The sequence below is a fragment of the Microlunatus sagamiharensis genome (assembly GCF_900105785.1).
GTDB classification, from domain to species: Bacteria; Actinomycetota; Actinomycetes; order Propionibacteriales; family Propionibacteriaceae; genus Microlunatus; species Microlunatus sagamiharensis.
Window position 1 is genome coordinate 342,540 of sequence record NZ_LT629799.1, and the last position, 57,671, is coordinate 400,210.

The window sequence follows — 57,671 nt, forward strand, 5'->3', positions numbered from 1 at the left end:
GGCCGAGCTCCACGAGGCCCTGCTCAACCTCGTCGTCGACCCCGACCTGCCCTTCTGGCTGGTCTGCCCCTACGACGCGGACCAGCTGCCGGGCTCCGTCCTCGACGCGGCCGGCAGCAGCCACCCGGTGATCGCCACGCCCACCTCGTACGCGGGCAGCGCCACCTACCGCGGCCACGACCAGGCGCACGCGCTCTTCGGCACCGACCTGCCCGAGCTCGACGTGCCCGAGACCGACGTCTGGGTCGCGGGCACGACGCTCGACCTCGCCGCCGAGCAGGTCACGCTGCGCGCCGCGGCGGGCGACCTGACGTCGGACCGGGTCGTCGCGCTGAGCGGCGTCGTGCGCGAGCTCGTCGTCGACAGCGTGCGCCGCGGCGCCGACCACGCCCGCGTGCGAGTGTGGGACGAGCCGGGCCGCCTGGTCGCCGAGGTCTTCGACCGCACGCTCGTCAAGGACCTGCTGGTGGGCCGCCGCCCGCCGTCGCACGGCTGGACCGACCCGGTCTGGACGGCCAACCAGGTCTGCGACCTGGTGCAGGTCCGCTCGAACCCGCGCGGGACCAGCGTCCGGCTGCACCTCGACAAGTAGGGCGTCCCCGGCCGGGGTCGCTCCTCAGGGGCGAGCGGTCTGCAGGTCCGCGAGGTGGCCCATGATCGTCGCCGTGAGGTTGTAGACGACGAGCTGTGCTCCGTCGGCGAACGACGCCTCCGCGGCCGCGCGGCCGTTGACGATGTCCATCCGCAGCCGCCCCTGGGCAGCCAGCTCGTCGTGCACGCGGCTGACCTGCGCGGCGTGCGGCGGGTCCTCCGGCGTGCTCGAGGCGGCGAGGTCGGCGACCCCGACCATGATCCCGTCGAGCCGCTCGGTCCCGACCACCTCGGTCACGGCGCGCACGCCCTCGGGCGACTCGATCATCCCGAAGACGAGCGTCTCGGCCAGCGCCCGCTGCTTGTGCTCGTCGGGACTGACCAGGCCGAAGCGGCCCGAGCGCCCGTACGTCGCGAACCCCCGGTGCCCGTACGGCGGGTAGTAGGCCGAGTCGACCAGCGCGGCCGCCTGGTCGGGGGTGTCGACGTGCGGGGCGACGACGCCCTGGGCGCCCGCGTCGAGCGCGCGGAGCACGAGGGCGGGTTCGTCGGAACCCACCCGCACCAGCACCGGCACCCCGTGCACGGCGGCGAAGGCGATGTGGCGTCGCAGCTCGACCACGTCGGCCGGTCCGTGCTCGCCGTCGAGGAGCAGGAAGTCGAAGCCGGCCACCGCGGCCATCTCGACGAGCTCCTCGCCGGGCGCGCGGAGCAGGGCACCGAGCACGCGCTCGCCGGCGTCGAGCCGGGCCTTGAGGCTGGGCACGCCGGTCACGCGACCATCCCGCCGGACAGGTCGACGTCGGCCCCGGTCATGCCCGGCATGGCCAGCATCGCCACGACCGCGGCGCCGACCTCGTCCTCGGTGATCATGCGCTGCAGCGCCGCGCGCGAGACGTACGCGGTCTCGGCCTCGGCGTACGAGGTACCCGTGCGCTCGGCCTCGAGGCGGAAGTTCCGGTCCATGCGCTCGCCCTGCACCGGGCCGGGGGAGAGGCTGTTGACGTTCACGCCCGAGGGTCCCACCTCGAAGGCGAGCGTCGAGGTGAGCCCGATGACGGCCAGCTTGGACGCCGTGTACGGCGTGCGGCGCGCGAGCGGGCGCTTGCCCGAGACCGACGCGAGGTTGATCACGTCGCCCGAGCCCCGCGCGGTCATGGCCGGCAGGAACGCGCGGCACATGAGGAAGACGCCGCGCACGTTGACGTCGAAGACCTCGTCCCACTCCTCGACGCCGATCTCGACCAGCGGCGCGACCGGCCCGGCGATCCCGGCGTTGTTCACCAGGACCGACACCTCGGTGCCCTCGAGCGCCTCCGCGAGCTGGTCGACCGACACCGGGTCGGCGACGTCGCAGACCCGCCACGACACCCGCTCGCCGAGCTCGTCGGACAGCTGCGCGAGCGGTTCGGGCCGCCGTCCGACGACGACGACCGACGCCCCGGCCCCGTGCAGCGCCCGCGCGATCGCGGCCCCGAGCCCGGTCCCGCCCCCGGTGACGAGCGCAGTGCGCCCCTCGAGCGCGCTCACGAGGAGGCTCCCCGTCGAAGGCCCAGAAACGCTCCCTGAGCTTGTCGAAGGGCCTCGAAGAGGTCGGCGTCCTCCGACCTCGGAACAGAGCGCCTCACGCCTGCCCAGCACCCGCCAGCGGGCTCACGAACCGTGCCTTCGCCTCGTCGATCCACGGGTACGAGTCTCCGAGGTGCTGGGCCGCACGGACGTCACCGGAGCGGGCATGCCCCTCGAACAGCTCGACCCGGGCCGCGCGGCCGCAGACCCGGCCGAGCTCGCCGCTCGTCTCGGGGTTGCGCACCTCCTGGTAGGTGACGGTGCGCAGGTACTTCCCGACCCAGAGCCCGCCGGTGTAGCGCGCGGCGCCGAGCGTGGGCAGCACGTGGTTGGTGCCGATGACCTTGTCGCCGTAGGAGACGCAGGTGTTCTCGCCGAGGAAGAGCGCGCCGTAGTGGTGCATCTTCTCCAGCGCGAGGCGCGGCTCGGCGGTGAGGACCTGGACGTGCTCGGAGGCGAACTCGTCAGCCACCACGTACGCCTCGTCGAGGTCGTCGACCACGATCACCTGGCCGTAGTCGCGCCACGCCGGACCGGCGTAGTCGGCGGTCGGCATGCCGGGCAGGATCGCGTCGACGTGGGCGATCGCCTCGCGAGCGACGCGCTCGCTCGGCGTGATGAGGATCGCGGGGGACTCCGGGCCGTGCTCGGCCTGCGACAGCAGGTCGACCGCGACGGTGAAGGGGTCGGCCTCGTCGTCGGCCACGATGAGGATCTCGGTCGGCCCGGCGAACAGGTCGATGCCCACCTCGCCGAACAGCTGCCGCTTGGCCTCGGCGACGTACGCGTTGCCCGGGCCGGCGATCAGGTCGACGCGGCCCATCGTCTCGGTGCCGATGGCCATCGCGGCCACGGCCTGGACGCCGCCGAGGATCCAGATCTCGTCCGCGCCGGCCAGGTGCATCGCGGCCACGGTTGCCGCGAGGATCTCGCCGCGGATCGGCGGGGTGCAGGCGACGACGCGCGGCACGCCCGCGACCTTGGCGGTCACGATCGTCATGTGCGCCGAGGCGGTCAGCGGGTACTTGCCGCCGGGCACGTACGCGCCCACGGCCTGGATCGGCAGGTGCTTCTGGCCGAGGAAGACGCCCGGGAGCGTCTCGACCTCGACGTCGGCCATCGACGCGAGCTGCACCTTGGCGAAGCCGCGGACCTGCTCCTGGACGAAGACGATGTCGGCGATGACCTGCTCGTCGAGGGTGCCGATGATCTCCTGCACCCGCTCAGGGCTCAGCCGGAACGACTCGGGCGTCCAGCGGTCGAACTGCTCGGAGTACGTCCGGACGGCCTCGTCCCCACGGGTGCGGATGTCGGCGACGATCTGCTCGACGCGGACCCGCACGTCGTCCTGGGCGGTGTCGGCGAAGGACTTCGACCGACCGGACTTCAGCGTCGTACGCACACTTCTCCTCGGGGATTTCCGGCGGTGCCGCCGAGCTCGGCGACATACGTATGCGAAGAGTTAACCCGGATCTCCCGGCCCGGTCAAGGCGTGCCCGTTAGGCTCACCTCCTAACGCTCCCCGAGCTCGTCGAAGGGCGCGTCTGCCGAGAGGAACCAGGGTTGGTCACCAGCCACGACGTCGCCCGGCTGGCCGGGGTCAGCCAGCCGACGGTGTCGCGCGCGCTCAGGGACAGCCCCAAAGTCTCGGTGCTCACCCGCCAGCGGGTCCGCGAGGCGGCGACCGCCCTCGGCTACGTCCCCAGCGACACCGGCCGCGCGCTCTCGGTCGGGCGCACGCACCGTGTCGGGCTGCTCGTCACCGACCTGGCCAACCAGTTCTACACGCACACGATCGCGCCGATGCACCACGCGCTGGAGTCGCTCGGCTACCAGCTCGTGCTCCTCACCGAGGAGGGCGACTCCGACCGCGTCGCCGACCGGCTGCTCTCCACCTCGCTCGACGGCGCCCTGCTCGCCACCACCGCGACCGACTCGCTGCTGCCCGTGCGCCTGCGCGACCGCGGCCTGCCCTTCGTCTACTTCAACCGCCGCGCCACGACGATCGAGGCCGACTCGGTCGAGGTCGAGGCGCGCAGCGGCATGCGCGAGCTGACCGAGCGCATCCTCGACCTCGGTCACACGCGCGTCGGCGCCGTGCTCGGTCCGGTGAACGCCAGCACCGCGTCCAACCGCGAGCTCGTGCTCCGCGAGCGGCTCGCGCTGCGCGGGCTGGAGCTCCCCGACGAGCTCGCCCACCGCGGCGACTTCGACTTCGAGACCGGCTTCAGCGGCGCCCGTCGGCTCCTGGAGCTCGACGAACCGCCTACGGTCATCGTCTGCGCCAACGACGTCGTCGCGTACGGCGCCTTCAACGCCGCCCGCTCGCTCGGGCGCGACGTGCCCGGGGAGGTGTCGATCGTGGGTTTCGACGACCTGCCCGAGACGCGCTGGCCCCTGCTGCAGATCACCACCGTCGCCTTCGACCTCGAGGCGATGGCCCGCCGCGGCGCCCAGCTCCTCGTCGACCGCATGCGCGCCGGCGCCGACGAGCCCTACCGCCACGAGTGGTTCCCCAGCCACCTCGTCGAGCGCGCGACCCTGGGTCCGGTCCCCGTCCGCTGAGACGGACCACGATCCCTGAGCCTGTCGAAGGGCCGAGAACGCTCCCCGGGCCTGTCGAAGGGCCTCGAAGAGATCGGCGTCCTCTTCCTCCACGCCGCAGACGAACCATCATTTCGCCAACCCCACGCATGCCGGATGCGTCACATTCCTGAACACCGGCCCAACATCGCTCGACGCATCCTGATGCATACGCATACACTCCTGCGAAGACAACCGCACCAGGAGGCGATCTTCATGCCGCTCGACCCGATCGCGTACAAGCCGTACGCAGATCCGGACGACTTCATCCGCGAGGTGACCGACCTGATCTGGGTCGACCGCGCGATCGGCCACATCTACGAGAACTACGAGCCGGACGCGATCGTCCACGGCTCGTACGGCACCTCGGTCGGGGTCGAGGAGGTGGTGCAGGGCAGCCTCATGCGGATCTCGGCGACGCCCGACCGCGTCGGGCAGGCCGAGGACGTGGTGTGGGAGGCGCGCGGCGAGGACGCGTTCCTCAGCTCCCACCTGGTGCTCTCCGTCGACCAGAGCACCGACTTCATCAGCCGAACCATCGCCAACTGCCTCTACCGCCGCGGCCGCATGGTCGAGGAGTGGGTGGTGCGCGACTCGCTGGCCATCTGCCAGCAGCTCGGGCAGGACCCCGACGAGGTGGCCCGCGTGAAGCCGTTCATCGGCTACTCCGGCAGCATGACCGAGCCGGCGCCGCAGAACGTCCTGGCCGTCGGGGACTCCGGCGAGCGTCCGGACGAGTACCGCGCCGAGGCCCAGATGGTCCTGGAGTTCATCGACCGGGTCTGGAACCGCCGCGACCTCAACGCCGTCGAGCACTACTGGATCCGCGACCTCGTGCTCCACACGATCGGCTACCGCACGTTCACGCGTCCCGAGGGCTACCGCCGGGCGCTGCTGAAGATGCTCCAGCCGTTCCCGGGCGGGCGCTTCGAGGTGCGGGACGTCCAGACGCACTACGCCGTCCGCTACGCCGGCCTCCGCGTCGCCGTCACCTGGGTCTACAAGGGCGACTACAACGGTGCCGACGACTTCGGCCCGCTCACCGGCACGCCGGTCGAGATCCTCGGTGTCTCGCAGTTCCTCGTGCAGGACGGCCGGCTTGTCCGCGAGGTGCGCGTCTACGACGAGATCGCCGTGCGAAGCCAGATCCACAACCGGCGGGGTGACAGCACCTACGCCAGCACGAACATCTACTGACCCACGCCCAGCACCGCGCGAAAGGAACCACCCATGACCGACGTGGTCGTCCCCTCCACCGAGGTGGCCCGACGGACCATCCGGCGCACCGACTGGGTCGCCGAGAACGCCGCCTTCATCGACTGCCGCACCCCGGGCTCGGACCGCAAGTCCAACTACGCCTTCATCGGCCCGGGCGTCTCGCAGAACAGCAAGCAGTTCATCAACCTCTCCGAGCCGCACGGCTACAACGTCGGCGCCGCCGGCATGCCCAACGGCGTCAACAACAACCTGCACCTGCACTTCACCGCCGAGGTCTTCATCAACTTCAGCGGTGAGTTCCGGATCCGGTGGGGCGTCGACGGCAAGGCGGGGGAGTACGTCTCCGGCGACGGCGACATCATCTCGGTGCCTTCGTGGATCTTCCGCGGATTCACGAACGAGGGGCCGGACGAGGGCCTCCTGCTCACCGTGCTCGGCCAGGACGTCACCGGCGGCATCATCTGGGGTCCGTCCGTGCTCAAGGAGGCCGAGTCGTACGGCCTGCACCTCACCGCCGACAACCGCCTGATCGACACCGTCGCCGGCGACGAGCTGCCGCCGGACGTCCCGCTGATCAAGCCGATGAAGCAGGAGTACATCGACGAGCTGACGCCGTACTCCGTCGAGGAGATGCGCGGCCGCGTCACCGCGCCGTCCGACCGGAAGTACTCCTCCCGCGGGCTCCTGTGCCAGTCGCTGCCGGGTGGCAACGGGTCCCTCGCGTTGGTGATCGGCTACGGCATGAGCGAGGACCGCCGCCAGGTCCCGCGCCTGCACGAGCCGCACTCCTTCAACATGGCATGGCTCAAGGCCACCCCGGGCGAAGGCATGCTGCGCCACCGCCACAACGCGTCGTCGACGCTGCTCGTGAAGTCGGGCACCTGGCGCGTGACGCTCAACGAGGGGGAGGCCGAGGAGTCGGTGGATCTGGGTCCGCAGGACATGCTGTCCGTCCTGCCCGGCTCGTGGCGCCGCATCGAGCTCCTCGAGGCCGGCGACGACGCCGCGGAGGACGGGACCGGCGAGCTGCTGGTTGTCAACGCCGGCGACGGCCGCGTCCGCCTCGAGTGGGCACCCGAAGTCGTCGAGGCCGCCTTCGACGCCGGCTGGATGCTCGACCCGAACGGCTACCTCGCCCCCGTCGCCGTCCTCGTTACCGCCACCGAGGACGACTGAAGGTTCGTCGCGCCTGAGCCCGCCCGGACGCGGGCTCGGGCGCGACGCTCGCTGTTGATCGAGGACTGAGAGGCTGGCCCCGTGCCCACCACCCGCGTCGCCGTCTGCCAGTACGCAATCGACATCGACGACCCTGCCGGCACGCTCGAGCGGCTCCGCGCCTCGGTCGCGGAAGCGGCTGACTCGCAGCCCCAGGTGATCGTGTTCCCAGAGCTCTGCACGAGCGGCTACGTCTTCCACGACATCGCGGAGGCACAGTCGCGGTCGGAGCCCGTCGACGGCCCGACCGTTCAGCTCTTCCGCGAGCTCTCGCTCAAGCACCACGCGATCGTCGTCGGCGGCTTCTGCGAACGCTCCGACGGCGAGCGCCCCTTCAACTCCGCCGCCGTCGTCGAGGACGGCGAGGTCCTCGTCGTCTACCGCAAGACCCACCTCTGGGACACCGAGAAGCTGATCTTCGCCGCCGGCGACGAGCCTGCGCCTGTGGTCGACACCAGCGTCGGCAAGATCGCCGTGATGATCTGCTACGACGCCGAGTTTCCCGAGATGGTCGGTAGCGTCGCCCGTCGCGGCGCCCAGCTCGTGATCGCCCCCTCCAACTGGCCGGCGAAGCACATCCCGCCGGGGGAGCGCTCCTCCGAGGTGATCAAGGCCCAGGCCTTCGCCGCGGTCAACCACGTCTTCACCCTCGTCTGCGACCGCGTCGGCCCCGAGCGCGGCGTCGACTGGATCGGCGCCAGTGTCGTCTGCGATGTGGAGGGCTACCCGGTCGCGGGTCCCGCGGAGGGCAAGGCGGTCGTCCTGGTCGCCAACCTCGACCTTGACGGTGCACTGGTCAAGAACGTTAGCGCCAACAACGACGCCTTCAGCGATCGCCGCCCCAATCTGTACTGACGTCTCCGGCTTGGGGAGCCAGTACTCGAATTGCAAGGATGCAGTACGAACTTCTTGAGATAACGGCTGCCACGAGCAGGACTAATCGTATGAGAGCGGTCCGTGAGGGACGCCGGGCCGTAAATTCACTCGAGAAGGCTTTCGGCACGCGATACTTGGTGCCCTGGGGACCCCGGGAGTCAGGCGACCTCGAGGTCTTCATCCTCCTTCGCATCGGGGACGTCATCGTCCGGAATCTCTTCCTCGTACTCGGCGGCAATCAGTGTCACGTCTACAGCGCTTTGCTCACGCACAACGGGCTTACCCATTGCTGTCTCGATCAGACCAATTAAGAACTCCTTGCGATGCGCGAGGTGTGCCTCGAAGTCGTCGTTCCGCAGCGCATGGGTGTCAATTCCGTGCGTAGAGATGACGGCGTCCACCTCATCGGCGTTCAACTGGGCTCGGGACTCGACGCGTGGCAAGTAATCGGACGGGGCCACGCCGCCGATGGCCCGGTTGGTTGCCGCAGCAAGTGGAGTCTTGTTGATGATGTTGTCCCACTGCGTGCGGTCAAGGCCCCGGTCCTTACTCCGTTTCTCGGGAAAGATGTGGTGAATATCGGTCTGCAGGGCCTTGTACTGAACGCGACTAAAGGTGACGTCCTTGATCCAGTCCTTCGCGCTGGTCCCGATGATGAGCGCGTAAATCCCCTTGTAAGCGGCGGACTGGCGCGTCTTCAGCGTATATAGGCGCCGCTCCTGAAAGAGCGCCTCGCTGACTGTGCCCGGTGCTCCTTCGGCAACGCCGCTAACCCAGGAGGGCAGCCGCTCAACATCGCGGGCAAAGCGTGTCTCCGTGGTGCTTCCATATAGCTCTCCGAGAATGCCGCACCAGTACCACTGCTTCAAGCGCTCCTTCACGCCATGGCTGTCGGCGACATCGCCAAGCACAACCTTTGTAACGGCGAGCGGAACAAGCTGAGTTGAATACGGCATGAATCGCGGCTCGAAAATGTGAACGTCGGCGACAAATATCGCGGTCCACTCGAACGCCTTCACGAGCAGGTCACGCCACTCCAGGTAGTCGTGTAGCTGCAACTTCAAGATGTCGTCGCGTTTCGCCGAGATTGCTGGCTTGCGTTCCGCCGTGCTGTCCCGGTTCCGCTTCCACGTCATCAAAAGGGTGGCTGCCTGGAGGAAGTCAGTGCTCCGCAGACTCGTGAGCACCGGTTCAGCCTTGAACTCCTCCTGAATCGCTTTCCAATCGTCATTGAGCCGGAAGTCGTCCCCGTGCTGCTCGAAGTAAACCTTGTCTCCCGCGAAGGTCGCCGTAAGCAGCTCAAAGACATCGAGCGGAACGCCTCCTGTATTAACCTTCTCGAACACTGTGGCTACTGCCGACTTGCTGGTGTCACTTCCAAGCTGAATTGCTGGAATCTGGTAAGTGGCGGTGGGTTTGAGAATCATCTCCATGAATCGCTTGGCCAAGTCTTGGTTGCCGATTCCGTAGAGCCATCCATTCTGGTCATAACCAGCAAAGAGCAGGCGCAGGGGAAACCACATTTGCTGCTGCTCGAGCGTAGGAGTACTCAGATCGCGGACGATCTCGCGGTCGAAGTTTGTCTTGATCCTTCCGTCGCCGGGCACCGACTTGACTGCCTCGTCGACGAACTCTTCGCCTTGAATCGCCAGTGCCATGTCGATGTAGTAGCGACGGTCTAAAAGACGCTTCTTGTCATCCTTGGTGTTGAACGACTCCGTCTCCAGTAAGGGCCTGAGTCAGCGACGTCAACCGCTGCTGGCCGTCCAGCAGCAGGAGTTTAGGCTCCGTGCTCGAGGCTACGCTCGTGCCACTCACAGGCTTCGGCTTGAAGCGCACTTGATCGCTACCGGTCTCCAACAGCATAAGGGCTCCCATGGGGTGGCCACGGAGAACGGTCACAAGCAGTGACCGGATGCGCTCGTCCTCCCACTTATACTCGCGCTGAAAGTCGGGGAGTTGTAGCCGCCCGCTGGTCGTCCAGCTCAGGTAGTCCGAGAGCGGTGACTTCGGCGTCTCAAAGCTCATTAGGAATCCTTCAATCAGGTGAAGTTGATGAGGCGAACGGCGACCGGCCTGCCTTGGCAGGCAGGTCGAGTTCGGAAAGCCTTGGTTAAGAGTCAGCGGGGTCCGAGGCGTCGCCTTCCGACTTCGCCACCACCGTCGCGGCACCTCGCTTACGCTGAAACAGAGTGCCGAAGGCCCCGGCGACTCCGGTGGCTGCGCCCTTAATCGCCGCTCCGGCCTGTTCAGCTGCTGCCGCCGCGCGAGGCTGGTCGGGGATGCCGTCACCGTCGAGGTCCACGGCCCTGAAGACTTCGGTGGCCTGATCGACGGTCTGATCCCCGAAGCGCTTTACTGCAACAGCGCCTTCGCTCGTGCCCACGCGAACCTTCTCCAGCGCTTCGCCGGCGGCCTGACCCCAGTGCTTGGCGTCCGCAGCCTCTAGGCCTTCCTCAAGCCCGAGCCGACCGCGGAGGCTGTGCACTTCGGCTGCGACTCGGTGGCTCGACCGGACGGCCGCAGGGGAATCGAACGGGTTGAGGAGTACCTTCGCATTCGCCTTGCGCACAGTCTCGTCCATCTGGCTGAGCAGGGCGGCCGTACTGCGGCCGATGCGGTCGAGACGATTTGCGCGGGCCTTCAGCAGACCTGCGTGGTGGCTTTCGAGTTCCTCCGGAGCAGCGTCCAGAACCCGGTCGATTTCCAACACCGAGATGCCGTCGTGAAGCTGGAAAGTTCGGGCTAGCACGGCCAACCATTCGCGCACCTTGGGCTCAGCATCACGGGTGGCCTTGGCGATCTCGCCGACATCGGCCTTCTTCTGGAGCCTCTCGGCAATCGCGTCGAGCTCCCGCAGCGCGTACGCCTGCGTTCGCGCGAGGGTTTGCGATGTGGCTTGAACCTTGGACCACGTGATGTCGGAAACGCGACCGACTTCGTCGCGTACAATCAACGCGTCCTCAATGATGAGGTCGACGCCAATCATGTCCGCTAGCACGGCATCCTTCTGGCCGCGGAGGATGTCATCGACCTTCTTGTTGATGAGCTCCAGGTACTCGACGATCTCGTCCATCTGCTGCTGCATGGCGTACTGGGACATAATCGCTCCGACGCCAGCGATGTTCGCGGGGTTCATGAGCGCTGTGCCGGGCTTCGTGACGATCTGCAATATGTGCTTCGTGCCCTTGTTGCCCATGGCAATCGCGCGCGAGGTTCCTTCGGCAGGCCCCTTCATCATCCTGGCATGCCTGAAGACTTTCGCGGACTCTTCAGTCAGTTTGACCCAGCGCCCCGCGTTCTCGGCCGCGACCGATGCGGCCTCGGCGATGCCTCCAGTAACTTTGGCCGCGGATCGGACGCGATGCAGGTCGAAAGACTTCGAGGGGACGTTGGCGAGGCCGGAGGAGAGGAAAAATCGCTCGACATCGGCCGCGTTGCCGATGACGGCGAGACCCTTGCCGTCGCTGATCAGCTCGATCTCAGTGCTCATGATTGCTCCTACCCCCCGCTGGACTGTCGTTCACCCTGAGGGCGCCTCAAAGAACGGTACTTGCTGGCTCGGACATACGTGGGGCAACGACCTCGTGGCCGGGGAAGCGACGGCGACGCTGGTCCGACCGCACGGTTGTCGAGCCGCGCCGGGGGCAAGCTCGGTCGTCCGGCGACGGAATCAGGGCGGTGCGCGGTTCTTCCCAGTTGCGGGTGTACTGCAGGCCGGAGGTTCCGCTCACGAGGAGTGCTCGCGTGACGTGGTTGGTGAGGTTGCGGTAGCCGATGACGGTGACACAACGGTGTTTCTTGGGCGGCTGTTGATCGCCTTAGTGGGCCCGTGCGAGGTGCCGGGCCGGTCGAAGTTGGCCAGGGTTCGGCCCGGCGTGACGACGCCGCACAGCGCGGCCGGGACGGCCTGGCCAAGGTTGCTAACGACGGCCTGCAGCTCGGCGGGTCCGACGACTCGGTCCGGGGTGGGGCGGCAGGCGCCGATGACGCGGGCGGCAGATCGCGCAGGTCGCCTCGACCTCGATTTGGGCGTTCGAGGTGAACGGACTGTCGAAATGTGCGCCGCTGCTTCACGCTGGTGCAGGCCGGTTCCGGTGGGCAGGACCCGGCGGGCCTGGTAAGGCGGATCATGGGCCGCGGCCCGCGGCCCGCGGCCGCGGTGCAGTGCAGCCGTTGTTGGACCCGGCGCCGGCGCTGGTCGACGGCGCCACCGGCTAGGCGAACTACGTGACGAGGACCATCACCGCGATCGAGTCGGGGTAGCCGTTCGCTGGTGGCCGTCTAGAAGCTGGTGAACCCGTGCATAACGATGACCTCCACTCGGTCGCGACAGGCTTAGCTTGGCACGGCGAGCCAAGCGGCGAGGGCCCGCTCGAGCGGCCCTCGACCATTCGAGCAGCCGGGACAGTGCCGGCACGGACGGCGTTCGAATGGACGATCAAAGCGACGTACGAGTCGCGGCAGTGGGTGGGGCGCCACAAGTGCTCGTCGACGCCGCGGGTGGTGACGGCGTCGAACCGGGGCGGTCGGCGATCAGTACCTGCCGGCCCTCATCAAGGACGGCCCGGTTCGAGCTCGCCCACGACGTGCCCAGCGCCTGGCCGGCGCACCTCTCGTTGAGGTGGAAGCAGGTGCCCGCCTGCAGCGCCCGACCTGACAGCTTCGCCTTTCGACTCCGCCGCCGCAGTCTTGTATTGGCGCCACACGTGCCCGCAGCCGGTACAGGTATCGGGGCGGACCGTGATTAGCCGCATGGTCGGGCGCAGCCCAGCCGCTCGTGTGCACTGCCAAGGCACCGAGTCAGGCGGCACCCGCCCTCGCAACTGCATGAGCGACACCGCGGGTCGCTCCCGGTCAGCCGACAGGCCCGCACCGCCCGCTCCGGCTGCTGCCCGGCCACCTCCAAGCCAGCTCGTCTGGCCGACAGAACCTGACCAGATCAGGGCAGACGAAGGTCACGTCGAGCACGTCGAGCACGTCGAGCACGTCGAGCACGTCGAGCACGTCGAGGTCACCCAGATGGCAAATGTGCGAGTTTTCAGGCTTGCGCAACCTCGACGCCTACCTGCGACGACGCGTTGCGCCGCAGCGCCGCTGGCGCTGCACCTCAGCTGCGGAGATCACGTAGGTAATCTTCGGCAGCATGCCACTAGGATCCCGACCCTGAACCTGGCGGCATGCACTTCGAATCGGTGGCCTGCTTTTCCCACCTCAAGTACGAGAAGCTGACTTCGCGTTGTGCGAGCTGCCGCCTATCCCATGACGAGCTGCATCAGCTCGGTGTAGTCGGTGACGACGTCGTACTGGACGTCCGTGTCGAGCTTCCCATTGAGGGACGCGAAGAATTTGCGGGCGCATTCGATCTTGGCGTTTTCGACGCCCTTGATTTGAAGGCTTGACATCGAACCCTTGGTTTCGGCGACGAAGTAGACGTGCTTGATCTTCGTCGTGTCGTCGCGGAAGGCGATCGCCCAGTCGGGGTTGTAATTACCTACTGGGGTGGGGATGAAGAACCCGCGTGGCAGCTTCGAGTAGACGACGACCTCGTCGCTGACGTCGAGCTTCTCGACGAACGATCGCTCTACCTTTGAGTCGGTGACGACGTACTCGTAGACGCTCTTCTTGAGCTTGTCGCCTGCCTTCGACAGGTCCTGCGCGGTTTGGTTCTCGGTGAAGATCGAGGAGTCGTACCGGTTGTCGAGCGAGTCATAGGTGAGGTGCTCGACGATGACCGTCGCCTTCTGCTCCTTGATGAGGCGGGCGGCTTCGGTGATGAACTGCTCGGGGTTCTGCTTGAACTTCGCGAACGTGCTCGGGTTGATGCTCGTGAGGATCGTGGCGCAGGTTCGGCGAGTGAGCTGTGCCTTCTCGGCGATCTCACCGAGCAGGTCGTACTTGACGGTGGAAGCCGCCGATACCGCCGAGTGCTCGACCTTGGTCTCCGAGACCTTGAACCCCGTGCCAGCTTCAAGCTGCTCGACTTCGAGGCCGACGACCTGCTTTCCTGTCTCAACAAGGTACTGCATAACGGTGACAGTGAGGGCCTTGTCGAGCGCGCGGACGCAGTTCGCGATCAGCTCGGCTGAATCGAACTCGACTCGGTAGATGGCCTTATGGTTGATGCGGCCCCACAGCTCCTGGAACTCACGCTTCTTGAAGTTGGCCTCGTTGAACGGGATCTTCTTCGGCTTGCGGCCGTCGGCCGGCCTGGGGACGTCAAGGTAGAGCGCGTCCACGAGCGGCCAAGCGAAGTCGATGATCGGCTTGAGTGCCTCCGACGTCGGCGCGGCGAGGGTGCCGTCGGCGCGGGCGTCCTTGTACACCTGGGTGACGAAGCCGTCGTCGTCTACGTAGTTGTGGCGGATGAGGTGGTTGTACAGCGCCTGCGCGAGCGCCGTCTCCACCATGCTCGTCGAGCCGTCGGCAAGTTTGATCTGCTTGCCGGTGAAGTAGTCCGGGCTCGCCTTGCGCGGGCGGGCCGACAGCGATTCGATTACCTCCTTCTGGAGCGCGGTGACGAAGTCGGTGTAGGACTCGTCGGTGACGACGGTCAGTTCGTTGATGTCGTGCACGGTGACGGGGTTGTCCATCCGCTCCCCGTGCTGGTCGACCGACAAGCGAAGGCCGCGGCCGATCTCCTGCCGCCTCGTGGTGGTGTTGTCGCTCTTCTTGAGCATGCCCATCACGAACACGTTCGGATTGTCCCAGCCCTCGCGTAGCGCCGAGTGCGACCAAATAAATCTCACGGGCTCCTCGAAGGAGAGGAGCCGCTCCTTGTCCCTGAGGATCAGGTCGTAGGCGTCCACGTCGTCCGACTGGCCTGCGAAGTCACCCCGAGCGGCGATCTTGCCGTCGATCGCTCGCCCGGTCTTCTTGTCGATCGAGAAGTAGCCCTCGTGCGTCGACCGCACCAGGATCGCTTGGACGTGCTCGCGGTAGCGTTCTGTGGCCTCGTCGAGGTCGAGCTGGCTGAGGTAGTCGGTGAGCACCGCCTCGTACTCCTCCTCGAACACGCGGGCATACTCGCCGAGGGTGTCGTCTCGGTCGAAGTCGCGGTACTTGGCGACCTCGTCGATGAAGAACAGCGACAGCGTCTTGATGTCCTGCGCAAACAGCTCGCGTTCCTTGTCGAGGTGGGCGCGGATGACCTCGCGGATCTGCATGCGACGCTTCTGGTCCTCGGCCACGTCTTGAGTGACCTCGCCGGCTCCAATGATGTCGCCGTTGCTCAGTTCGACGACGTCGCGGTTCGCGTCGACGTCACGGATGAACAGGCCCTTGTACGCCTCGATGCCGCCGGAGACGGTGTGCAGGTTCATGCCCTGGCTCAGCCGCTTGACCTGCCGCCTGATGCCCTGCGCGGTCTGTACCTCCAGCTCGACGCGCGCCTTCGGGAAGTTCGCGCCCTTGCCGACCTCCAGCCCGTCCACGTACAGGTAGGCGGTGCTGCCAGCCAGGTGCTTCACGGTGATGCCACGCACCGCGATCTTCTTGACGAGCTTCTGGTTGTACGCGTCGACCGCGTCGAGGCGGTGCACCTTGGTGCGCTCGATCTTGTGGGTGGCCGAGTACCGCAGCGCGTACAGAGCGTTGAACAGTCCGAGCGCCTCGAGCGACTTCGACGGCTTCTTCGCGTCACCCTCGATCTTCTGTGGCTCGTCGATGATCAAGATCGGGCGGTTTGCGGCGATCACGTCGATAGGCTTGCGAGACTGGAAGTCGTCGAGCACCTCGTAGATGCGGCGGGCGTCCTTGCCGGTGGCGTTGAAGGCCTGGATATTGATGATCATCACCTGCACGCCCGCATCGGATGAGAACCGCTCCAACTCGTGTAAGCGCGCAGAGTTGTAGACGAAGGTACGTGGCTTGGTGCCGTACATCTGCTGGAAGTGCTCGGAGGTGATGTCGAACGACTTCTTCACGCCCTCGCGAATAGCGATCGATGGCACGACCACGATGTACTTCGACCACCCGTAGCGCTTGTGTAACTCCATGATGGTCTTGATGTAGACGTAGGTCTTACCCGTGCCGGTCTCCATCTCGATGTCGAGATTGATTGGGGCGACAGACTTCTTGACAGGGTCCTTGAGACTCTTCGACAACTCCAGACCTCGCGCCCGCTGCACCTGGTGCACGTTCGTCGTGAGCTGCGGCGGCGTCAGCGCGATCTCCGCGTTACGCAGGCCCGCGTCCTCCATCATGGTCTGCGCCGCCTCCTTGCCGGGGTCGATGCGGTACTTCACCCCGTCGGCGAACGGCTGCCCGATGAACACGTCGACGACGGCATCGACGGCCTCGGTCTGGTACTGCTGGACCTTGAACTGAAGCTTCATCGGCTCAGATAGCCTTTACGTCGGTCTCGGGCGACACCTCGCGGAAGATCTGCTCGGCATTGATGCGCGCCGCATCGGTGGCGAAGCCCGCGTCGAGGAACACAGCGCGCAGCGGGTGGCGGGTAGCGATCTCCCTCACCACGGCGTCCGTCACCTTCTCGGCAAAGCACGCAATCAAAGCGCCATCGGCGACCGAAAGCACCCGTCGGGCAGCAACGTCCTCAACCGCGATCGGCTCGCCGAGGTCGAGCCCCCAGTCGAGCAGCACTTGGAAGAGCAGGTCCTCGTCGGTGCGGTCGGGCTTTACGCTGCCGACAGCCTCGGATAGTGCAGCCTGCACTAGGTCGTCCGCGGTCGTGAGCGTGTCAGCCATGTTGGTCGTCGCCACGCGTAGCGATCGGAAGCCGACGTCAAGATCAGCACCCTCCAGGCCCGTCTCCCGCTGCACCTGTGCACCGGCGCGGCGCAGGCGCTCACGAGCGACGTCGGCGATCGTGTCGTAGTCCGGGTGTCTGACCGCCTCATCAAGCTGGACGAGGATGTATCGGCGATGTCCGCCATCTGCCGCATTGAGACTCATAACGGCGTGGCCAGTCGAACCAGAGCCCGCGAAGAAGTCGAGGACAACGGCGTCCTTCTCCGCACCGGTGACGAGACGGAGCCAACGCGCAAGTACACGCCGATCCTTGGGATTCTCGAAGGCGATCTCGCCCATGAGATTGCGCATGTCGGTGCTCGCGGCCTTGCGGTCCTGCTCGAATACCGAGATCGCGACCTGCTCGCTCGTCTCGTCAAGGAAGGAGATTCCACGAGGTATCGCCGTTTCGTCCGAGCCGAACCAGATTTGGCCAGCCGCCATCCTGCGATCCATCTCGTCCTTTTGAAAGCGCCAGCCAGTCTTAGGCAGCGATACCGGTTCTCGCGTCGTCGGATGCAGAACCTCGTACGTGGGTCCGCCTCGGCCAGGCCACGTGATGTTGCCGTAGGTGTTCATCGGTCGTCCGGTTTCGGACTGGAGCTGGTCGTACCGCGCCACCGAGTCGGTGATCTCGCCGGCGGTCTTCTTGCTCTTAAGCCAGGCCTTCCACTGGAGCGAAGCCTCCGCTTCGCTCTGACGGGTCGACCATATGGAGGCGGCTTTCGTCAACGCCGCATCGAGCCCAACCTTGGGCTCGCGCCACCGCACACCGAGTTCGCTGAGGTGCATCTCGTTCCTCGCGTAGATCAGCATGTAATCGGCCCCGTTGGAAACGTAGCGGGAATCGTTCTTACGGCCGCCCTGCCAGACGACATCTGAGATGAAGTTCTCGGGGCCGAAGACCTGATCGAGGAGTAGGCGGAGGTTAGCGTGCTCGTCGTCTCCGATCGAAGCTACGATGATGCCGTCGTCGGTCAGCAGGCCACGCGCCAGCTTCAGCCGTGGGTACATCATGCTGAGCCAGTCGGAGTGGAAGCGCCCGTTCGCCTCGGTATTCGCGACGAGGCGGTCCCCAGTCTCCGACTTCTGGCCCGAGCGAGTGAGGTAGTCGGCGCTCGATTCAGCGAAGTCATCCTCGTAGACGAAGTCGTTGCCAGTGTTGTATGGCGGGTCGATGTAGATGACCTTGATCTTGCCGAGGAAGGACTCCTGAAGAAGTTTTAGTGCGTCGAGGTTGTCGCCCTCGATGAAGAGGTTCTTGGTGGTATCGAAGTCGACGGACTCCTCGCGCATCGGGCGCAGCGTCTTGGCGATTGGCGCATTGGCGGCGAAGGCCGCGGCGCGCTTTCCGGGCCAGTCAAGTTGGTAGCGCTCCTGGGGGCCCTCGACGACGTGATCAGAGAGCTCCTGGCGGAGGGCATCGAAGTCGACCGCCCGGGCCGGGTTCCCGTCGGCGTCGAGGGTCTCAGTAACGACAGTGGGGAACAGTTCGGCGATCTGCTCGATGTTGCGCTGAGTCAGGTCCGGTGAGTGCATCTTGAGCTTGTCCACGGTCATTCCTTGTTGTTCGGTACGGGGTCGGTCAGCTCGGTGAGCACGGCGGCGCGTTCCTTGATCTGCCTGCGGATCTCGATCTTGCGATTCAGCTGGGGTTCGGCGCGCAGCTTCTTTTCCAGCGCGGCGACCTCGCGAATGAGCTTGCGAGCACGTCCCATCCTGTCGAGGGCGTCCGACAGTTCCTCGGCCGGCCTGATGGGGTGCGGGAGCAGGCGTCCCAGAAGTTGGCTGTACAGGCCGTCCATGTTGAGGGCGGCGGGCAGCGGGTCACGCGATTGGTCAGAGTCGATCCAGCCAGTGCGGAAGTAGTCAGTGCCCTTGGCCTTGCCGTCGGCACGCTTGTAGGCCGCAGCCATCACCTGCTCCATCCACAGACCGTCCTCGCGCCGCAGCTCGAAGATGATCTGGCTCGGGATCGCCTTGTCGATGGATGCGAGCACGGAGTTGTCGAGGCTCGAGCCCTTCAAGTCGAGGACGAAGACTTGGATCTCGGTGACGGTCTCGCTGGGCGCCAGACGTAACGACTCCTCGCCGAGCTTGTAGGCCCAGCGAACACGCTGGACCTCGTCGACGAACCGTTGCCTGAGAGCCGTGCCGGCGCTGGCCTCGGTGTACAGGCGCTCCTTCGGAATGACCCGGTCCACCTTCGCCGCCTCGGGCCACTGAATCAGGTTGGTTCCGACATGCTCAACCACCGAGGTCACCGCCCTCGGGCTCGACAATGACGAGGAAGGCGATCAGCTCGAAGTCGTCCAGTCCTTCGAAGCTCTGCTGTAGCGCGGTGGTCTTTGGTCCTGAGAAGAGGCTGTCGATGTCGCGCTGCTGGGTGACGTCGATGAGGGAGTTGATGGCCCCGCTGAGCAGGTTGGAGTAGACGCCCATCTCGGCGCCTTCGCTCGTCAGCTGGTTGAAGACGCGATACGCGGCAGGGATCGGTTCATGCGCACCTTGGCAGCTCGCCCGGATCAGATCGAGGAGCTGCTTGACCTCGGTGTGGTCGGTGACCACATTACCGTCGTTGTCGAGATAGATCAGATAGTGCGGGTGCAGGCGATTGTGGCGGTTGATCTTCGTCTGCTCGTCGACACTGCGCAGCGCGAAGATCACACCGGGACGAAGGCCGAGTTCGGCATCGGCGGCAACGGCCGCGTGGAGGCCCTTGGGCGAGGAGGCGAGATCGCCGTACTGCTCCATGTACTTGAGCAGGTCCATGCGGAAGTCGTTGAGCCCGAGATCGGTGATCGAGACGCCCGTGCGGACGTCCTCAAGCTCGACGACCTCGTCCTGAAGGCGGCGGAGTTGCTCCTTGCGGAACTTGGTGTCGTTGGATTCTTGAGTGAGGAGGTTGTCGTCGGCGGTGGCTGCGAGGTCGGCGATCACCATACGGTTCTCGACCCGCTCCTTGAGGTGGATGTACTCGTCGAGGCTGATATCAGGCCAGAAGTTGACCATCTGGATCACGGAGTTCTTCGACCCGATGCGGTCGACGCGCCCGAAGCGCTGGATGATCCGCACCGGGTTCCAATGGATGTCGTAGTTGACGACGTAGTCGCAGTCCTGGAGGTTCTGACCTTCTGAGATGCAGTCCGTGCCGATCAACAGGTCGATCTCGCCGCGCTCGTCCGGGAAGACGACCGCCTTGTCCTTCGAGCCGGGAGAGAAGAACGTCAAGAGCTTTTGGAAGTCAAAGCCGTCGCCCAGGGTCGTCTTCGGGTGAGTCGCGCCGGTGACCAGACCGAGTTCGAGTGATCTTTCGGCGTGGACGGTCTGCTCCAGGTTGGCGTACAGGTAGCGGGCGGTGTCGGCGAACGCCGAGAAGAGCAGCACCTTCTTGTTGCCGCCGTTGAGTGGGTGCTCGATCTTGTCACTGATGATGCGTCGGACTCGCTGGAGCTTGCGGTCGTGTTCCGGAGTGATGAGGTCCATTGCTTCGGCGAGCTCGCGGATCGTCTCGCGGTCGTGCCACAGGTCGTTGCGCCAGGACGTGGTGTCCATGTCGTCAAGGTCAATCTGGTACTTCCTTCCGACCGACGGAGCGGTCGGGACCTCAAAGTCGTCGTCCTCGGCCTGTATATCACCGAACTCCGCGCCGATGTCGGCGATCCTGCCGCCCTTGTCATCCAGGTCACGGAGCGCGTGGTCGACTGCGGCTTCGACTTTGCGCAAGGTGATGCGGAACGCCTCGACAGAGCTCTCCAAACGCTTGAGCAGGTTGACTGTCATCAGGGTCTTAAGGCCCTGCTCGCGGCCGGTCATACCGAGGTTGCCCCGGGAAGTTCCGCCCTGGACGGCGTACATGTCGACGTACTTCTGCATCTTGCTGGGGAAGACGTATGACAGCGGGGTGTAGACCGCGAGGTTGAGTTCCTGGAGCTGCTCGAAGATCTCGTTGAACCTTGGCGCATGCGGGAGGTCGGTGAGTGGCTCACGAATCGACTTCGGCGGGAGGCGGCTCGGGAAAGCCCCGACTTCGGCCGTGTCGTAGAACGACTGGATGTGCTTGCGGGAGCGGGCGATGGTGACAGCGTCGAGGAGCTCGAAGAAGTCGAAGTCCAGCATCCGTAGGACAGCTCCGGTCGTGCGCTCCTCGGCGGGGAGCTCGGACCACCTCTTGAAGGCAACCTGGGCTTCGCGGAAGACCTGCTCGATCGACTTGTCGATGTCGAGCTTTGCCGAGAGCTGCTCAGATTCGCCTTCGTAAGCAAGCTGGAGTTGATTCTTGAGGTCGTTGAAGCGGTTGTTCACAGGGGTGGCCGACAGCATGAGGACTTTAGTCTTCACCCCGCTTCGAATCACCTTGCGCATGAGCCGCTGGTAGCGGCTCTCCTTCTCTTCGGCGTAGTCGGCGTTGCGGAAGTTGTGAGATTCGTCGATGACGATGAGGTCGAAATTGCCCCAACTCACCTTGCTCAGGTCGAGCCGGCCGGAGTAGCCCCTGTCCCGGGACAGATCGGTGTGGGCGAGGACGTGGTAACTAAACCGGTCGTTGGAGAACGGGTTGGTGACGTAAGGACTATTGTAGGTGGTCCAGTTGTCTTCGAGCTTTTTCGGCGCGAGGACCAGGACCGACTTGTTGCGGCTCTCGTAGTACTTGATGACTGCGAGCGCTGTGAAGGTCTTCCCGAGGCCGACGCTATCAGCGAGGATGCAGCCGTTGTAGGTTTCCAGCTTGTTGATGATGCCCACCGCGGCGTCGCGCTGGAAGTTGTACAGCCGCTTCCAGATATCCGAATCACGCCAGCCGGTGAGGTCGTCGGGAAGCACGTCCTCGCTGATGTCCTCGAGAAACTCCGAGAACAGGTTGTAGAGGATCAGGAAGTAGATCCGCTCGGGGCTGTTCTCGGCGTACACGCTCGCGATGTGCTCATGGACGAGTCGGGTGACGTCCTCGACCTGCCGAGGGCTCGACCAGATCTGGTCGAAGGTCTGGAGGTAGGCCGAGGCGAGGGGGGCCTCGTCGATCTTATTGACGAGGTTCGAGACCGCATCACCGCGCTCGTAGCCGAGATCGGCGGACGTGAAGCCGTGGAGGGGCATGTAGGCGGCACGGTCGTCGATGACCGCAAACTGTTGCATCGGCGCGCCGGTCTTGTTGGACTTGAACGTGACCTTGCGCTTGATCCAGTCGGCGCACTCCCGAGCAATTGAGCGCTGGGTCAGCTTGTTGCGCAGCCGGATCTCGAATTCTGTGCCGTAGAGGCTGGACTCTCGCTGGGCCTGCGGGATGTAGAACTCTCGGCGTTCCTTCTTGACCTTGTCGGTCGCTTGGCCGGCCACGAACGTCGGCGCGGTGAAGATGAACTCCAGCTCCTTGACGCCCTCCAGCTCCTTGCGGAGCGCCTCGAAGGCGTAGATCGAGAAGGTCGAGGCCGCGATGCGGAGCTTGGAGCCGCGAGTGAGCGAGATCTTGATGTCGTCGCCGAGCAACCGGTTGAGGTTGTCGATGATTTCCATCAGTCAGCCCCCTTCTTGGAGAGTTCCGACGTCTGGCTAGCGCCGTTGTTGCGCACCCGCTCGTCGAGCTCGGTGACCTTCAGCCTCCACAGGGATCCGAGCCGATGGGCGGGCGTGCGCTTCGTCGCAAGGCAGGTGTAGCTGCTGTGCTTGGTCAAGCGGAGACGCTCGGCGATCACGTCAGCAGCCACCAAGTGCTCGGTCACCGTCCGAACCCTAATCTCGACTGGGGCGTTTTCTGCGGGGTCCTGCCGTGTTGCTCCGTGTACCCAGGCCGCCAGGACTGGGCCGGCGGTCATCGAGGGGTCGGACCAGACCCAATACCTGGAGCGACGTGATCGAGGAGACCAACACGGACCCGCGCACATCCATCAGTCCCGGGCGGGTGCCTGTACCAAAGTCATATGACAGGCTTCACCGAACGACAAGCCACAGCAGGCTCGGGGCAAGCCAGGGGGCGGGTGTGCGAGTAGAGACGTGTGCCTACGGCGCAGACGCGCTCGACGTGCTGCGGAAGGCTGTGGCGCAGGCCAAGGCGGACGATCCGATGCGGCGGGTCACGATCCTCGTGCCGTCGAACCTCGCCGGTGTCGTGGCCAGGAGATCACTCGCGAGCGGTCTGAGGGCTGGCCACCCGGGCGTCGCAGCGCTCGAGATCAGCACCCTCGACCGGCTTGCCGAACGCTGGGCTGCGCCTCGCATGGACCAGCGGCGGCCCATCGCACCGTCTGCGCTGGCGGGCGCCTGGCGTACCGCGCTGCGTGATAAGCCGAGTCTGTTCGCCGACGTCGCCGAGCACCCCGCCACGGTTCAGGCGCTGGTTCAGGCTTACCGCTCGCTGCGTCACGTATCGACGGCCACCCTCGACCACCTGGCGGCCACCGGTGGGCTGACCCAGGAAGTCGTCCGCCTGCAGCAGGAGGTTGCCGGCCGCCTGGAGGACGGCTGGTACGACGAGGTCGACCTGCTCACCGCCGCCACCGGTGTCGTCCCGAGCCTGGATCTCGGCGCCGTGGTGCTCTATCTCCCGCAGGACTTCACCCCGGCACGGCGGGCATTCGTCGATGCTCTCGCTACCCAGGCGGATCTCACTGTTGTCGCAGGACGCACCGGTCATTCGCGCGCTGACCAGGCTGTCCTCTGGTCAGAGGCAGGCGTGGGCGAGGTAGAGGAGCCGCCGACCGCCACCACCGTGATCAACGCGTCCGACGCCGACGACGAGATCAAGATGGTCGTGCGGCAGGTTGTCGAGCGGCTGAAGGCGACGCCTGCGCACCGTGTCGCCGTTCTGTACCCGGCTCAGAAGCCGTACGCCCGACTGCTGCACGAGCACCTGAAGGTTGCGGGGATCACCGTCAACGGGCCCGGCCCTCGGAGCGTCCGTGACCGGGCACTGTCACGGGTGGCGCTGGGCCTGCTGGGTCTGGCTGAGGGCGACGTGCCGCGTGCAGATCTGTTCCACGCGCTCGCTGGCACGCCCGTCAAGGACTTCGAGGGTAATCGGATCCCGCTGTCGCGATGGGAGCGAACCTCGCGGAGCGCTGGCGTCGTCCGTGGGGAGGACTGGACGCTGCGGCTCGATCGACTGATCGAGATCGAAGCCGCCGAGATCGCTAGCCAGGAGAGTTCCGCCGACCTGGACGAGGCGCGGATCGAGTACAGCCGGCGCGCCATCACGGCGGCGACGGGCCTGGCTGCCTTCGCGGCCGAGCTCCGCGGACGGCTGGCCCGGGCGAGCCGGATGACGTCTTGGGCAGAGCTGGCCGGATGGGCGACGGAACTGTTCGAGACGTTGCTGGTCGGCTTCACCGACGCCGACCGCCTACCCGTTGAGGAGCAGTACGCCGCAGCGGTCCTGCGCTCGACGCTTAGCGCCGTGGCTGGTCTGGATGCCGTGGACCCGGACGCTTCGCTGACCGGGTTCCGCGAGGCTCTCGACGTCGCGCTGACCGCTGCACTGCCGCGGATCGGGCGGTTCGGTGACGGGGTCTACGTCGGACCGCTCGCCACGGCCGTCGGGCTCGACCTCGACACGGTCTTCGTTGTCGGGCTGAGCGAAGACCTGTGTCCTGGTCGGCTGCACGAGGACGCGCTGCTGCCCGACTACGTCCGGGAACTCACGGGCGGAGAGCTGCCGACGTCGCGCGACCAGGTCGACCAGCTGCACCGCCAGGTGCTCGCCGCCTTCGCCTCCGCGCCCGAGGTTGTCGCGTCGTTCCCGCGCGGAGATCTGCGGCGCTCGGCCGTCCGCCTGCCGAGCCGCTTCCTGCTGCCGACGCTGCGGCGGTTGGCGAACGACCCCGCCCTGCCGGCGACCGAGTGGGAGCGAGCGGACTACGGCGAGGCGATGGTGACCTCCGGTTCGTTTGCTGGCGAGTTGCTGACGACAGCGGCCCTGAGCAACGAGCAGGAGTGGCGTACCCGGCAGGCGGCCTCAGGTGCTGGCCTGGACGATGGCGTCATCGAAGCGGCGCGAGCGTTGCTTGATGCCCGAGCCAGCCATGTGTTTACTCGGTTCGACGGCAATCTCTCTGGGGCCGAAGGACTGCCGAACTACGCCCTAGGGGAACTGGCCGTCTCGCCCACGGCCCTGGAGTCGTACGCCGACTGCCCGCACGCCTTCTTCGTCCGACGGCTGCTGCGGGTCGAACCGATCGAGCAGCCGGAGGACATCGTGATCATCTCTCCGGCTCAGATCGGCACGTTCATGCACGAGATGATCGATCGGCTGGTCCGTGAGGGCGGGATCGAGCTGCCCGGTCACGGCGAGCCGTGGACGCCGGCCCACTACGCCCGGCTCGAGGAGCTGGCGAGCAGCGCGGCGGAGGATCTGGAGCGGCAGGGCGTGACGGGTCATCCGCGGCTGTGGCAGGGGGAGCGGCAGCGGATCCTTGCCGACCTCGGCGCGATGCTGAAGACGGACGCCGCTTGGCGCTCCGAGCAGAAGGTACGCATCCGCGCGAGCGAGCTGAGCTTTGGGTTCGGGGACCAGCCGGCGGCGCAGGTCATCGTTCCCGGCGGGACCGTGGCCATGCGCGGCAGTGCCGACCTCGTCGACGACCGGTCCGACGGGAGCCTGGTCGTGATCGACATCAAGACCGGAGGTCCCTCCCGTTTTCTCGAGATCAACAAAGACCCCTTTGTCGGCGGTACCAAGCTGCAGCTGCCGGTCTACGCGCTCGCGGCGCGGGCCCGGTTGGGCGGACCGACCACCCCGGTCAGCGCCCACTACTGGTTCGTCCGCAAGGACCGCGGCCGCCGGATCGCCGTGGACCTCACGCCCGAGACCGAGCAGGCGTACGGCGAGGTCGTCGGCACCCTGGTCGCTGGCGTCGCGGCCGGTCTGTTCCCGCCTCGAGCGCCCGAGCAGCCCGACTTCGCCTGGGTGCAGTGCCCCTACTGCAACCCTGACGGGATGGGCTACGGCGAGCTGCGGGAGGACTGGCACCGCAAGCGCGGAGCGTCCGAACTACGGGAGCTGCTGGCGTTGGTCGAGCCTGCGTCCGACCAGGTGCCTTCGTGACCGCGCCTCTGGCGGACGCCAGCGCCCGGCAGCGTGTGTGCACCGAGACCGGGTCGACCCTGTTCGTCAACGCTGGTGCGGGTTCGGGCAAGACGTCGGCGCTGGTCGACCGGGTGCTCCGGCTCGTGCTGCATGACCACGTCCCGCTGCGCCACGTCGCGGCGGTGACCTTCACCGACAAGGCGGGCGCCGAGCTGCGGGACCGGCTCCGGGTGGCGTTCGAGCGAGCCGTGATGCAGGGCGACGGCACGGAGGAAGCAGCACGCGAGGCGCTCGACGACCTCGACCCGGCGCCGATCGGAACATTGCACGCGTTCGCACAGCGGCTGCTCTCCGAGCACCCCATCGAGGCCCGGCTCCCTCCTCAGATCGAGGTGCTGGACGAGATCGGGTCGGCCGTCGCGTTCGAGGACCGCTGGTCGGGGATCCGCGGCGAGCTGCTGGACGACGAGACGATGGCGCAACCGCTGCTGCTGGGGATGGCCGTCGGCGTCACCCTTGACCAGCTGCGCTCGCTGGCGCTCCTGCTGGGCAACGACTGGGACCTGCTCGAGGAACGCATTCTGCGCGCACCCGTAGAGGAGGTCGCGGCACCCGACCTGACGGACTTTCGCCGCAAGGCCGAGGTCGTTCTCGACCTGCGAGAGCAGTGCCGAAACGACAGCGACAAGCTGCTGCCGAAGTTGGGCGACCTCGCTGCTCAGCTGGCACAAATTGAGGCGGCGCCGGATGCCGAGACCGCGTTGATGGTGCTGCGGGAGACGAGCGAACTCAAGCCGACCCTAGGGCAGGCAAAGAACTGGTCCGTTCCGGTCGCTGGTGTGCGTGCTGAGCTAGGCGAGGTTGTGAGCGAGGCGACGCTAATCCTGAGTCGGGTCCGAGACGCTTGCTTGCGCAGGCTGGCCGAGTGGCTTGCGGTCCGAGTCCTAGCGGCCGCCGAAACGCGACGGGCCGAGAGCCGCCTGGAGTTCCACGACCTGCTCGTGCTGGCCCGGGACCTTCTCCGCTCCAGCCCGGCGGCGCGCCGTGGGCTGCACCAGCGCTACCAGCGGCTGCTTCTAGACGAGTTCCAGGACACCGACCCCATCCAGATCGAGCTGGCCGTACGTATCGCCGCTGGCGAGACGGCGGACGCGGAGGACTGGCACGACATCCCCGTGCCGCCCGGTCGCCTGTTCGTGGTCGGCGATCCCAAGCAGTCGATCTACCGCTTCCGGCGGGCCTCCATCGCCACCTACCTCGATGCCGCGCAGCACCTCGGCGAGGAGGTCAGCCTGACCACGAACTTCCGCAGCGTCGCGCCGGTGCTCGACTGGGTGAACACGGTGTTTGGCAACCTGATCCAGGCGGTCGACGGCGGTCAGCCGCCGTACGCCGCCCTGGACCAGCACCGTCAGCAGTGGGAGCGTGGGCCGGGCGTCACCGTGCTCGGTCGAGACGTGCACCTGGACCTTCCCTCGCGCGGTGGGGCCGACGAGCTCCGCGCCCGCGAGGCGGCGGACGTGGCGGCGGTCGTGCAGCATGCGCTGGTCGACGGCTGGCAGGTGACGGATCCGGTGACCAAGGAGCTGCGCGCAGCGCGGCCCGATGACATCGCAGTCCTGGTGCCGGCGCGTACATCGTTGCCGTTCCTGGAGGACGCGTTCACCGCCGGAGGGGTCGAGTACCGGGCGGAATCGAGTTCGCTGGTCTACCAGGCCGACGAGGTACGCAGCCTCTTGGCGTGCGCCCGCGCAGTCGCGGATCCCACGGACCAGCTGGCGCTCGTCCAGGTGCTGCGATCGTCGCTGTTCGGTTGCGGCGACGACGACCTGTGGCGCTGGAAGCATGCGGGGGGTGCGCTGAACCTGTACGCCGAGCTCGAGGACGAGGCGCTGTCGGCCGGGCCGGTGGGGACAGCGTTCCGCTACCTCAAGCGGCTGTCGTTCGACGCCCGGGCGATGCTGCCCAGCGAGCTGCTGGCGACCGTGGTCGCCGACCGCCGGATGTGGGAGGTGGCGGCCGGTCGCTCCCGGTCGCGAGACGCATGGCGCCGGCTCCGGTTCATCGTCGACCAGGCGCGGGCGTGGTCGGAAGTCGCGGCCGGTGGCGGCCTCCGGGAGTACGTCGCGTGGGCGTCCCACCAAGGTCAGGAGACACGCCGCGTCGCCGAGGCCGTGCTGCCGGAGAAGGACGCGGATGCCGTACGGATCATGACGATCCACGCGGCCAAGGGGCTCGAGTTCCCGATCGTGGTGCTGTCGGGGATGACGGCGCAGCAAAACCGGAGGCGCGGCGTGCAGCTGCTGTGGCCGCCCGAGGGCGGCTACGCGGTCAAGCTGTCCAAGGACGTGCAGGCCGGGGACTTCGACGCTGCTGCGCCGGTCGACGAGCAGATGGACCGGCTGGAGAAGCGACGGCTGCTCTACGTGGCCGCTACCCGCGCCCGAGACCACCTCGTGGTGTCGCTGCACCGGAAGGAGAAGGGCCCTGAGACGGCTGCTTCGCTTCTCGCGGAGGCCGGTGCCGGTACGGCGGCCCGGGCGGTCCCCTTCGAGCCGCCGGCAGCGGCGTCGCCGATGCCGAATCGGCCCGTGGCTACGGTCAGCCCGCCGCCAGAGTTCGACGAGTGGTGGCGAGGCGTGCTGTTGGCGCGCCGGTCCAGCGAGCGGCCGTCCGCCCAGAGCGCGTCCGGGCTGGAGGGCACCGAACCCGAGGTCGTCCTGGCTGCCTCGCCGCCTCCGGCGGGGTCGGCCAAGGGTGCTCGTGACCTGGAGCTGCCACCCTGGACCAAAGGTCGCTACGGGTCGGCCGTCGGACGGGCGGTCCACGCTGTGCTCCAGGTGGTGGCGCTCGACTCCTCCGACTCGGACATCGGTGTCGACCGAGCCGTCGCCGCTCAGTGCGTGGCGGAGGGTCTCCTCGGGCAGGAGCCGCTGGTCCGCGGTCTCGTGGGCTCAGCCCTGGCCTCGCCGCTGGTGCAACGGGCTGCGGCCCGGGAGCACTGGCGCGAGCAGTACGTGGGAACGCTGCAGGACGACGGAACTGTCCTTGAGGGCTACATCGACCTGGTCTTCCGCGATGACGACGCCACCCTGGTCGTCGTCGACTACAAGACCGACGCCATCCCCGCTGGCGCTCTCGCGTCCCGGGTGACCTATTACCGGCCGCAGATGGAGGCCTACGTCCAGTGCCTGACCGCGGCGACAGGGGCGACGGTGCGCGCCGAGCTGCTGTTCCTGCACCCCTCCGTCTCGGCAACTGCTGTTCCCGTCTGACGTGACAGCCCACGAGCCCACCTGGACGTACGGCGGGCTCTACGATGCGAGTTCGCGCGAGCCCTACCCCCGAGGACGCATGCCGTACAACACGATCGTCCGCAACGAGCCTTACGACGTCACGCCAGCGATGGAGGCGGCTCGGCTGAGTGCCCTCCGCGCCGTGCAGAAGCTGCTCGAGCCGGAACGAGGGCTGAGCGTCGCCCACCAGCGCGAGCTCTTGAGCGTCAGCCTCTGGAAGTGGACCGAGGCGGCCGGGGTGGCGCCTCACCCGAAGTTCAACGTCCGTTACGCGACGCCAGCGGCGCTCGACCAGGCAACTCCTGCGAAGGTCAACCACGAGCACGTCTGGCCGCGGAAGTGGATCATCGACCGGCTGCTCGAGTCCGGGAAGGTGTGGGCGGAGGACGACCTTCGCCGGTTCCTCGAGGAGCGCGGGGTCGCGTGCATCGTCACCGTCGAGGAGCACGCGAAGCTCGGTGTCCTCGGAGCTGGCGCGGAGGGCTGGGCGCGCTAGGCCAGCGCCGGGCTGCGCGTGCGCGACCTTGCCGGCGACGGATTCCTCGATCTGGACCAGCCGAACGCCTCGGTCGCCGTGACCGAGCCGGCGCTCACGGCGGTTGAGAAGTCAGTTGTGCTCGAGCCGGGGGAGGAGCTGGCGGCAGCCTCCTCGGAGGAGCCGGGCCTGTCCGTTGGTCAGGCGTTCGACAGGTTCAGCGGCACCTGTGCGCCGCTGCTCAAGCGCCTCCTGGAGACGGCTGACCTCGCCGGTGGCGTCGGCCTCGTGGGAAGCACCAAGCGCATGGACGCTTCGGTCGGTGCCTACGTCCGGGTGCATGACGCCACGCTTCCCGAGCAGACTCGCGCCGTCGCGTTCGTGCATTGGTCCGGGAAGGTGTCGCTGGGGCTGTCCTTCGACGAGCTGCCGGACGAGCTCACGCGTCGGTCAGAGGTTCACGCCCAGTCCCACAAGACGTACGGCGTCTCGTGCAAGGTCAGCGACGAAGCCTCGCTAGCGACTGCCGAGGAGCTGGTCGCCCTGGCGTTCGAGAAGGTGCGGGCAGACTTCGGCCCGGTCGACGAGGACGTGGACGAATCGTGAGCACGACGTTGGGACACGTCTTCGTCATCCAGAGCACGATCGGCAAGGTCGTCGCCGACGCGGCCATCGTTTCCACGGACAGCGTGTTCAAGGTCGAGAACCACTGGCGAGCCGCCCTCAGTGCTGGCGATTCGGATCGTCTCAAAGACCACCAGCCCGACGCCTGGGCGGATCGGGGCTGGGGACGAAGCAGCAAGGCGTCGTCCAACGTGTGGTTCGTCGACGTCACCGCAGCCAGAACCGGTGGCGGGGACGCCTTCGGGCGTCTGCGGCGAGCGCTGGACGACATCGCCTCGACGGGCTTGACGAGCACGATCCCCGGTCGCCCGCTACCCCTTGTCGTCCTCCCCGTCATTGGGACCAAGGGCGGTGGGTTCGACCGTCAGCGAGGTGGCCAGGTCAAGCGGCTGCTCGACACCTGTCGGACCTTCGTGGCCGATCACGCGATCGACATCGCTATCGTGACGCAGAACGACGCCACCTTGGCCGCCCTGCAGTACCGGCGGCTCGAGCAGCAACAGGACTTCTTCGGCGAGGTCGACCTGAAGCGCCCGGCGTCGATCGGGAAGCAGGCTCGCGAAGGGTCGCTGGCGCTGTTCATCGGCGCCGGGACCAGCATGCCGGCGGGAGCGCCGTCGTGGGACGGTCTTCTACAGGCACTGCTGCAGAAGACCAGCTTCGGTGCGGATGTACGGGCGGGGTTCGCTGACCTTTCAGCTCTCGATCAAGCTCAGCTGTTGCACACGAATCTCGGCGACGACATGGGTGCAGAGATCAAGGAGCGGGTCGAGAAGCTGGTCCCGGCCCTTGCTCATGCGCTGCTCGCGAACCTGCGGTGCGAGCAGGCCGTGACGACGAACTACGACCACCTCTACGAGCAGGCGATCGCTGCGACCGGCGCGCAGGCAGCGACGATCCTTCCGACCCAGGTCCCTCCGTCAGAGGGGCGCTGGTTGCTCAAGCTCCACGGCGACATTACAGACCCGAAGAGCATCGTGCTGACGCGGGCGCAGTTCGTCGACTTCGCCTCGGCGTCCGGTCCGGCCGGTGCAGTCGTGCAAGCGATCCTTCTGACCAAGCATCTGCTTATCGTCGGCGCGTCGATGAACGACGACAACGTGCTCCGCCTCATCTACGAGGTCGCCGCCTATCGGGAGCGGGTGTTCAACCGGCCCGACAAGCCGGAGGCTGCCGGCGGAGCCGCGCAGACCGGCTCCCACAGGTTCGGCACGATCCTTTCTCTGACTGACGACGCCGCCCGGGCGGCGCTTCACGCCCCGTACTTCGACTGGGCGGTCATGCCCGGCGACGGGATCGAGGGGCGCGCTCGTCAGCTGGAGGTATTCCTCGACGCCGTGGCGATGTTCGCCTCCACCGACCGCTCCTGGCTGCTGGACGACCGCTTCAGTGACCTGCTCGAGCCCGAGGATCACGAGCTCGTTCACGACGCGCGAGCTCGCGGCGAAGATCCGTCGTGAGTCGGGCAGTCGCGACGCCTGGCTTGCGCTCCTCGCTGCGCTGGAAGCCTTCGGCGAAAGGGTGGATTCCGAGCGTCCGCAGCGCCGGACCGACGGCGCGCCCGCAAGCGCTTCAGCAGACATACCGAGCGGTGACGGGGAGATCCTCCGACGTTGAGCAGGAGGGCGGAACGCGCTGCGCGCGACGACATCCGCGGTTCTGGCACCAGGCAGGGCGGTACCGGGCATGATCACGCTGTGGCCGACGCCAACCTGACCGAGCTCGTTCTTCGCCGGGTCCGAGACAAGCTGGGCGACCCGGACAACTGGAGGAGCCCGACGGGTTACCCCGACTCGCTCGCGCTCTGCATCATCGACTCGATCCAGTCCCTCGGCGTCCGCTACTCGACGGTGGAGCTCGTGGTCCGGCGCTACCGCGCTGCGCGCCCCGGGGCGGCGGACACCGATGGACCTAAGGAGCTGTTGAGCACCTTTGACGACGCCGGCGACGTCGACGACTGGGCACGAGACATCGGCACCAGGAACCGCACCTCGACCAAGCCTGGCGCGCCGCTCAAGGCGGCGGCCATCAAGACGGCGGCGTCGTTCCTCGATGAGGCAGGAGTCTCGAGTCCGGCTCAGCTACGAGCGCTCGATCCGGAGCAGCTTGCCGAGATCAAGACCGGTTGGCTCCGACTGCCAGCACAGCGGTCGGGGATCTCGTGGCGCTACTTCCTGATGCTGGCTGGGGTTCCCGGGGTCAAGGCGGACCGGATGATCTGCCGGTTCGTTCAGGACGCGACGGGCAAGCCCAAGCCACTGATCGCGCCCGCCGCGGCTGCTCGGGCCATCGAGGGCGCTGCTCTGCGCCTTGGTGTGTCGGCGACCACGCTCGACCATGCGATTTGGCGCTGGCAGTCAGGTCGTGCCTGAGTCCGTATGCCCGGAGGCTAAGTTGTACTCTCTGGCGCTGCACTAGTTCGATGGAGTCAACGCGATGAGGCGTGACTTCACCTTCAAGCCATCCTTTCCCTTGGGAAGGAATCCGTCAGGTCGACACACATCCGTGCTCGAGTGGCGCTCAGAAAGGTCGCGGCTGTCCTGGCGTCCGAACGCCGTTGCACTACGCCTGCAGAAGCGGGTGCGGCATACCTCTGCCTATGCCGACGGATAGTTGTTGGCTCGAGTATCGGCAGCAAGGTCAACGGTATATTCGATTCCAGCTGCGTCCGTGATGACGATCGCGTCTTCGACGTGCCTCACGCTCTCGAAGGTGTCTTGTAGATCGATTCTTTCAACAACTCGGCCTTCTCGCAGTTTGCGGACAGATGTTTCGCAGATGACGAGGAGTTCCGAAGACGCGAGCGGTAGCGCCCACTCGACGTCCTCGTCCAGTCCAATACTTGCTGATAATCCTGTGGGGCCGAATTCGTGAACATTTCGTGCTGACCAGAGCAACATGGCCGTTTCCGTAACCGCGATGGACAGCGGCCGCCATCCCGGCTCGACGAAAGCCCACTCATGTCTGTCGTCGAGGGTCACGACGACAGTTAACTCACGTGGGACCTTAGCCAGCAACTGCCGAAGGACCCAGAAGTGACCCACCGCCACAAGCGGCACCGAGACGTCCAGGCTCATTTGGCAGGGGATGCGGTGATGAGGCGGACGGTACCGTCGGGATCGGCGCCCCACGCCGTATTCATGTTCCAGGACTCGCCTGTCGGTCCGGTCATCGGACCGGTCACAACAAACTTCTCGCCTGTCTGGTCGAATCCTGGGAGTGGTTCACCGCCCATCCGTACGCCTGGTGTCGCATTTCCGAAGTTGGACGTCAGATGCTCTCTCAGTGCTGGCTCGAGCGTATTGTCCGTGTGACCCATTGATTCATCGAAGATGCCTGCCTTGCTCTGATTCTTCAAGAGATACCCGAGCTTCCCTTCTGGAATCGTCACCCTTGTCGTGTCTAGCACGTCTCCAGAACTGTTGACAATGAATCGAGGCTTTGGTGCGGGAGTAGGAACATCGACGATCGGACCGGTAGGCTCAGCCGGGATGTCACCAAGTGCGCGGCCGGGGTTGGGGCCAAGGCCGTGACCAGCCGATCTAGCGAGTGAGCCGATCCCGTGCGCGGCAGCTCCGCCGGCGCCGCCAGTTAGTTCCCCGATCGCCGCACCGGTAGCAGTCGACCTGACCAGCCCGCTCGCGGTGTGTGGCCCTGGCCCGACGAGATAAGTGCCACCTCCGTTGACGGCACCGTCGGCCGCACCGCTCGCCGCCCCGACGGCTACGGTCGCCCAGATTCCCTCTCCAGCTACCTTGGCCACAGCGCCACCAACACCGAAGCCGACCGCACCGGCTGCGCCGGAGACCGCCACCTCGCTCCAGTTCACCTCGCCGGTTGTGGCCTTCTGGATGATGGTGTTGGCGCCTGCGGATACAAGCATCACGCCAAGGGGGCCGCCAACCCCGGTGGCCATCAGGGCTGCGCCACCGAGAACCATCGCACCCCCGGCGATGTACTCCCAGTTGGACTTTGTCCAACTGTTGACGGCGTTCCAAGCGCCGCCGATCCCGTTGCTGCTTCGATATTTAGCGAGCTCAGAATCCGTCACTGGCGACAAGCCAGCCGGATCCGTTGCATGCAGCGGATTGTTGCCCGCGTAGGAATAGGGATTTCCAGCCCACCCAGTTCCAACGACCGAGTCGAACGGGTCTACTGAGAGAAAGCCGCGAACAGCGGGGTCGTAGACGCGGGCACCCATCCACTCGAGGCCGTCGATGGCAAGACCGCCGGACGGGCCGATGGCGACGGACGGTCCTAGCGCTGCCGCGCCGCTCGTGGCCCAGGGGTCGGTCTCGGTGGAGCGGGCGGTGCGCCAGCCGGGCGCGGTCCAGCCGGTACCGACCCCGGTGACCGGGCCGGCCGAGAGGATCGGGGTGTCGCCGGCGAGGACGGGGGCGCCGGCGTACGCGGCGGTGTCCCAGAAGAACTCGGTGCCGTCGACGGACGCGAGCTCGCCGAGGGCGTCGGCGTGCACGGTCGTCTTCCGGACCCGGTCGCGGTCGTGGTGGACGACGCCGGCGAGGTAGCCGGAGGGGTTCCACACGAACTCGCGGGCTTGGCCTCGGTTGTCGCGCTCGCCCGTTCGGCGGCCGGCGCCGTCGTAGGTGTAGCGGACCTCGCGGCCCCCCGCGTCGTTCGACGTCAGGAGCTGGCCCGCAGCGTCGTAGACGTGCAGGAGCGCGGCCTGGTCGGTCGACTCGGCGACCATGCGGCCAGCCGCGTCGTAGCGCCAACGGTTGGTCGACGAGATCGTCGAGGTGCCGCTGGTCGTGCGGATCCGGGCCTCGACGAGCTGGTGGGCGCCGTCGTAGGCGTAGTCGGTCGCGGTGGTGACGGAGCCGTCGCCCTTCACTACCCGGGTGATGCGGCCGTCGTCGTCGCGGTCGATCGTGGTGCGGGTCGAGCCCTCGCTGTCGGTGATCGTGTGGCCGACGACGAAGCCGTCACGGTGCTCCCACGACTGGATCATCCCGCCGGCGAGGGCGGAGATGAGGCGGCCGGCGGCGTCGTGGTCGAAGGCGGCGCGGCCGAGGACGCTCGAGTCGATCGACGTGAGGTGGCCGGCGCGGTCGTAGCCGTAGGACGTGGTGGTGCCGTCAGGGGTGACCATCGAGGTGCGGCGGCCGTCGGCGTCGTAGGTCCACTCGACGGAGCGGCCGTCGCGGGTGCGGCGGACGAGCTGGCCGCGGCGGTTCCACTCGAGCTCGTGCTCGACGACGACGCCGTCCTCGCGGGTGGAGTCGACAGTGCGGACGGTCCGGCGGCGCAGGTCGCGGGTGAGGGCGGTGACCGTGCGGCCGTCGACGGCCATGGTCGCAGGGCGGCCGGAGGCGTCGAAGGTCCAGGTCGTGCGGCGGCCGTCCGGCGACTCCTGCCAGACCTGGCGTCCGGCGGCGTCGTAGCCGGCTCGCGTGGTGCGGCCGATGGGGTCGGTCTCGGCGACGCAGCGGTTCATCGCGTCGAACTCGCGCACCGTCACCCCGCCCAGCGGGTCGGTGATCCGCGTGGTGCGGCCGTTGGCGTCGTAGTCGTAGGTCGTAACGCCGCCGTTGCCGTCGATCGCGGCGACGAGCTGGCCGGCGGCGTCGTAGCGGAACCGGCGGGTGCCGCCCAGCGAGTCCTGCCACTCGACGACCTGACCGGCGAGGTCGTAGGTCCAGCGCGAGGTGCCGACGCCGGGAGCGTGGTGCTCGACGATGCGGCCGCAGACGTCGTACGTCGACCGCGCGACCTCGCCTGTGGGCAGGGTCTGGGTGACGGGGCGGCTGTCGACGTCGTAGCCGATGGTGGTGACGGCGCCGTTGGGGTCGGTGACGCTGACGAGCCGGCCGCAGTGGTCGTAGGCGTAGCGGGTGGTCGCGCCCAGCGGGGAGACGACCTCGAGCGGACGGCCTGCGGCGTCGCGGCGGATGAGTGTGAGGCCGCCGTCGGCGTCAAGGGCCTCGACCGGGCGGCCGCAGCGGTCGTAGGTGTAGACGGCGGAGGAGCCGTCGGCCTGGCCAATCGAGGTGAGGCGGCCGAGCGGGTCGAAGCCGGTGTGGGTCGAGACGTCGCCGTCGCGGACCTCGACCTCGTTGCGCGCGGCGTCGAGGTCGACGCCCACGCGGACGCCGGTGGCGTCGACCGAGGCGACCGGGTTCCCGGCGCGGTCGAACTCCTGGCGCCACACACCGCCGGTCGGGTCGGTGGTGGCGACGAGCCGGGAGAGGGCGTCGTGCGCGAACTCCCAGCGGGCGCCATCCGGCAGCTCGACGGCGGCGAGGTTGCCGAGGTCGTCGAGCCGGCGGGTGACGGCACGACCGAGCGGGTCGATCGTCGCCGCCTCCTCGCCGTGCGGGCCGTACTCGAGCGAGGTGCGGGAGCCGAGCGGGTCGACGGTGGACGCCAGGCGGCCGCCGGCCGTGTACTCGTAGCGCCAGGTGCCGCCGTCAGGGTTGACCCGCTCGGCGAGCAGGCCGGAGGAGGGGTCGTAGATGTAGGTCGTGAGCTGGCCGGAGGGCGTGATCGCGGCGGTGACGCGGCCGAGGTCGTCGCGCTCGAGGCGGGCGGTGTGGCCGTCAGCGTTGGTGGTGCCGACGAGGTCGCCGTGCAGGTCGTAGGTGAGACGGACGACGACGTCGGTGGGGTCGACGATCTCGGTGAGGAGGCCGTCGGTCCAGGTGAGGCAGGTGAGCCTGCCCTCGGGGTCCACGATCGTCGAGGGGTTCCGGAGGTCGCCGTCGTAGGTGTACGCGGTGACCGCGCCCTGCTCGGTGACCACGGTGGTGACGCGGTCGAGGTCGTCGTAGCCGAAGGTCAGGTCAGCGCCGGACGGGGTGACGCTGCGGACACGGCGGCCGCGGGCGTCGCACTCGTGGACGGTGGTGGAGCCGTCGCGCTCGGTGAGGACGACCGGGTTGCTCCAGCGGTCGTAGGAGGTGGACTGGCGCTGCTCGTCGGCGTCGACGACACCGATCAGACGGCCCTTCTCGTCGTGGAGCCACGTGTTGGAGCGGGTGCCGTCCTCGTCGGAGACGACGGTGGTACGCCCGGGCAGGTAGACGTAGCGCGTGGTGCGGCCGAAGGGAGAGCGCTGCGTGGTGACGCGGCCCCGGTCGTCGTAGAGGTTGTCGACCTCGACGACACCGTCAGCGTCGACCACGGCGGCGATGCGACCGTCGGCGCCCCAGCGGTAGGTGCGGGTGCCGGTCGGACCAGCGGCCGACAGCAGGTGAACGTCGGCGTCGTAGGCGTATGTGACCGTTCGGCCGTCGGCGGAGCGGGCCGAGACGACCCGCTCGTCAGTCCAGTCGAGGTCGATCCACTGCCCGCGGGCGTGCGAGAGCCGGAGCAGCCGACCGGCCTCGTCGCGGACGAGGGTGACGAAGGCGCGGGCCTCGGCCGGGCCGGTGCCGAAGGAGCGCAGGGTGCCGCCGGAGGACAGGCGCCACCAGGAGCCGTCGTTGCCGGTGACGACCAGCTCGCCGGAGTTGGCGTCGCGGGAGAGCCAGAGGCTCTCGCCGGCCGCGCGGTCCCAACCGTCGCCGAGACGGGGGAAGTGGATCTGCCGACCGTCGGGCAGCGTGAAGCGCGCGAGGTCGTCGGCGAGCGTCAGGCCGGCCTCGCAGATCGACGACCAGCCGACGCCGAAGGCGTGGATCTCGGCGTCGAAGGAGTTGTACGTGCGCCCGAGCGTGAGCATCGAGGCGGCGCCGGGGAAGGTCAGGTCGGCCTCGACCTCGAGGAAGTTGCCGGTGGCGGTGTTGACCGGGTCGTCGGCGTAGCCCGACGTCGGAGGAGCGCCGTAGGCCTGAGGCGGCTGGATCGTGAGGTCGTTCCGCGTGATGTTGACGTGGTGCGCTTGCAGGGCAGCGGCCACGGCGCTGTTCGACAACGTCGACACCTCGCCGTTGGCGCCGGCGGCCTTGAAGGCGTTGGCGACGACGGTCGCCCACTCGACGTCCATCGCGTTGGCGGCCAGCCACTGACGGAAGCCGTTGATCGGTCCGTTCGCGTCGAGGCTGCCCCACTTGCACCTCATGCAGAAGGTGTCGTAGGCGTTGCTCACCCGGCCGGGCACCGGCTCCAGCTGACCGTTCAGGTCGCTCGAGCCGGAGGCGAAGGCGTGCAGGTTCTTCGGCATCGCCGAGGAGGTTCCGCCGCCGCTGCCCCCTTGACCGGAACCACCGGCAGGGGCCATGGGGTCGCGGGGACGGTTCGGCGGCGCAGGGACTGACAGCGGACCTGGCTCGACGGGGTCGCCGAACGGCGGGTCGTCCCCTGAGTTGAAGAGGTCGTCCCAGACCTTCTGCGCGCCGCTGCGGTTGTCGTGCTCCTCCTGCCACGCCTTGGCCTTGTCGCGGCGCTCCTGCTCCGCGCGCGCCTGGTCGGCGAGCTGCTGAGCCTTGTCCGCCATGTCCCGGAGGGACATCGACAACTCGGTCGCATCCGCAGCGGCGGTCAGGGCATTGCCGGCGAACAGCTGCGAGAAGAGGCCCTTGAACTCCTTGGACCCCGTGCTGACCAGCGACCAGCGCTGGCCGACCTGAGCGTCGATGGACGAAGCCGCGGTGCGGCAGGCCGTGATCAGCGACTCGGCAGCGCCGAAGTCGAAGGGGACGGGAGCGGCATTGGCGCCCAGGGCCATCAGGTTCTCCAGTGGTCACGGCTGCGCTGTCCCGCGGGCAGATTTACTACCCGCGGGACCAGCGTGGTCAGGTTCGTGCAGGTGGTGCGGTGGTGCTCGACCCTCAAGGCTCGAAGAGCGTCCGTCGGGGTCCGGGCGGCCTAGCTGCCGCCGCCGGCGGTCATGATGTTGCTGGAGATCTGCTGGAGCTGGCCGCGGAGCTCCTCGAGCTCGGTCTTGGCCTTGTCGAGCGCCGACTTGGTCTCCGGCCAGGTGGAGCTGCGGAAGCGCTCGGCGAGGGGACCGTCCCAGTTGTTGGGGTCGGACAGGGCCTGGCCCTGGGTGTTGAGGTTGTTGATCTCGTTGGTGAGGCCGCCGTTGATGATCGACTGCATCTGCGTGATGGCCGACTTGGCCTGCTCGCTGGAGAGAACGCGTCCCGACATGGCGGACTCACTTCCTGGTCGGCTGACCGACCGCGTTGGCGTTGGGAACGGGCCCCGGACAGGTGCTCGTATAGCCCGTCGAATGTGATCCTGGCATGACGAGGGGGGCACTTGGCCACCCTCAGCGGAACCTCGACAACACTTCAGGCGGACGGACAACACCTGTCCTCCGTGCGGGGGACATGGGGCGAGGCTTGAGGCGGTCCGTTGTCAGCGGTCGTCTGGCTTGCGTGCGATCTCGGGCAGGTGCACAGCCCAGACAGGCCATTCACGCTGGTCCCAGATCTCCGCCTGCTCGTCGTCGGTGTACACCCGAGCGAACGCCTTGCTGAGGATCCGGCGCGCGTGCGACAACCGCCGCGTGGCGCCACCGGTCGAGAAGTACTCGTGGACCCACTCGTGCCCGGGGTCCTCGCCTGCGGCCTCCCGGCTGCCGATGCGGTCGAGTGAACCGACGACGTCGTCGAGGATGACGAGCAGCTGGTCGGCCTCGTTGGCGGTGAGCGTGATCTCGCGGTCCTGAACGAGGCTCCTCGAGCCCGCCACAGCACCGAAAGCTCGACCAGCACGCGCGGGCTCCGCGCTCCTGCCCTCGATCACCTCCAGGAACGCCTGATTCGGGTGCGCCCCCGGCAGCACCTCCTGAACCTTCACCAGGCACTCCGCCGCCGGTTGCCCGCTGACCCGGGCGCCGTACAAGGCGGCGACCGTCGGCGTACGGCTCTGGGCCTGGACGCAGTGGAGGAGGACCGTACGGCCCTCGGCGCGTAGGGCGGCGACCGCGTCGACGGCGTCGGCGAGGACGAGGTCGAGGTTCGGGTTCTGCGCCGGGTCGGCGCTGTCGACGAGCCAGACCTCGACGTGGTCCTCGGGTGCGACGCGGGCGACCGGCACCTGCGCCGCGCCGAGACGGCAGAGCGAGACGACGGCGTCGACCTCGGGCGGCGGGTCGTCGAAGGCGCCGACGCCGGCGAGCCAGACGTGCTCGTCCTGCGGGTGGCGGGCGAGGGCGCTGCTCTCGTAGATCGAGTAGTCGACGACGGCGGCGCTGGGCCAGCCGGCGCCGTCGGGCCGTCCGCCGCGGGCGGTCAGGACGGCGAGGCGGACGAGGTCGCGGCCGCGGAGCCCGGGCCAGCCGTGCAGGACCCGCCGCCACGCCGAGGGCACGGCCGAGGCGCCCCAGCGGGCGCCGAGCAGCGAACCCGCGATCGCCGCCACGGTGTCGGTGTCGTGCCCGCCCCGGACCGCGGCCTCGAGGGCGAGCCGGAGGTGGTCGCCGGGCTGCCCACCGGTGGGGACGACGGTGCGGGCGATCGCGGACCACGCGCCCTGCAGGGCTTCCACGACCCAGCCGTTGCGCGTGAAGGCCGAGGGCGGCAGCTCCTCGGCGAGGTCGAGGCGGTAGGTCCAGACGGCCCGGCGGTCGGCGGGCAGGGCGTCGACCGCGAGCCGCAGCCCGTCGAACGTCCCCTCGAGCACCGCGTGCCGGATTGCCAGGCACCACAGCGCACAGGCCTCGCCGGCCTCCGGGTCCGCGTGCGTGATCGCGCTCAGCGCGTGCGCCGCCTCGACGAGGGCGTCGGGGTCGTCCAGGCGGGCGAGGGCGACGGGGGCGGTTCGCATCAGCGAACCGTTCCCCGCCGTCCGTCCAGTCCGCCGGTGGAGGTCGGCCGTCGCCTTGCGCACGCGTTCAGCCAGGCCCGGAGTGCCGCCGGTGACGGCGCCGAGCACCTGCCCCGTCTGGATGCCGACGTCCTTGGCGTTCCGCGACCAGCCGAGCCAGCGCGCGGCGATGCGGTCCTGGGCCTCGGCGCTGCGGAGATCCAGGCCTTCCGCGGAGACCTCGGCGATGGCCACGGCCATCGAGGTGTCGTCGGTCCACTCGCCGGGCGCCCAGCCGAACGAGCCGCCGCCCTGCATCCGGACCTCGACGTCGTCGTCGAGCGGCGGGCCGAACTCGTAGCCCGCACCCAGGGCGTCGCCCGCGGCGAGGGCGAGCAGGACGCCGGCGGCGCGGTCGTACTGGGCGGTGGTCAGCTTCAGGGTCATGGTCGTTCTCCTCGGGTCGTGCCGGCAGGTCGAGTTGGGGTGCGGGCCGGGGCTCAGGGAGCCGCCCGGCGCAGGATCGGGGGGTGGAGCAGGGTCGCGCCACCGTGCTCGTACGTCGCGGCCGGTCTGCCGCGTCCGCTCGAGCGCTGCTCGGCGGTGCGGCGGACGAAGCCCTCCGAGCCGAGCACCTTGCGGTGGAAGTTCCCCGGGTCGAGGGACCGGCCCCACACGACCTCGTAGACGTGCCGGAGCTCGGCGACGGTGAAGGTCGGCCCCACGAAGGTCGTGGCCAGGGCGGTGTACTCGAGCTTGCTCCGGGCCCGGTCGACGCCCGCCTCGAGGATCGCGTGGTGGTCGAAGGCGAGAGGCTCGTCGAGCGCCGCCGAGACGGGTTCCCAGCGTGCGGCCGCCGCGTCGGTCCCCGCGACCGGGACGGGCAGCGCGGGCAGGGCGGCCAGGTAGGCGACGGACACGACGCGGCCCCGGGAGTCGCGATAGGGCGCACCGAAGGTGGCGACCTGCTCGAGGTGGGCGGGCTCGACGTCGACGCCGGTCTCTTCGCGCAGCTCGCGGCGGGCGGCGTCGGGCAGGTCCTCCTCCTGGCGCACGAACCCGCCGGGCAGCGCGAGTGAGCCCCGTTGCTCCCTGGCACCGCGCTCGACGAGCAGGACCTGCAGCGCGTCGTCGCGAACGGTCAGCAGCACCACGTCGACGGTGACGTAGACGGGTGGGTACTCCGACTCGTACGTCATCGCCGTCAGCCCTCGGGGGCGATGGGTGGGAGGGGGACGCTGCCGCCGTGCAGTGCCGTGAGCACCGGGCCGAGCCGGTCGGCGACCTTGAGCACCCGCTTGACCGCCCGACGGAGCGTGTCGGTGCCGACGGTGTCGGCGAGGACGAGCTGGTCCACCACCACGGCGCCGGTGTCGGTGAGGAAGACCCGCACCGCGCGGTCGGCCAGCATCGCCGCGTTGAGCTCCTTGTAGACCGCCACCTTCGCCGGGACGCCGGTCGCGGCGTAGGCGAAGATCCGCGCGCCCCAGGGCTGGTGCGTCTGGACCCGTACCCATCCGGGGCTCGTGACGCCCCGGACGGGGAGGTCGCCGTCGCTGTCGGGCTCATGGACGCCGAGGACCGACATCGTGGAGCTGACGTAGTTGCTGAACCATTCCGCCTGGGTGCTGAGCGTCGCCGTCATGTCGGCCTCCTGAGGTCCTCGTCCGTGATGACTTCAGGCTAACTTGTCGTTCTGACAAAAAGTGGGTTTGCGGAGGGAGGGGTTGGTTCGGCAAGTTCCGGGGGCGTGTGTCGGCGGCTCTTCGACAAGCTCAGGGATCGTGGCCTGGTTCGTCGACAGGTTTAGGGGGCGTGCGTGGATGGCCCTTCGACAAGCTCAGGGGTCGTGTCTTGGTTCGCCGCGGACAGTGGAAGCAGCCCTTCGACAGGCTCAGGACTCGTGGCTGGACTCACGATCGCGGGTGGCCCTTCGACAGGGCTCAGGGATCGTGGCTGGGTGGCCCTTCGACAAGCTCAGGGATCGTGGCCTGGTCGCTGCGACTGGCGGCAGTAACTGCCTGGGCCAATGCCGTCGGTCAGAAGCCCTGCTCGGGATCGATGACCCCGAGGAGCTCCTCGCCGGCGGCGAAGCGGCGCACGTTCTCGCGTAAGCGCTCGGCCAGAGCGGCGTCGTGGGCCTCCTGCGGGTTGGCCACGTGCGGGGTGATGAGCGCGTTCGGGAGGGTCCAGAGCGGGTGGCCGTCGGGGAGCGGCTCAGGGTCGGTGACGTCGAGCGCGGCGCCGCCGATGCGCTCCTCGCGCAGCGCCTCCACGAGGGCGTCGGTGTCGACGAGGCCGCCGCGGCCGACGTTGACCAGCCAGGCGTCGTCGCGCATGGGGTCGAGCTCGGCGGCGCCGATCATGCCGCGGGTCTGCGGCGTGAGGGCGGCAAGGAGCACGACGAAGTCGGCCTCGGGCAGGACCTCCCGGTAGGCGTCGCGACCCACGGTCCGCTCGACGCCCTCGACCGGGCCCGAGTCGGTGACGGCCAGCACCCGGCAGCCGAGGGGCTCGAGCATCGGCAGCAGGCAGCGCCCGATGCCGCCGAACCCCACCAGCGCGACGGTGCTGCCCGCGACGACCCGGCCGGGCTGCCGGTCCCACGTCTGCGCCCGGGCCGCGGCCTGGAGCCGGCGGGCGCCGGCGAGGAGGAGGGCGAGGGCGTGCTCGGCGACCTGCGGGCCGTACGCGCCGGCTGCGCTGGTCCAGACGGGTTCGTCCGTGATGAGTCCTGCCGCGGTCCAGCGCTCGATGCCGGCGTGCGGGAGCTGCACCCACCGGGTCCGGTCGGTGACCAGGGCGGCGCTCTCGTCCGGGTCGTCCGCGTCGGAGTGGAAGACGATCGCGTCGGCCTCGTCGGCGCCGACGACCCGTCCACCCCCGGCGCGGACCGCGTCCTCCAGCCGCTGGTCGGGGTCGGGTCCGACGTGGACGCCGGGGTTCGGCCGGGCGGGGGCGGTGGGCGCGCTCATCCCGCCACGCTAGGCGGAGGTGACCCGGCGCGTGTGGGGCGGTTCAGCCCGCTGTCTCCAGGCGTACGGGCGATGCTCGTCATGAGAACCAGCGTTCAGCCCGCTGAACGCGCAGTTCACGGGGACGACGAGAGGTGGTCAGGTGTCAGGCGACGAGGAGGTCGACGTGTCAGCACAGGTCCAGCCCGAGGAGGCCGGCCGCACCGACGGCCGTCGGGGAGGTGCGGCCTACGGCTCGGGGGAGCAGGCGCCCTCCCCGGCGGCGTACCGCGCGGGCCTCGTCCTCGAGCTGCTCGCCCGCCGCTCCGAGCCGGTGCCGCTCACCACGCTGGCCGCCGAGCTCGGGGCGGCCAAGTCCTCGACCCTCAACGTGCTCGTCAGCCTGGAGGGCGCGGGGATGGTCCGGCGTACGGCGGCGGGCTGGGTGCTCGGCTACAAGGTCGTCGAGCTCGGCCGTGCGGCTCTCGCCTCGACCGGTGTCGTGGACGAGTTCCACCGGGCAGTCGCGGCGTCGCGCGAGCTGCAGGGCGAGACCGTCGTGCTGGCCGTGCTCGACGCCACCGACGTGGTCTACGTGGCCCGGCACGACGGGCACCAGCCGGCGCGGTTCGTCAACGAGATCGGCACCCGCAACCCGGCGACGGTCACCGCCCTCGGTCGCGCGATGCTGGCCGAGCTGGACGACGACGAGCTGGAGCGGCGGCTGGCGGCGCTCGACCGCCTCCCGGTGCGCACCCCGCGGTCCCTGCGCACCGTCGCCCAGCTGCGCGCCGACCTCGCGGCGGTCCAGGAGCGCGGCTACTCCGTCGACGACGAGCAGGGCGTGCCCGGCATCCGGTGCTTCGGCGTCGGCGTGGGGGCGCCGGGACCGCCGACCGCGGTCAGCGCGAGCTTCGTCGCCGACCGGCTCACCCCCGAGCTCGAGACCTCGCTCGTCGCCGGGCTCACCCGGCTCGCCGCCCGGCTCAGGCGTGCCGAGCCCCGCTGAGCCTGCACCGCGCTCCGCCTCACCCATCGACCACTCCGCCTCGAGGAGACGCATGTCCACCACGAAAGCCGATCGCGGCACGACCGGGACCGTCGAGCTCTCCGCAATCGAGAGCGACACCGTCAGCCGCGTCTCCCGCCGGCTGATGCCGCTGATCATCGTGCTGTTCCTGGTCGCCTACCTCGACCGGTCCAACATCTCGGTCGCGTCGTTGACCATGAACGCCGACATCGGCCTCACCGCGACCGCGTACGGGCTCGGGGCCGGGCTGTTCTACGTCACCTACATCCTCGTCGAGGTCCCGAGCAACGTCGCGCTGGAGCGCTTCGGCGCCCGCGTCTGGATCGCCCGGATCATGATCACCTGGGGGATCGTCGCGGGGTGCATGGCCCTCGTCGTCGGCTTCAAGTCCTTCGCCCTCGTCCGGCTGCTGCTCGGCGCGGCTGAGGCGGGCTTCACGCCGGGGATCATCTTCTACCTCTCGCTGTGGTTCCCCGCCCGGCACCGCGCGCGGGCGACCGCGCAGTTCTACGTCGGGTCCGCGCTGGCCACGACGATCGGCGCCCCGATCAGCGGGGCCTTCCTCAAGCTCGACGGGGTGGGCGGGATCGCCGGCTGGAAGTGGCTCTTCGTCCTCGAGGCGGTCCCGGCCGTGGTGCTCGCGTTCGTCGTGCTCAAGCGCTTCACCGACTCCCCGAAGGACGCCGCCTGGCTCCCCGAGGAGAACCGCACCTGGCTGGTCAAGGCGCTGGCGACCGAGCGCCGGGCGCTGGAGTCGCAGCGGACCTTCACCGTGCGGCAGGCGCTGACCAACCCCGGCATCCTGCTGCTGGCGCTCTTCCTCTTCCTCTACTCGTTCAACAGCATCGGGCTGACGCTGTGGATGCCCCAGGTGATCAAGGGGACCTTCGGCAGCCCGGGCAACTTCACGACGGCGCTGCTCACCGCGGTCCCGTACGCGCTCGCGGTCGTCTTCATGCTCCTCGTCGGCCGGAGCGTCGCCAAGCGCGGCCGCACCCACCTGCACATGGCGGTCCCGATGGCGGCCTCGGGCATCCTGCTCGCGCTGAGCGTGGCGGCGGGGCCGACGTTCGCCGGCTTCGCGCTGCTGGCGCTGTCGACCGGCGTGGCCTGGTCGGCGATCCCCGCGCTGTGGCAGAGCGCGACGTCGTTCACCACGGGCGTCGCCGCGGCCGCCGGGGTCGCCTTGATCAACGCGCTGGCCAACGTGGCGGGGCTGACCGTGACTCCGCTGATCGGTCGGGTCAAGGACGCCACCGGCGGCTTCTCCGCCTCGCTGCTGATCATCGCCGCTGCGATGCTCGCGGCCGCGGTCGTGGCGCTGCTGTCGCGCCGGGCGACCTCGCCCGGTTCGCTGGCCGAGCAGGTGCAGCGCGAGGCGCGCACGGACCTGCCGCAGCAGTCCCGGTGACCGTGCTCGTCCAGGGGCGGTTCTAGGGTCGGCCTGGTGAGCGAACCTCTCCAGGAGTCCACCCGCCGCGACCTGCGGCGCCTCGTCGTCGAGCGCCAGCGGGACGGGCGCGTGCCCGGTGTGTTCGCGGGCGTCGTCCGCGGTGGCGGGCTGACCTGGTCGACCGGCGTGGGCGCCCGGCACCTCGACGAGCCGGACGTCGCGCCCGGGCCGGACGACCAGTTCCTCATCGCGTCGAACACGAAGACCTTCACCGCGGTGCTGATCATGCGGCTGCGGGACGAGGGCCACCTGTCGCTCGACGACCCGCTGGGCCGCTTCTTCCCGGAGTCGGTGCACGGCGCCATCACGATCCGGCAGGCCCTGGCCCACGCCTCCGGGATGCAGCGCGAACCCGTCGGCGACGTCTGGGAGACCCTGCAGAACCCGGACGTCGAGACGCTCGTGCGCGAGTTCGAGGAGGCCGAGCGGGTGCACCCGCCGCACCGGCTCTGGCACTACTCCAACCTCGTCTACTCGATGCTCGGCGAGGTGGTGGCCCGCGTCGACGGCCGGCCGTGGGCGGAGTCGCTGCGCGCCCGGATCCTCGACCCGCTGGGGATGCGGCGTACGACGGTGGGTTTCGACGGCGCGCACGCGCAGGGCTACTACGTCTCCCCCTACACCGACGTGCCGGTCCCCGAGCCCGTCCTCGACCTGCGGGGGATGGTGCCGTGCGGCGGCCTGGCCAGCACGGGCGAGGACCTAGCGCGCTGGTCGGCGTTCGTCGCCGACCCGACCGAGGAGGTGCTGGCGCCGGACACGCTCGAGGAGATGTGCGTCCCGCAGATCATGATCGACGCCGACGGCTGGACGTCGGCGATGGGCCTCGGCTTCTTCCTGCAGCGCGTCAACGGGCGGACGTACGTCGGGCACACCGGCGGGATGCCCGGCCACGTGACGGCGCTGTTCACCGACCGGGAGGCGAGGACCGGCGGGGTGGTGCTGACCAGCAGCAGCACGCCGCCCGACATCGCTGGCTGGGCGATCGCGCTCGCCGACCACGTCACCGAGCACGACCCGGTCGAGCTCGAGCCGTGGCGCCCGGGCACGTCCGTGCCGCCGGAGCTCGTGCCGCTGCTCGGCCGCTGGTACACCGAGGGCTCGCCGTTCGACTTCTCGGTCCGTGAGGGCCGGCTCGAGGCGCGCTCGCCGCAGGCGCCGAAGGACAAGCCGCCGTCGGTGTTCGAGCCGGTCGGCGAGGACCTCTACCGCACGGTCTCCGGCCGCGAGGCCGGCGAGCTGCTGCGGGTCGGCCGCGACGCGACGGGCGCGGTGCGCAAGCTCAACTGGGCGACCTACCTCGCCACCCGCCAACCGCTCGCCTTCGGTCAGCAGGCCTGAGGCCGGAACCCGGTGCCGGCCCCGGACCGCGGCCGCGTACGCCGTGCGGCAGTCCTCGGCGTCGCCGTGCTGCTCACCGTCGTCGCGTACGGACTGGCGCTGGCGGTCACCGGCTTCCTGGCCTGCGGCGTCTCGGGGTGCGGCGGGGGAGGGTTCGGTCCGGCCTTCTCGCCGGGGGAGGCGCAGGTCGGGCTCCTCGTGAGCGGGCTGGTGCTCGTGCCGGTCGTCGTGTGGCTGCTCCGGCGGCACGGCCGGCTGGTCCGGCTGGGCGCGGGCGTCGGGACCGTGGTCCTCGGCGCCCTCCTCGCGATGGCGCTCCTCGACCTGGGCCCGGACGGCTGCCCCTCCCGGCAGGAGCGGGCGACCGCCGGGCCGGAGGCGTTCGAGCCCGGCTCGGCGACGTGCAGCGGGGACCGCAACGCGGTCCGCTGAGACCTACCGCTGCCGGAACGCCTTCGCCTGCGCGGTCGCGTACCGCCGGTCCGCCCGGTCGATGCTCGTCCGGCTGTCGAGGTCGACTCCCGCTCGCCGCGCGGCCCGCTCGACCGTGGGGCTCGTGAGGTCCGGGCGCCGGAACGTCTCGGGCCGGATCGCGCGGTCCCCGGCGGCATACCGGCGCTGCTGGCTCGCGAGCCGCTCGGCCGAGATGGTCGCGCTCGTCACGCGGAGCGCCGAGGCCGACGAGGTCCCGCCGAGGCGGGCGCCGACCAGGGGTGCGTAGCCGGACGCGTGACCGGTGCGGTTCGGGTGGTAGGACTCCGAGGTCGGGCTGGACAGGCCGTTGAGCCACTCGGCGTCGTCGCAGACGGCGTGCCCGGCGAAGGCCGGCGCCGGGTTGGCGAACGTGAAGCCCGCCCGGCTCGCCGCCGTGGACAGCACCGCGTCGAGCTGGTCGGCGGTGGCGTTGAGCCGGGTCTCCTCGGTGGGCGAGAACCAGGTGAAGGCGTTGCAGTCCTCGCCGTTGAAGAGGCGCGGGTAGCCCGCGACGACGACGCGGGCGTGCGGCGCCTTGGCCCTGATCTGGCCGAAGAGGGTGCTCAGCCGGCCGGGCACCTGGTTGGCGACGATGCCCTGCGCGCGGACGACGGCGCCGTTGCAGCTGCTGGCCCAGGCGGGCAGCGCGCAGGTCGTGAGCACGTCGGTGAAGCCGGCGTCGTTGCCGCCGACGGTGACGCTGACGTACGCGGTCGAGGTGCTCAGCGCGCTCAGCTGGAGGCTGGAGACGTCGGCGATCGTCGCGCCGGAGCAGGCCCGGAGGTTGAGCGCGTAGCCCCGGCTGCCGGCGACGAGTGCGGGGTAGCCGTAGACCGAGCGCTGGCAACTGGTGCCGTCGCTGACGTAGCTGCGGGTCCCGACGCCTGAGGCGTACGAGTCGCCGAGCGCGACGTAGCCGGGACTTGCCGCGTGGGCGGGGGTGGCGGCGAGGCTGAGGAGGACTGCGGCGGACGCGGCGCCCGCGACCGCTCGAAGGGGAGTGCGCACGGGGGATGCCTCCTCGGGCCGGCCCTCGTCGGCCGACCGGCGGAACGTACCCCGTCCGCCGCGGGCTCGGCTAGAGCCGCGCCACCGTCACGGGACCAGCGCGAGCTTGCCGCCGGGGTGACCAGTCCGCAGCAGGGCGAGGGCCTCGCGGGCCTGGTCGAGCGGGAACGTCCGCGCGACCGGGACGACGAGCTCGCCGCGTCCGGCCATGGCGACCAGGTCGCCCCGGACCCGGTCGCGGTACTCCGCGCTCGCGGGCATGGCCCCGCCGATCGCCCGGATCCCGGCCTGCTGCACCCGCGCGAACGCGGCGATGGTGACGATCCGGGACCGGTCGTCGACGAGCTGCAGCGAGACGTCGACGGCCTCGTCGGTGCCCACGCAGTCGAGGGCGGCGGCGACCCCGTCCGGCGCCGCCTCCCGGACGCGGTCGGCGAGCCCCGAGCCGTAGACGACCGGGATCCCGCCGAACTGCGCGACCACGTCCTGGTTGGCCCGGCTCGCAGTGCCGACCACCCGCACCCCGAGTGCGCGGGCCTGCTGCAGGACGCTCACGCCGACCGCGCCCGAGGCGCCGTGGACGAGGACCGTGTCGCCCTCGCGCACCCCGGTCACGTGCAGCATCTCGGCGGCGGTGCAGCCGGCGAGGAGGAGGTTCGCGGCCTCGCGGAAGCTGAGCGCGTCGGGCTTGGCGAAGACGTCCTTCGCGGGCACGGTCACCGCGGTCGCGTAGCCGCCGCCGATCCGGAAGGCGAGGACGGCGTCGCCGACCGAGGCCGGGCCGGAGCCGATCTCGGTGTCCTCGCCGACCGCGGTCAGGACGCCGGCGACCTCGAACCCGATCGGGTGGGGCAGCGCGTCCGGGTTCGTGCCCTGCAGGATGCGCTTGTAGTCGGCCGGGTTCACGCCGGCGGCGCGGACCTCGATCGTCACCTCGCCCGGTCCGGGTGCGGGAGGCTCGTGCTCCTGCAGCTCGAGCCCGTTCAGGTCGCCGTATCGGGTCGCCACCCATCGCTCCGCCATGAGGTTCATTGAACGCCCGGTCGCGGGCTCCGCGTCCAACGCCTCAGTCATCCTCGAGCTCCAGCGCGTCGTGCAGGGCGTCGAGGTGCCCGAGGGTCTTGACCACGGTCAGGAAAGTGCCCAGCCCGACCCCCGGGTCGCCGCCCTCGACGCGGCGCACCGTCGCGCGGCTGAGGTTGGAGCGCTCGGCGAGCTGGTCGACGCTCAGGTCCTGCTGCTCGCGCAGCGCGGCGAGCTGCGCGCCGAGCTGGGCGGCAGCACGACCCGTACGGACGGGTCGGGGTCGGGACGCCACGGCACGACCCTACGGGCCCGTCACCAGGGGACGGTCTGCCCGAAGCGGTCGAGGAAGTGCAGCCCGCCGCGCCCGGCCACGCTCACCAGCGTGCCCACGACGTCGGGCACGGCCTCCTCGATGGTCAGAGGAGCGCCCGGGCCGCCGAGGTCGGTCTGGATGTGGCCCGGGTTGAGCAGCAGGAACGTGCGCGGGTCGTCGGCGTGCCGGGCGACGTGGGAGCGCATCAGCTGGTTGAGCGCGGACTTGCTCGCCCGGTAGACGTCGTGGCCGCCGTTGCTGTTGAGCGCGATGCTGCCCTGGCTCGACGACATCACCGCGACGGTCCCGGACTCCGCGACGAGGTCGCCGAGCACCCCGACGGCGACCATCGGTCCCCAGGCGTTGGTGAGCATGACCTCGGTGAAGGACTCCGGCGTCACGTCGGACCCGGGGACGTCGCCCTGGGTGATCGCGCCGTTGACGAGCACGAGGTCGAGCGGGCGGCCGTCCAGCCGGCGCCGGAGCGCGACCAGGCTGCCGCGGTCGGTCAGGTCCGCCGTCTCGACCTCGACGCGACCGGCGCTGCGGTCGGCGAGGTCGTGCAGGGCCGTCCGTCCCGGGCGGCGGACGGTTCCCACCACGTCCCAGCCCCGGTGCACGAGCTCCTCGACGACGGCGAGGCCGATGGTGCGGCTGGCCCCGAGGACGAGCGCGGTGGGGCGGTGGTCGGTCATGCCATCTCCTCGATCATCGGGCGGAGCACCTCGGTGGCCCACTGTCGCAGCGTCGTGGGTGTCGTGTTCTTCGGCGTGCGGGTGACGGCGGTGTCCAGGCCGCGCTCCTTGGCCAGGTCCATGTCGACCAGGGCCTGCGCGACCGCGGGGGACATGCCGTAGCGCTGGTAGGTCTGCACGTCGGCGGCGCGGTCGCCGCGCTCGTAACGGACCGGCCGGGCGAGGACCTCGCTCAGGACGGCGGCGACGTCGTCGGCCGACAGGTCCTCCGGGCCGAGGAGGTCGACGGTGTCCTGGCCGTTCCAGGTGTCGTCGAGCAGCAGGCGGGCCGCGGCGTCGCCGATGTCGCGTGTGGCGACCATCGGCGCCTCGAGGTCGGCCGGCTGGGTGCCGGTGAGGACGCCGGCGGCGAGCGAGCGCGCCTGGCGCTCGAGGTTGTCGATGAACGTCGGGTTCGCCAGCACGCGGACGTGCGCGCCGGTGCTGCGGAAGAGGTCGTCCATGGCGAGCGACGCCGAGACGTGCCCGGCGTAGAGGCCGGTGCCCCGTCCGAGCGCGGACACCGTGACCACCCGCGGCACCCCGTGCCGCACGACCGCCTCGGCGCCGGGGATGCTCGCGGTCACGTAGGTGTCGTAGATGCTGGGTGCCGTCGGGTCGGCCGGCATCAGCCAGAACAGGGCGTCGGCGCCGGCCAGCGCCTGGTCGACGACAGCGGCGTCGCGGTGGGAGCCCTCGACGACCTCGACGCGCTCACGCACCTCGGCGGGAAGCTTGGCGGGGTCGCGGACGACGACGCGGACCTGTGGGCCGACACCGGCGTCGTGGTCGAGGAGCTGGGCGAGGACACGGCCACCGATGTGGCCGGTGGCGGAGGAGAGGACGATCATGGGTCACTCCTGGTCGAGGTACTAAGTAAACTCGACTGTACCGTTTACTGCAGGGAGTGTCGATGGCTCGCCGTGGCGACGTGCTCCACGAGCACATCCTCGACGTGGCCAAGCAGGTCTTCCTCGAGCTCGGCTACGAGCGCGCGTCGATGGACGTCGTCGCGACCCGCGCCGCGACGTCGAAGCGCTCGCTCTACGCGCACTTCCCGACCAAGGAGGCGCTGTTCGGCGCCTGCATCGAGCGGCTGCACACGCTCTTCGAGGGGCGGCTCTCCGTCCCGTCGCACTACGCCGACGAACCGTTCGAGGCCGTCGTGCGCTACTGCGCGCGCTTCCGCCAGCTGCTCGCGTACGCGCCGATCGTCCGGATCTGCCGGATGGGCGTCACCGAGGCCGAGCGCCTGCCCGACGCCTCGGCCGCGCTCTACGCGTCGTACGTGGGCGTCGCCGTGAGCGCGCTGGCCGCGCACCTCGTCCAGCGCTGCGAGGTCCCGGAGGAGGAGGTGACGACCCGGGCCGAACGGCTGGTGGGTGCGACGGTCTTCGGCTTCTGGAGCCGCGCGCTCTTCGGTCTGGAGGTGCTGCGCGACGACATGCCCGACGCCGCCGCGCTCGCCGCGGACGTCGACCTCGACGTCGTGCGCACGGTGGTGCGCGCCGAGCTCGGCTGAACCGCGACCCGCGGCGTCAGCGGGGGAGGTCGTACGTGACGCCGGTGAGCTCCTCGCTCACGTCCCACAGGCGGCGGCCGACGACGGCGTCGCGCGCCCGGGCGTTCATGCCGACGCGGACCGGGTTGCCGCGGCTCTCGGTCGGGCTGTCGGGGCCGAAGTAGTCGCCCGGCACCACGTCGGGCATCGTCGCGGCGTAGAGGCTGGGCCACGCGCCGGCGGCGGCCGGCTGGCCGATCAGCGAGCTCGCGCGCTTGGCGAACGTCGCGAGCGGTCCGCTGCGTCCGGCGAAGCCGGTGAAGAGCTCGGTGTCCGAGCCCCCGGGGTGCGCCGCGGCGGCCGCCACCGTCGAACCCGCCCGGTTGAGCCGGCGGACCAGCTCGCGGATGAAGAGCAGGTTGGCCAGCTTGCTCTGCCCGTACGCGAGCCAGCGCTGGTAGCGCCCCTCGGACTGCAGGTCGTCGAAGTCGATGCGCCCCATCCGGTGGCCGAGGCTCGACACCGAGACGACGCGGGCCGCGTCCGCACTGCGCAGGGCGGGCAGCAGGAGGCCGGTGAGCGCGAAGTGGCCGAGGTGGTTGGTCCCGAGCTGGCTCTCGAAGCCGTCGGCGGTCCGGGAGTAGGGCGTGGCCATGATCCCGGCGTTGTTGACCAGGATGTCCAGCGGGCCCTGCCAGCTCTCGGCGAAGCGGCGCACCGAGGACAGGTCGGAGAGGTCGAGGATCGCCAGGTCCGCGGTGCCGGCACCGTCGCCGAGCTGGGCCCGGACCTTCTCGACGGCGGCGCGACCGCGCTCCTCGTTGCGGCAGGCCAGCGTCGTGTACGCGCCGTGGCGGGCGAGCTCGAGGGCCGTGTGGAGGCCGAGCCCGCTGTTGGCGCCGGTGACCACGGCGCGCAGCCCGATCAGGTCGGGGATGTCGTCCGCGGTCCAGCCGTTCGAGGTGCTCACACGTCGAGCGTAGTGAGCCCCGCCTCAGGAGCCGGTGGGCGTGAGCGAACCGTGGAGGAGCGGCTTGCGGCCCGCCCAGGCGACGAGGCCGGCGAGGACCAGCAGCAGGAGCGGGAGCCAGGGCGACGCACCGAGGACGGTGAGGTTCGTCGCGGTCGCGCCGACCATGAGCAGCGCGAGGCCGACGGCGGCGAGCGGGCTCGTCCGCGGCACCAGGACCCCGACCGCGCCCAGGACCTCGAGCGCGCCGACGGCGTACCGGAGCCACTGCCCGGCGCCGATGTCGGCGAACATCGTCACCATGGCGGGTTCGCCGACGAGCTTGCTCACTCCGGCGCCCAGGAAGACCAGCGCCAGCAGCGCGCGGCCCAGCCAGGTGAGCACGGTGACGACGCGGCGGCGGGGTCGCGGTTCGCTGGGCATGGCGCCTCCTTGTTCGGCTGAGGAGGGAGACCGCTGCGGGGGCCTGAACTCATTGCCCTTCGACAGGCTCAGGGATCGTGGTCGGGGGCCGAGGTCAGGAGGCGTCGGGCGCGCCGGCCCGGGCGTTGTAGACCGTCGCACCGGTGCTGGCGACGTGGTCGGCGTACGCCTGCCAGGTGGCGACGGCCTCGCGGCGCAGAACGTCGGTCGTCACGTCGATGCCGCGGGCGCGGAACTGGTCGCGCCAGTCGAGGACCATGGGGCCCTCGTCGAAGCCGGTGAGCTGCTCGAGCTCGGTCCCGTCCCCGGCGACGACGAGGGAGCGGACGCCCGACCACAGCGTGGCGCCGTAGCACTGGACGCAGGGGCGCCAGTTGACGACGAGCTCGTGCGCGGGCAGGCCCTCGGCCCCGAGGTCCCACGACCCGAGGCGCGCCTGGGCCAGGCCCAGCGCGGTGACCTCGGCGTGGCCCGACGAGATGCCGCAGCCGAGGACGACGTTGACGCCGACGGAGACGACCCGGCCGGAGTCGCGCTCGACGACGACCGCGGCGAAGGGTCCGCCGCCGCCCTCGAGGAAGTTCCGTCCGGCGAGGCGGTGCACCAGCCGCATCCGGTCCTCGAGGTTCGGGAGCACCTCGGGGACGTCGGCGACCTCGTCGGCCACCCAGGCCGGCAGCTCGATGCGGTACCCGGTCGTCAGCGTCTGCGCGTCCACGGGCGTCACGCTACGGATGCCGTGCAACGCTCGCGTTTCGCCGGAGGGCGTGGGTCAGCCGCGGTCGTCCAGGTCGAAGGCGCGCACGGACTCGCGCCCGAGCATGATCGAGATCGTGCCCTCCTCGATCCGGGTGAGCTGGTGCCAGCCCTCGTCGTCGACGAGGTAGACGTGCGGGCTGAGCGGGCCGGCGGAGGAGGAGTGCGCGGCCTGGGTGACCTTGGCGATCTCGGCGATCGCCGGCAGCGTCTCGGCCCCCTCGACGACGCGGAGGACCAGGCGCTTGCGGTCTGGGACGGCGACGAGCACGCCGCGGCCCTGGTCGGACTCGCCGTTCAGGGCGAGCACCTCGGGGAGCACGGCCGCGAGGCTGGCGGTGTAGACCGAGTCGCCCTCGAGAACGTCGAAGCGGGGCATCGGGCTGTCCTCGCCCATGGCGTACCGGTCGATGTGCTCGGTCTCGAGCTGGCGGCGCAGGTTGCCGAGCCCGATGACCCACCAGCGGGCGAGTCCGCCGCGGCTCTCGTAGAAGGACTGCGCCACCGTCGCGACCCGCTCCGGGTAGTCGATGCACAGCACCAGGACCAGCCCGGGCGCGACCTCGCGGACGTCGGGGAAGATCTCGCGGAGCTCGGGGGCGTCCTGCGCGAGCCGGACGATGACCGAGCGGCGCAGGTGCTCGTCGCTCATCTCGTCCTCGCCGGCGGGCTCGAGCATGAGGTCGAGGTGGTGCCCGACCAACCGGGACCAGGCCCCGGCGTCCTCCGGCGCCACGGTCTTGGCCAGGTTGTGCAGGCCGAGCTGGTGGTCGGCGGTCACGACGTGGTCGGCGAACACCTCGCCCTCGAGCCCGCGTCGGCCGAGGTCGTCGCGGACGAGCTGGCGCAGGCGCGCGGCCTGCTCGACGTCCAGCGGCACCAGCGCGTCGTCGGCTGGGACCGGCTCGCGGGGCTCCCGCTTCTTCCTCCAGCGACCGAAGAGAGGCACCGCTCCACACTACGAGCCGTGCGGAAGGGGTGCCTCTCGTCGTGGTCGGTCGGTGCCGGGTCAGCGGCCCCCGGTGAGCAGGACGTCCTTGGCGATCCGGGCGAGGGTGACGGCGCCGACGGCACGGAAGGGGTGCAGCGGGTCCGGGTCGGAGGAGCCGGTGGGCCCGCCGAGCTCGGTGTGGCCGAGGGCGCTGAGCACGACGTACGCGTCCTCGCGGCTCCAGCCATGGTCTTGCGTCATGACCTCGTACAGCGACTCGTACGCCATGACGATCGAGTCCTGCACGGGGTCGCCGAGGCCGACGCAGACCCACTCGTCGCCGGTGTCGACCTGCGGCCCGCGGATCGTGCGGCCCTTGACCAGGTCGACCGACAGGGTCGCGGTGCCGGCGATCTCGATGGCCACGAACGTCGACTCCGCCCGCGCCATCACCGCGTGGAGGTCGCCGACGCTGAGCAGCGCGCCCGGGACCTGCACCGGCAGGTAGACCGTGCTGCCGACCTTCGCGTCGGTCAGGTCCATGTTGCCGCCGGTCGGGTAGGTCGGCATGACCGTCGACCCGTCGACGTCGGCGGGCGCGACGCCCAGGCAGCCGATCATCGGCGCCGCGGCGCAGTCGAGCGTGTCGGTCAGCTGCACCCGGCCGTCACGCACGGGGACGCGGCGGACGAAGAACTCCGGGCCCATGACCTCGGACAGAGCGCCGGCGCCCGGGATGGAGACCGACCAGCCCTGCTCGGCGACGTCGATCGCGTGGATGGTCACGGCGAGCACGTCGCCCGGCTCGGCGCCCTCGATGAACACCGGCCCGGTGACCGGGTTGATGGTGGCGGTGACCTTGGCGAGGTCGCCGAACTGCTCCATCTGGGCGTACGCGGCGTCGTCGGTCTCGAAGGTGATGCGGTCGCCCTGGCCGGGGGCGACCCGCAGCACCGGCTCGCGGGTGGGGCTGAAGGCGGCGACGCCGTGCTCGCGCCCGAGGAAGTGCTCGCTCATGCGCGGTCGGCCTCCAGGCTCGACCCGGACTCGGCGGTCGTGAAGGGGTCGGCGGCGTGCTCCTCGAGCACACCAGTGCCCTTGCGCGTGTAGTAGAGGAGCACGAGCGCCCCGACGCCGAGCCAGATGACGCCGCCGATCTTGGCGGAGGCGTCGGCGTTGTAGAGCACGAAGCCGATGATCAGGAAGCCGAGGATCGGCGAGACCCAGTGCAGGAAGACGTTCTTGCTGCGCCGCTTGACGGCGTAGTAGCCGATCACCGACACGTGCAGCAGCAGGAAGCTGGTCAGGGCTCCGAAGTTGACCAGCGTCGAGATCACGTCGATCTGGCCGACGAAGACGAGGCCGAGCACCAGGGTGAGGCCGGCGACCAGCAGGATCGCGCGCTGCGGCGCCTTGCTCTTGGGGTCGATGTGGGCCAGGAAGCGCGGCAGGCGGCCGTCGCGGCTCATCGAGAAGAGCAGGCGGGACGTGGCGCTCTGGGCGGCGACCGCGTTGGCGATGCCGACGGCGAGCGCGTTCATGGCCAGGAAGGCGACCATCCAGCCGCTGCCGCTGATCTGGCCGACGAGGCCGAAGAAGGCGTTGTTGGCCTCGTCCTCGCCGAACTCGGTGCGGCCCGGGACGAGCATCGCGGCGAGCCAGGTCTGGGTGACGAAGAAGATCGCGACCAGGACCAGGCCGCTGATCATGGCGATGCCGGCGGAGCGGCGACCGCCCTTGGCCTCCTCGCTCAGCGTGGCGATGCCGTCGAAGCCGAGGAAGCTCAGCACCGCGATCGACAGCGCCGCGGCGGCGAGCTGCGGGGTGAAGAGGTCGGCGTTGAAGAGCGGTGCGGTCGTGAACGCGGCGCCGTCGGTGCCACGG

46 protein-coding genes (2 of these 46 cut by a window edge) are annotated in these 57,671 nt (G+C 69.2%); 16 read left to right on the forward strand and 30 right to left on the reverse strand.

Annotated elements, in window-relative coordinates; all coding sequences use genetic code 11:
- A protein-coding gene (locus BLU42_RS01555; RefSeq protein WP_172825727.1) for an MEDS domain-containing protein crosses the window boundary here: on the forward strand, positions 1-592 show its 3' portion. It extends 356 nt beyond the left edge of the window; 592 of the gene's 948 nt are visible here — the last part of the coding sequence; its start codon lies beyond the left edge, outside the window; its stop codon occupies positions 590-592.
- Positions 593-616: 24 nt separating this feature from the next.
- On the opposite strand, the gene BLU42_RS01560 is transcribed toward BLU42_RS01555, so the two are convergent.
- From BLU42_RS01560 to hisD, 3 genes are all read right to left on the reverse strand, one after another.
- Positions 617-1,366: an HpcH/HpaI aldolase family protein gene (locus tag BLU42_RS01560; protein WP_197680571.1), complete on the reverse strand. Its 750-nt coding sequence runs from the start codon at positions 1,364-1,366 to the stop codon at positions 617-619.
- On the reverse strand, positions 1,363-2,121 hold the full coding sequence (locus BLU42_RS01565) for an SDR family NAD(P)-dependent oxidoreductase (RefSeq protein ID WP_091072779.1): 759 nt from the start codon (positions 2,119-2,121) through the stop codon (positions 1,363-1,365). Before BLU42_RS01565 ends, BLU42_RS01560 begins: the two co-directional genes overlap by 4 nt.
- Positions 2,122-2,215: 94 nt before the next feature.
- The gene (gene hisD / locus BLU42_RS01570) at positions 2,216-3,562 is read right to left on the reverse strand and encodes a histidinol dehydrogenase (RefSeq protein WP_091072780.1); all 1,347 of its coding nucleotides are present in this window, start codon (positions 3,560-3,562) and stop codon (positions 2,216-2,218) included.
- A 161-nt stretch (positions 3,563-3,723) separates the two neighbouring features.
- Between hisD and BLU42_RS01575 the strand changes: the two genes are divergently transcribed.
- The 4 genes from BLU42_RS01575 (at position 3,724) to BLU42_RS01590 (ending at position 8,031) form a co-directional block, all read left to right on the forward strand.
- On the forward strand, positions 3,724-4,725 hold the full coding sequence (locus BLU42_RS01575; protein WP_091072782.1) for a LacI family DNA-binding transcriptional regulator: 1,002 nt from the start codon (positions 3,724-3,726) through the stop codon (positions 4,723-4,725).
- A 234-nt stretch (positions 4,726-4,959) separates the two neighbouring features.
- Complete coding sequence (locus BLU42_RS01580; RefSeq protein WP_091072784.1) at positions 4,960-5,940, forward strand: nuclear transport factor 2 family protein; 981 nt, start codon at positions 4,960-4,962, stop codon at positions 5,938-5,940.
- A 33-nt stretch (positions 5,941-5,973) separates the two neighbouring features.
- Positions 5,974-7,137, forward strand: a complete 1,164-nt coding sequence (locus BLU42_RS01585) for a cupin domain-containing protein (protein WP_091072786.1) — start codon at positions 5,974-5,976, stop codon at positions 7,135-7,137.
- Between the two features lie 81 nt (positions 7,138-7,218).
- Entirely contained in the window at positions 7,219-8,031 is an 813-nt protein-coding gene (locus BLU42_RS01590) for a nitrilase-related carbon-nitrogen hydrolase (RefSeq protein ID WP_091072788.1), read from the forward strand.
- A gap of 179 nt (positions 8,032-8,210) precedes the next feature.
- On the opposite strand, the gene BLU42_RS01595 is transcribed toward BLU42_RS01590, so the two are convergent.
- The 9 genes from BLU42_RS01595 to BLU42_RS01630 all read right to left on the reverse strand — a co-directional run bounded on the left by BLU42_RS01595 (position 8,211) and on the right by BLU42_RS01630 (position 22,523).
- A complete protein-coding gene (locus BLU42_RS01595; RefSeq protein ID WP_197680572.1) occupies positions 8,211-9,710 on the reverse strand; it encodes a hypothetical protein in 1,500 nt (499 codons plus the stop codon).
- 37 nt (positions 9,711-9,747) lie between these two features.
- Positions 9,748-10,080, reverse strand: a complete 333-nt coding sequence (locus BLU42_RS20980) for a DUF262 domain-containing protein (RefSeq protein WP_197680573.1) — start codon at positions 10,078-10,080, stop codon at positions 9,748-9,750.
- 85 nt (positions 10,081-10,165) lie between these two features.
- On the reverse strand, positions 10,166-11,545 hold the full coding sequence (locus BLU42_RS01600) for a hypothetical protein (protein WP_091072791.1): 1,380 nt from the start codon (positions 11,543-11,545) through the stop codon (positions 10,166-10,168).
- Between the two features lie 1,364 nt (positions 11,546-12,909).
- Positions 12,910-13,107 (reverse strand): hypothetical protein, encoded by a 198-nt coding sequence (locus BLU42_RS21240; RefSeq protein ID WP_231918392.1) that lies wholly within the window; start codon positions 13,105-13,107, stop codon positions 12,910-12,912.
- A gap of 200 nt (positions 13,108-13,307) precedes the next feature.
- A complete protein-coding gene (locus tag BLU42_RS01610; RefSeq protein ID WP_091072792.1) occupies positions 13,308-16,388 on the reverse strand; it encodes a type III restriction-modification system endonuclease in 3,081 nt (1,026 codons plus the stop codon).
- A gap of 4 nt (positions 16,389-16,392) precedes the next feature.
- On the reverse strand, positions 16,393-18,357 hold the full coding sequence (locus tag BLU42_RS01615) for a site-specific DNA-methyltransferase (protein ID WP_172825728.1): 1,965 nt from the start codon (positions 18,355-18,357) through the stop codon (positions 16,393-16,395).
- A gap of 2 nt (positions 18,358-18,359) precedes the next feature.
- The gene (locus tag BLU42_RS01620; protein ID WP_157719715.1) at positions 18,360-19,067 is read right to left on the reverse strand and encodes a DUF4391 domain-containing protein; all 708 of its coding nucleotides are present in this window, start codon (positions 19,065-19,067) and stop codon (positions 18,360-18,362) included.
- Positions 19,051-22,317, reverse strand: a complete 3,267-nt coding sequence (locus BLU42_RS01625; RefSeq protein WP_091072796.1) for a helicase-related protein — start codon at positions 22,315-22,317, stop codon at positions 19,051-19,053. Before BLU42_RS01625 ends, BLU42_RS01620 begins: the two co-directional genes overlap by 17 nt.
- Positions 22,317-22,523: a MerR family transcriptional regulator gene (locus tag BLU42_RS01630; RefSeq protein ID WP_091072798.1), complete on the reverse strand. Its 207-nt coding sequence runs from the start codon at positions 22,521-22,523 to the stop codon at positions 22,317-22,319. Before BLU42_RS01630 ends, BLU42_RS01625 begins: the two co-directional genes overlap by 1 nt.
- 299 nt (positions 22,524-22,822) lie before the next feature.
- Between BLU42_RS01630 and BLU42_RS01635 the strand changes: the two genes are divergently transcribed.
- The 6 genes from BLU42_RS01635 (at position 22,823) to BLU42_RS01660 (ending at position 32,589) form a co-directional block, all read left to right on the forward strand.
- Positions 22,823-25,840 (forward strand): PD-(D/E)XK nuclease family protein, encoded by a 3,018-nt coding sequence (locus tag BLU42_RS01635; RefSeq protein ID WP_231918393.1) that lies wholly within the window; start codon positions 22,823-22,825, stop codon positions 25,838-25,840.
- Positions 25,837-29,097, forward strand: a complete 3,261-nt coding sequence (locus BLU42_RS01640) for a UvrD-helicase domain-containing protein (protein ID WP_231918394.1) — start codon at positions 25,837-25,839, stop codon at positions 29,095-29,097. Before BLU42_RS01635 ends, BLU42_RS01640 begins: the two co-directional genes overlap by 4 nt.
- 79 nt (positions 29,098-29,176) lie before the next feature.
- Positions 29,177-29,614 (forward strand): hypothetical protein, encoded by a 438-nt coding sequence (locus BLU42_RS01645; RefSeq protein ID WP_091072800.1) that lies wholly within the window; start codon positions 29,177-29,179, stop codon positions 29,612-29,614.
- 18 nt (positions 29,615-29,632) lie between these two features.
- Positions 29,633-30,199, forward strand: coding sequence for a hypothetical protein (locus tag BLU42_RS01650; RefSeq protein WP_091072803.1), 567 nt, complete (start codon positions 29,633-29,635; stop codon positions 30,197-30,199).
- Positions 30,196-31,677, forward strand: a complete 1,482-nt coding sequence (locus BLU42_RS01655; protein ID WP_091072805.1) for an SIR2 family protein — start codon at positions 30,196-30,198, stop codon at positions 31,675-31,677. The genes BLU42_RS01650 and BLU42_RS01655 overlap by 4 nt, the downstream gene beginning before the upstream one ends.
- 237 nt (positions 31,678-31,914) lie before the next feature.
- Positions 31,915-32,589 (forward strand): hypothetical protein, encoded by a 675-nt coding sequence (locus BLU42_RS01660; RefSeq protein WP_091072807.1) that lies wholly within the window; start codon positions 31,915-31,917, stop codon positions 32,587-32,589.
- A gap of 225 nt (positions 32,590-32,814) precedes the next feature.
- Here BLU42_RS01660 and BLU42_RS20425 read toward each other — a convergent pair whose 3' ends face one another.
- The 7 genes from BLU42_RS20425 to BLU42_RS01690 all read right to left on the reverse strand — a co-directional run bounded on the left by BLU42_RS20425 (position 32,815) and on the right by BLU42_RS01690 (position 43,848).
- Positions 32,815-33,294: a hypothetical protein gene (locus BLU42_RS20425; RefSeq protein ID WP_157719716.1), complete on the reverse strand. Its 480-nt coding sequence runs from the start codon at positions 33,292-33,294 to the stop codon at positions 32,815-32,817.
- A complete protein-coding gene (locus tag BLU42_RS01665; protein WP_091072809.1) occupies positions 33,291-38,846 on the reverse strand; it encodes a DUF6531 domain-containing protein in 5,556 nt (1,851 codons plus the stop codon). The genes BLU42_RS20425 and BLU42_RS01665 overlap by 4 nt, the downstream gene beginning before the upstream one ends.
- Positions 38,847-38,986: 140 nt before the next feature.
- On the reverse strand, positions 38,987-39,271 hold the full coding sequence (locus BLU42_RS01670; RefSeq protein ID WP_091072812.1) for a pyrophosphorylase: 285 nt from the start codon (positions 39,269-39,271) through the stop codon (positions 38,987-38,989).
- A 210-nt stretch (positions 39,272-39,481) separates the two neighbouring features.
- Positions 39,482-41,320: an ADP-ribosylglycohydrolase family protein gene (locus BLU42_RS01675; RefSeq protein WP_091072814.1), complete on the reverse strand. Its 1,839-nt coding sequence runs from the start codon at positions 41,318-41,320 to the stop codon at positions 39,482-39,484.
- 53 nt (positions 41,321-41,373) lie between these two features.
- The gene (locus tag BLU42_RS01680) at positions 41,374-42,072 is read right to left on the reverse strand and encodes an NUDIX hydrolase (RefSeq protein WP_091072816.1); all 699 of its coding nucleotides are present in this window, start codon (positions 42,070-42,072) and stop codon (positions 41,374-41,376) included.
- A gap of 5 nt (positions 42,073-42,077) precedes the next feature.
- Positions 42,078-42,518, reverse strand: coding sequence for a T3SS (YopN, CesT) and YbjN peptide-binding chaperone 1 (locus BLU42_RS01685; RefSeq protein WP_091072819.1), 441 nt, complete (start codon positions 42,516-42,518; stop codon positions 42,078-42,080).
- Positions 42,519-42,912: 394 nt separating this feature from the next.
- On the reverse strand, positions 42,913-43,848 hold the full coding sequence (locus BLU42_RS01690) for a D-isomer specific 2-hydroxyacid dehydrogenase family protein (RefSeq protein WP_091072821.1): 936 nt from the start codon (positions 43,846-43,848) through the stop codon (positions 42,913-42,915).
- Between the two features lie 166 nt (positions 43,849-44,014).
- Here BLU42_RS01690 and BLU42_RS01695 point away from each other — a divergent pair, with 166 nt between their 5' ends.
- From BLU42_RS01695 to BLU42_RS01710, 4 genes are read left to right on the forward strand one after another with little or no spacing between them, the layout of a single operon-like run.
- Positions 44,015-44,836 (forward strand): IclR family transcriptional regulator, encoded by an 822-nt coding sequence (locus BLU42_RS01695; RefSeq protein WP_157719717.1) that lies wholly within the window; start codon positions 44,015-44,017, stop codon positions 44,834-44,836.
- Between the two features lie 52 nt (positions 44,837-44,888).
- The gene (locus BLU42_RS01700) at positions 44,889-46,268 is read left to right on the forward strand and encodes an MFS transporter (protein WP_091072827.1); all 1,380 of its coding nucleotides are present in this window, start codon (positions 44,889-44,891) and stop codon (positions 46,266-46,268) included.
- 36 nt (positions 46,269-46,304) lie between these two features.
- A complete protein-coding gene (locus BLU42_RS01705; protein ID WP_091072829.1) occupies positions 46,305-47,651 on the forward strand; it encodes a serine hydrolase domain-containing protein in 1,347 nt (448 codons plus the stop codon).
- 12 nt (positions 47,652-47,663) lie between these two features.
- Positions 47,664-48,083, forward strand: a complete 420-nt coding sequence (locus tag BLU42_RS01710; RefSeq protein WP_091072831.1) for a hypothetical protein — start codon at positions 47,664-47,666, stop codon at positions 48,081-48,083.
- 3 nt (positions 48,084-48,086) lie between these two features.
- Here BLU42_RS01710 and BLU42_RS01715 read toward each other — a convergent pair whose 3' ends face one another.
- The 5 genes from BLU42_RS01715 to BLU42_RS01735 form a co-directional block, all read right to left on the reverse strand.
- A complete protein-coding gene (locus BLU42_RS01715; RefSeq protein WP_091072833.1) occupies positions 48,087-49,133 on the reverse strand; it encodes an SGNH/GDSL hydrolase family protein in 1,047 nt (348 codons plus the stop codon).
- Between the two features lie 87 nt (positions 49,134-49,220).
- Entirely contained in the window at positions 49,221-50,141 is a 921-nt protein-coding gene (locus BLU42_RS01720) for a quinone oxidoreductase family protein (protein ID WP_231918395.1), read from the reverse strand.
- A gap of 58 nt (positions 50,142-50,199) precedes the next feature.
- Entirely contained in the window at positions 50,200-50,451 is a 252-nt protein-coding gene (locus tag BLU42_RS01725; RefSeq protein WP_091072836.1) for a helix-turn-helix domain-containing protein, read from the reverse strand.
- Between the two features lie 20 nt (positions 50,452-50,471).
- Positions 50,472-51,167, reverse strand: coding sequence for an SDR family NAD(P)-dependent oxidoreductase (locus tag BLU42_RS01730; RefSeq protein WP_091072838.1), 696 nt, complete (start codon positions 51,165-51,167; stop codon positions 50,472-50,474).
- Positions 51,164-52,057, reverse strand: coding sequence for an NAD(P)H-binding protein (locus tag BLU42_RS01735; RefSeq protein ID WP_091072841.1), 894 nt, complete (start codon positions 52,055-52,057; stop codon positions 51,164-51,166). Before BLU42_RS01735 ends, BLU42_RS01730 begins: the two co-directional genes overlap by 4 nt.
- Before the next feature lie 62 nt (positions 52,058-52,119).
- Between BLU42_RS01735 and BLU42_RS01740 the strand changes: the two genes are divergently transcribed.
- Positions 52,120-52,728, forward strand: a complete 609-nt coding sequence (locus BLU42_RS01740) for a TetR/AcrR family transcriptional regulator (RefSeq protein WP_157719718.1) — start codon at positions 52,120-52,122, stop codon at positions 52,726-52,728.
- A gap of 16 nt (positions 52,729-52,744) precedes the next feature.
- On the opposite strand, the gene BLU42_RS01745 is transcribed toward BLU42_RS01740, so the two are convergent.
- From BLU42_RS01745 to BLU42_RS01770, 6 genes are all read right to left on the reverse strand, one after another.
- Positions 52,745-53,677, reverse strand: coding sequence for an oxidoreductase (locus BLU42_RS01745; RefSeq protein ID WP_091072845.1), 933 nt, complete (start codon positions 53,675-53,677; stop codon positions 52,745-52,747).
- A 24-nt stretch (positions 53,678-53,701) separates the two neighbouring features.
- The gene (locus BLU42_RS01750; RefSeq protein WP_091072848.1) at positions 53,702-54,100 is read right to left on the reverse strand and encodes a DoxX family protein; all 399 of its coding nucleotides are present in this window, start codon (positions 54,098-54,100) and stop codon (positions 53,702-53,704) included.
- A gap of 94 nt (positions 54,101-54,194) precedes the next feature.
- Positions 54,195-54,818, reverse strand: coding sequence for a tRNA-specific adenosine deaminase (locus BLU42_RS01755; protein WP_197680575.1), 624 nt, complete (start codon positions 54,816-54,818; stop codon positions 54,195-54,197).
- 54 nt (positions 54,819-54,872) lie between these two features.
- Positions 54,873-55,805, reverse strand: a complete 933-nt coding sequence (locus BLU42_RS01760) for a hypothetical protein (RefSeq protein ID WP_091072851.1) — start codon at positions 55,803-55,805, stop codon at positions 54,873-54,875.
- A 60-nt stretch (positions 55,806-55,865) separates the two neighbouring features.
- Complete coding sequence (locus tag BLU42_RS01765; RefSeq protein ID WP_091072854.1) at positions 55,866-56,804, reverse strand: acetamidase/formamidase family protein; 939 nt, start codon at positions 56,802-56,804, stop codon at positions 55,866-55,868.
- On the reverse strand, positions 56,801-57,671 hold the 3' portion of the coding sequence (locus BLU42_RS01770) for an APC family permease (protein ID WP_091072857.1). The gene runs 557 nt beyond the window's last position; the window shows 871 of its 1,428 coding nt (coding positions 558-1,428); its start codon lies off the right edge, out of view; the stop codon is at positions 56,801-56,803. Before BLU42_RS01770 ends, BLU42_RS01765 begins: the two co-directional genes overlap by 4 nt.

What these genes read in the sequence shown, in the direction of transcription:
- BLU42_RS01735 (WP_091072841.1), bottom strand. Translation starts at nt 52,057, where the DNA reads ATGATCGTCCTCTCCTCCGCCACCGGCCACATCGGTGGCCGTGTCCTC.
- BLU42_RS01765 (WP_091072854.1), bottom strand. Translation starts at nt 56,804, where the DNA reads ATGAGCGAGCACTTCCTCGGGCGCGAGCACGGCGTCGCCGCCTTCAGC.
- BLU42_RS01645 (WP_091072800.1), top strand. Translation starts at nt 29,177, where the DNA reads ATGCCGTACAACACGATCGTCCGCAACGAGCCTTACGACGTCACGCCA.
- BLU42_RS01625 (WP_091072796.1), bottom strand. Translation starts at nt 22,317, where the DNA reads ATGGAAATCATCGACAACCTCAACCGGTTGCTCGGCGACGACATCAAG.
- BLU42_RS01595 (WP_197680572.1), bottom strand. Translation starts at nt 9,710, where the DNA reads ATGGCACTGGCGATTCAAGGCGAAGAGTTCGTCGACGAGGCAGTCAAG.
- BLU42_RS01675 (WP_091072814.1), bottom strand. Translation starts at nt 41,320, where the DNA reads ATGACCCTGAAGCTGACCACCGCCCAGTACGACCGCGCCGCCGGCGTC.
- BLU42_RS01610 (WP_091072792.1), bottom strand. Translation starts at nt 16,388, where the DNA reads ATGAAGCTTCAGTTCAAGGTCCAGCAGTACCAGACCGAGGCCGTCGAT.
- BLU42_RS20980 (WP_197680573.1), bottom strand. Translation starts at nt 10,080, where the DNA reads ATGAGCTTTGAGACGCCGAAGTCACCGCTCTCGGACTACCTGAGCTGG.
- BLU42_RS01585 (WP_091072786.1), top strand. Translation starts at nt 5,974, where the DNA reads ATGACCGACGTGGTCGTCCCCTCCACCGAGGTGGCCCGACGGACCATC.
- BLU42_RS01680 (WP_091072816.1), bottom strand. Translation starts at nt 42,072, where the DNA reads ATGACGTACGAGTCGGAGTACCCACCCGTCTACGTCACCGTCGACGTG.
- BLU42_RS01700 (WP_091072827.1), top strand. Translation starts at nt 44,889, where the DNA reads ATGTCCACCACGAAAGCCGATCGCGGCACGACCGGGACCGTCGAGCTC.
- BLU42_RS20425 (WP_157719716.1), bottom strand. Translation starts at nt 33,294, where the DNA reads ATGAGCCTGGACGTCTCGGTGCCGCTTGTGGCGGTGGGTCACTTCTGG.
- BLU42_RS01665 (WP_091072809.1), bottom strand. Translation starts at nt 38,846, where the DNA reads ATGGCCCTGGGCGCCAATGCCGCTCCCGTCCCCTTCGACTTCGGCGCT.
- BLU42_RS01750 (WP_091072848.1), bottom strand. Translation starts at nt 54,100, where the DNA reads ATGCCCAGCGAACCGCGACCCCGCCGCCGCGTCGTCACCGTGCTCACC.
- BLU42_RS01740 (WP_157719718.1), top strand. Translation starts at nt 52,120, where the DNA reads ATGGCTCGCCGTGGCGACGTGCTCCACGAGCACATCCTCGACGTGGCC.
- BLU42_RS01580 (WP_091072784.1), top strand. Translation starts at nt 4,960, where the DNA reads ATGCCGCTCGACCCGATCGCGTACAAGCCGTACGCAGATCCGGACGAC.
- BLU42_RS01685 (WP_091072819.1), bottom strand. Translation starts at nt 42,518, where the DNA reads ATGACGGCGACGCTCAGCACCCAGGCGGAATGGTTCAGCAACTACGTC.
- BLU42_RS01600 (WP_091072791.1), bottom strand. Translation starts at nt 11,545, where the DNA reads ATGAGCACTGAGATCGAGCTGATCAGCGACGGCAAGGGTCTCGCCGTC.
- BLU42_RS01690 (WP_091072821.1), bottom strand. Translation starts at nt 43,848, where the DNA reads ATGAGCGCGCCCACCGCCCCCGCCCGGCCGAACCCCGGCGTCCACGTC.
- BLU42_RS01670 (WP_091072812.1), bottom strand. Translation starts at nt 39,271, where the DNA reads ATGTCGGGACGCGTTCTCTCCAGCGAGCAGGCCAAGTCGGCCATCACG.
- BLU42_RS01730 (WP_091072838.1), bottom strand. Translation starts at nt 51,167, where the DNA reads ATGACCGACCACCGCCCCACCGCGCTCGTCCTCGGGGCCAGCCGCACC.